The organism is Acinetobacter sp. 802_lipA, assembly GCF_058242885.1.
In genome coordinates, this window is sequence record NZ_JBZAYP010000001.1 from 2,190,890 (window position 1) to 2,247,204 (window position 56,315).

At 43.5% G+C, this 56,315-nt stretch carries 57 protein-coding genes and 6 pseudogenes (1 of these 63 cut by a window edge); 42 read left to right on the plus strand and 21 right to left on the minus strand.

What is annotated here, in order from left to right:
- Nucleotides 1-55: 55 nt before the first annotated feature.
- The gene (locus AC4CU3_RS10735; protein ID WP_279044473.1) at nt 56-1,879 is read right to left on the minus strand and encodes an acyl-CoA dehydrogenase C-terminal domain-containing protein; all 1,824 of its coding nucleotides are present in this window, start codon (nt 1,877-1,879) and stop codon (nt 56-58) included.
- Nucleotides 1,880-2,110: 231 nt separating this feature from the next.
- On the opposite strand from AC4CU3_RS10735, the gene AC4CU3_RS10740 reads away from it, so the two are divergent.
- Nucleotides 2,111-4,528, plus strand: a complete 2,418-nt coding sequence (locus AC4CU3_RS10740) for a hypothetical protein (RefSeq protein ID WP_010327621.1) — start codon at nt 2,111-2,113, stop codon at nt 4,526-4,528.
- A gap of 43 nt (nt 4,529-4,571) precedes the next feature.
- Here AC4CU3_RS10740 and aroE read toward each other — a convergent pair whose 3' ends face one another.
- The 3 genes from aroE to hemF all read right to left on the minus strand — a co-directional run bounded on the left by aroE (nt 4,572) and on the right by hemF (nt 6,895).
- The gene (gene aroE, locus AC4CU3_RS10745; protein WP_279044469.1) at nt 4,572-5,360 is read right to left on the minus strand and encodes a shikimate dehydrogenase; all 789 of its coding nucleotides are present in this window, start codon (nt 5,358-5,360) and stop codon (nt 4,572-4,574) included.
- 100 nt (nt 5,361-5,460) lie between these two features.
- Nucleotides 5,461-5,667: a hypothetical protein gene (locus AC4CU3_RS10750; protein ID WP_010327619.1), complete on the minus strand. Its 207-nt coding sequence runs from the start codon at nt 5,665-5,667 to the stop codon at nt 5,461-5,463.
- A gap of 286 nt (nt 5,668-5,953) precedes the next feature.
- Nucleotides 5,954-6,895 (minus strand): oxygen-dependent coproporphyrinogen oxidase, encoded by a 942-nt coding sequence (hemF, locus tag AC4CU3_RS10755; protein WP_205667558.1) that lies wholly within the window; start codon nt 6,893-6,895, stop codon nt 5,954-5,956.
- A gap of 266 nt (nt 6,896-7,161) precedes the next feature.
- Between hemF and hemN the strand changes: the two genes are divergently transcribed.
- Entirely contained in the window at nt 7,162-8,526 is a 1,365-nt protein-coding gene (hemN, locus tag AC4CU3_RS10760; RefSeq protein WP_279044466.1) for an oxygen-independent coproporphyrinogen III oxidase, read from the plus strand.
- Nucleotides 8,527-8,586: 60 nt separating this feature from the next.
- Here hemN and ribA read toward each other — a convergent pair whose 3' ends face one another.
- Nucleotides 8,587-9,189: a GTP cyclohydrolase II gene (gene ribA, locus AC4CU3_RS10765; RefSeq protein ID WP_058870370.1), complete on the minus strand. Its 603-nt coding sequence runs from the start codon at nt 9,187-9,189 to the stop codon at nt 8,587-8,589.
- Nucleotides 9,190-9,494: 305 nt separating this feature from the next.
- Between ribA and dxs the strand changes: the two genes are divergently transcribed.
- Together dxs and AC4CU3_RS10775 are read left to right on the plus strand one after the other, a co-directional pair.
- Nucleotides 9,495-11,396, plus strand: a complete 1,902-nt coding sequence (dxs, locus tag AC4CU3_RS10770; protein ID WP_419381022.1) for a 1-deoxy-D-xylulose-5-phosphate synthase — start codon at nt 9,495-9,497, stop codon at nt 11,394-11,396.
- 116 nt (nt 11,397-11,512) lie between these two features.
- Complete coding sequence (locus tag AC4CU3_RS10775; protein ID WP_004691373.1) at nt 11,513-12,343, plus strand: inositol monophosphatase family protein; 831 nt, start codon at nt 11,513-11,515, stop codon at nt 12,341-12,343.
- Between the two features lie 60 nt (nt 12,344-12,403).
- On the opposite strand, the pseudogene AC4CU3_RS10780 reads toward AC4CU3_RS10775, so the two are convergent.
- A pseudogene (locus AC4CU3_RS10780) lies at nt 12,404-12,862 on the minus strand (transposase); the annotation flags it as partial.
- Nucleotides 12,863-12,944: 82 nt separating this feature from the next.
- Here AC4CU3_RS10780 and tnpA point away from each other — a divergent pair.
- From tnpA to tnpC (AC4CU3_RS10795), 3 genes are all read left to right on the plus strand, one after another.
- Nucleotides 12,945-13,328, plus strand: a complete 384-nt coding sequence (tnpA, locus tag AC4CU3_RS10785) for an IS66-like element accessory protein TnpA (RefSeq protein WP_004684363.1) — start codon at nt 12,945-12,947, stop codon at nt 13,326-13,328.
- Complete coding sequence (gene tnpB / locus AC4CU3_RS10790) at nt 13,325-13,660, plus strand: IS66 family insertion sequence element accessory protein TnpB (protein ID WP_043974827.1); 336 nt, start codon at nt 13,325-13,327, stop codon at nt 13,658-13,660. Before tnpA ends, tnpB (AC4CU3_RS10790) begins: the two co-directional genes overlap by 4 nt.
- A gap of 74 nt (nt 13,661-13,734) precedes the next feature.
- Nucleotides 13,735-15,339: an IS66 family transposase gene (gene tnpC / locus AC4CU3_RS10795; RefSeq protein ID WP_201952670.1), complete on the plus strand. Its 1,605-nt coding sequence runs from the start codon at nt 13,735-13,737 to the stop codon at nt 15,337-15,339.
- Between the two features lie 22 nt (nt 15,340-15,361).
- Here the strand turns inward: tnpC (AC4CU3_RS10795) and AC4CU3_RS10800 are convergent.
- A pseudogene (locus tag AC4CU3_RS10800) lies at nt 15,362-15,802 on the minus strand (transposase); the annotation flags it as partial.
- Between the two features lie 85 nt (nt 15,803-15,887).
- Between AC4CU3_RS10800 and AC4CU3_RS10805 the strand changes: the two are divergent.
- The 5 genes and pseudogenes from AC4CU3_RS10805 to AC4CU3_RS10825 all read left to right on the plus strand — a co-directional run.
- Nucleotides 15,888-16,271: a transposase gene (locus AC4CU3_RS10805; RefSeq protein ID WP_490738197.1), complete on the plus strand. Its 384-nt coding sequence runs from the start codon at nt 15,888-15,890 to the stop codon at nt 16,269-16,271.
- Nucleotides 16,268-16,603, plus strand: coding sequence for an IS66 family insertion sequence element accessory protein TnpB (tnpB, locus tag AC4CU3_RS10810; RefSeq protein ID WP_023274422.1), 336 nt, complete (start codon nt 16,268-16,270; stop codon nt 16,601-16,603). Before AC4CU3_RS10805 ends, tnpB (AC4CU3_RS10810) begins: the two co-directional genes overlap by 4 nt.
- A 74-nt stretch (nt 16,604-16,677) precedes the next feature.
- Nucleotides 16,678-18,078, plus strand: a pseudogene (gene tnpC / locus AC4CU3_RS10815) (IS66 family transposase); the annotation flags it as partial.
- 576 nt (nt 18,079-18,654) lie between these two features.
- Entirely contained in the window at nt 18,655-20,316 is a 1,662-nt protein-coding gene (gene ltrA, locus AC4CU3_RS10820; RefSeq protein ID WP_005167203.1) for a group II intron reverse transcriptase/maturase, read from the plus strand.
- Between the two features lie 104 nt (nt 20,317-20,420).
- A pseudogene (locus tag AC4CU3_RS10825) lies at nt 20,421-20,648 on the plus strand (transposase domain-containing protein); the annotation flags it as partial.
- Nucleotides 20,649-20,679: 31 nt separating this feature from the next.
- Here AC4CU3_RS10825 and AC4CU3_RS10830 read toward each other — a convergent pair.
- Nucleotides 20,680-21,114 (minus strand): annotated as a pseudogene (locus tag AC4CU3_RS10830) (transposase domain-containing protein); the annotation flags it as partial.
- A 782-nt stretch (nt 21,115-21,896) separates the two neighbouring features.
- Between AC4CU3_RS10830 and AC4CU3_RS10835 the strand changes: the two are divergent.
- The 6 genes from AC4CU3_RS10835 (at nt 21,897) to AC4CU3_RS10860 (ending at nt 27,442) form a co-directional block, all read left to right on the plus strand.
- Nucleotides 21,897-23,819 (plus strand): DEAD/DEAH box helicase, encoded by a 1,923-nt coding sequence (locus tag AC4CU3_RS10835; protein WP_004977947.1) that lies wholly within the window; start codon nt 21,897-21,899, stop codon nt 23,817-23,819.
- Nucleotides 23,820-24,218: 399 nt separating this feature from the next.
- Nucleotides 24,219-25,037, plus strand: a complete 819-nt coding sequence (locus AC4CU3_RS10840) for an ABC transporter ATP-binding protein (protein WP_004691369.1) — start codon at nt 24,219-24,221, stop codon at nt 25,035-25,037.
- On the plus strand, nt 25,034-25,813 hold the full coding sequence (gene mlaE / locus AC4CU3_RS10845; protein ID WP_004691368.1) for a lipid asymmetry maintenance ABC transporter permease subunit MlaE: 780 nt from the start codon (nt 25,034-25,036) through the stop codon (nt 25,811-25,813). The genes AC4CU3_RS10840 and mlaE overlap by 4 nt, the downstream gene beginning before the upstream one ends.
- Entirely contained in the window at nt 25,813-26,487 is a 675-nt protein-coding gene (mlaD, locus tag AC4CU3_RS10850) for an outer membrane lipid asymmetry maintenance protein MlaD (protein WP_279043848.1), read from the plus strand. The genes mlaE and mlaD overlap by 1 nt, the downstream gene beginning before the upstream one ends.
- Nucleotides 26,488-26,507: 20 nt before the next feature.
- Nucleotides 26,508-27,143: an MlaC/ttg2D family ABC transporter substrate-binding protein gene (locus AC4CU3_RS10855; RefSeq protein ID WP_125273539.1), complete on the plus strand. Its 636-nt coding sequence runs from the start codon at nt 26,508-26,510 to the stop codon at nt 27,141-27,143.
- An 11-nt stretch (nt 27,144-27,154) separates the two neighbouring features.
- Entirely contained in the window at nt 27,155-27,442 is a 288-nt protein-coding gene (locus tag AC4CU3_RS10860; protein ID WP_004691363.1) for an STAS domain-containing protein, read from the plus strand.
- Nucleotides 27,443-27,523: 81 nt separating this feature from the next.
- Here the strand turns inward: AC4CU3_RS10860 and AC4CU3_RS10865 are convergent, their stop codons facing one another.
- A complete protein-coding gene (locus AC4CU3_RS10865) occupies nt 27,524-28,537 on the minus strand; it encodes a CorA family divalent cation transporter (protein ID WP_004691361.1) in 1,014 nt (337 codons plus the stop codon).
- Nucleotides 28,538-28,689: 152 nt separating this feature from the next.
- On the opposite strand from AC4CU3_RS10865, the gene AC4CU3_RS10870 reads away from it, so the two are divergent.
- Nucleotides 28,690-29,289 (plus strand): LOG family protein, encoded by a 600-nt coding sequence (locus AC4CU3_RS10870; RefSeq protein ID WP_078426687.1) that lies wholly within the window; start codon nt 28,690-28,692, stop codon nt 29,287-29,289.
- Nucleotides 29,286-29,690: an NUDIX hydrolase gene (locus AC4CU3_RS10875; protein WP_279043849.1), complete on the plus strand. Its 405-nt coding sequence runs from the start codon at nt 29,286-29,288 to the stop codon at nt 29,688-29,690. Before AC4CU3_RS10870 ends, AC4CU3_RS10875 begins: the two co-directional genes overlap by 4 nt.
- On the opposite strand, the gene AC4CU3_RS10880 is transcribed toward AC4CU3_RS10875, so the two are convergent.
- Nucleotides 29,691-30,338 carry a ComF family protein gene (locus tag AC4CU3_RS10880; RefSeq protein WP_010327610.1) on the minus strand — a complete coding sequence of 216 codons (648 nt, stop codon included), beginning with the start codon at nt 30,336-30,338 and terminating at the stop codon, nt 29,691-29,693. It lies immediately after the preceding gene.
- A complete protein-coding gene (recG, locus tag AC4CU3_RS10885; protein WP_279043850.1) occupies nt 30,325-32,370 on the minus strand; it encodes an ATP-dependent DNA helicase RecG in 2,046 nt (681 codons plus the stop codon). The genes AC4CU3_RS10880 and recG overlap by 14 nt, the downstream gene beginning before the upstream one ends.
- 33 nt (nt 32,371-32,403) lie before the next feature.
- Here recG and AC4CU3_RS10890 point away from each other — a divergent pair, with 33 nt between their 5' ends.
- Both AC4CU3_RS10890 and AC4CU3_RS10895 read left to right on the plus strand, forming a co-directional pair.
- Entirely contained in the window at nt 32,404-33,219 is an 816-nt protein-coding gene (locus AC4CU3_RS10890) for an NAD-dependent epimerase/dehydratase family protein (protein ID WP_201706820.1), read from the plus strand.
- A 382-nt stretch (nt 33,220-33,601) separates the two neighbouring features.
- The gene (locus tag AC4CU3_RS10895; protein ID WP_490738198.1) at nt 33,602-33,985 is read left to right on the plus strand and encodes a hypothetical protein; all 384 of its coding nucleotides are present in this window, start codon (nt 33,602-33,604) and stop codon (nt 33,983-33,985) included.
- Here the strand turns inward: AC4CU3_RS10895 and AC4CU3_RS10900 are convergent.
- The 4 genes from AC4CU3_RS10900 to plsB form a co-directional block, all read right to left on the minus strand.
- A complete protein-coding gene (locus AC4CU3_RS10900) occupies nt 33,971-34,093 on the minus strand; it encodes a hypothetical protein (RefSeq protein ID WP_413772806.1) in 123 nt (40 codons plus the stop codon). The two genes, AC4CU3_RS10895 and AC4CU3_RS10900, sit on opposite strands and share 15 nt — an antisense overlap.
- 128 nt (nt 34,094-34,221) lie before the next feature.
- Nucleotides 34,222-34,503: a tetratricopeptide repeat protein gene (locus tag AC4CU3_RS10905; protein WP_490738199.1), complete on the minus strand. Its 282-nt coding sequence runs from the start codon at nt 34,501-34,503 to the stop codon at nt 34,222-34,224.
- A 228-nt stretch (nt 34,504-34,731) separates the two neighbouring features.
- A complete protein-coding gene (locus AC4CU3_RS10910) occupies nt 34,732-35,172 on the minus strand; it encodes a hypothetical protein (protein ID WP_279043852.1) in 441 nt (146 codons plus the stop codon).
- 323 nt (nt 35,173-35,495) lie between these two features.
- Complete coding sequence (gene plsB / locus AC4CU3_RS10915) at nt 35,496-38,069, minus strand: glycerol-3-phosphate 1-O-acyltransferase PlsB (protein ID WP_279043853.1); 2,574 nt, start codon at nt 38,067-38,069, stop codon at nt 35,496-35,498.
- A gap of 291 nt (nt 38,070-38,360) precedes the next feature.
- Between plsB and AC4CU3_RS10920 the strand changes: the two genes are divergently transcribed.
- Nucleotides 38,361-39,233, plus strand: a complete 873-nt coding sequence (locus tag AC4CU3_RS10920; RefSeq protein ID WP_279043854.1) for an acyl-CoA thioesterase — start codon at nt 38,361-38,363, stop codon at nt 39,231-39,233.
- A 230-nt stretch (nt 39,234-39,463) separates the two neighbouring features.
- A complete protein-coding gene (locus AC4CU3_RS10925; protein ID WP_279043855.1) occupies nt 39,464-40,723 on the plus strand; it encodes a dicarboxylate/amino acid:cation symporter in 1,260 nt (419 codons plus the stop codon).
- 54 nt (nt 40,724-40,777) lie between these two features.
- Here the strand turns inward: AC4CU3_RS10925 and AC4CU3_RS10930 are convergent, their stop codons facing one another.
- The 6 genes from AC4CU3_RS10930 to AC4CU3_RS10955 all read right to left on the minus strand — a co-directional run bounded on the left by AC4CU3_RS10930 (nt 40,778) and on the right by AC4CU3_RS10955 (nt 47,523).
- The gene (locus AC4CU3_RS10930) at nt 40,778-41,722 is read right to left on the minus strand and encodes a metal-dependent hydrolase (RefSeq protein WP_078390011.1); all 945 of its coding nucleotides are present in this window, start codon (nt 41,720-41,722) and stop codon (nt 40,778-40,780) included.
- 139 nt (nt 41,723-41,861) lie between these two features.
- Nucleotides 41,862-42,722 (minus strand): ribosome biogenesis GTP-binding protein YihA/YsxC, encoded by an 861-nt coding sequence (yihA, locus tag AC4CU3_RS10935; protein ID WP_004977914.1) that lies wholly within the window; start codon nt 42,720-42,722, stop codon nt 41,862-41,864.
- A gap of 103 nt (nt 42,723-42,825) precedes the next feature.
- A complete protein-coding gene (locus AC4CU3_RS10940; RefSeq protein WP_004977913.1) occupies nt 42,826-43,275 on the minus strand; it encodes an RrF2 family transcriptional regulator in 450 nt (149 codons plus the stop codon).
- 89 nt (nt 43,276-43,364) lie between these two features.
- On the minus strand, nt 43,365-44,573 hold the full coding sequence (gene hmpA / locus AC4CU3_RS10945; protein ID WP_279043856.1) for an NO-inducible flavohemoprotein: 1,209 nt from the start codon (nt 44,571-44,573) through the stop codon (nt 43,365-43,367).
- Between the two features lie 149 nt (nt 44,574-44,722).
- Complete coding sequence (locus tag AC4CU3_RS10950; RefSeq protein ID WP_279043857.1) at nt 44,723-46,306, minus strand: helicase HerA-like domain-containing protein; 1,584 nt, start codon at nt 46,304-46,306, stop codon at nt 44,723-44,725.
- Between the two features lie 8 nt (nt 46,307-46,314).
- The gene (locus tag AC4CU3_RS10955) at nt 46,315-47,523 is read right to left on the minus strand and encodes a PLP-dependent transferase (protein WP_490738200.1); all 1,209 of its coding nucleotides are present in this window, start codon (nt 47,521-47,523) and stop codon (nt 46,315-46,317) included.
- 161 nt (nt 47,524-47,684) lie between these two features.
- On the opposite strand from AC4CU3_RS10955, the gene AC4CU3_RS10960 reads away from it, so the two are divergent.
- From AC4CU3_RS10960 to rplF, 18 genes and pseudogenes are all read left to right on the plus strand, one after another.
- Nucleotides 47,685-48,422 (plus strand): type 1 glutamine amidotransferase, encoded by a 738-nt coding sequence (locus AC4CU3_RS10960; protein WP_078390007.1) that lies wholly within the window; start codon nt 47,685-47,687, stop codon nt 48,420-48,422.
- 264 nt (nt 48,423-48,686) lie between these two features.
- Nucleotides 48,687-48,998, plus strand: a complete 312-nt coding sequence (rpsJ, locus tag AC4CU3_RS10965) for a 30S ribosomal protein S10 (RefSeq protein WP_000070912.1) — start codon at nt 48,687-48,689, stop codon at nt 48,996-48,998.
- A gap of 60 nt (nt 48,999-49,058) precedes the next feature.
- On the plus strand, nt 49,059-49,697 hold the full coding sequence (rplC, locus tag AC4CU3_RS10970) for a 50S ribosomal protein L3 (RefSeq protein ID WP_004691328.1): 639 nt from the start codon (nt 49,059-49,061) through the stop codon (nt 49,695-49,697).
- Between the two features lie 11 nt (nt 49,698-49,708).
- The gene (rplD, locus tag AC4CU3_RS10975) at nt 49,709-50,311 is read left to right on the plus strand and encodes a 50S ribosomal protein L4 (protein ID WP_004691326.1); all 603 of its coding nucleotides are present in this window, start codon (nt 49,709-49,711) and stop codon (nt 50,309-50,311) included.
- Complete coding sequence (gene rplW, locus AC4CU3_RS10980; RefSeq protein ID WP_004691323.1) at nt 50,308-50,628, plus strand: 50S ribosomal protein L23; 321 nt, start codon at nt 50,308-50,310, stop codon at nt 50,626-50,628. Before rplD ends, rplW begins: the two co-directional genes overlap by 4 nt.
- Nucleotides 50,629-50,639: 11 nt before the next feature.
- The gene (rplB, locus tag AC4CU3_RS10985; RefSeq protein WP_004691322.1) at nt 50,640-51,464 is read left to right on the plus strand and encodes a 50S ribosomal protein L2; all 825 of its coding nucleotides are present in this window, start codon (nt 50,640-50,642) and stop codon (nt 51,462-51,464) included.
- A gap of 19 nt (nt 51,465-51,483) precedes the next feature.
- Nucleotides 51,484-51,759, plus strand: a complete 276-nt coding sequence (rpsS, locus tag AC4CU3_RS10990; RefSeq protein WP_004281508.1) for a 30S ribosomal protein S19 — start codon at nt 51,484-51,486, stop codon at nt 51,757-51,759.
- 9 nt (nt 51,760-51,768) lie between these two features.
- Entirely contained in the window at nt 51,769-52,098 is a 330-nt protein-coding gene (gene rplV / locus AC4CU3_RS10995) for a 50S ribosomal protein L22 (RefSeq protein WP_004691320.1), read from the plus strand.
- Between the two features lies 1 nt (nt 52,099).
- A pseudogene (rpsC, locus tag AC4CU3_RS11000) lies at nt 52,100-52,916 on the plus strand (30S ribosomal protein S3).
- Nucleotides 52,856-53,269, plus strand: a complete 414-nt coding sequence (gene rplP, locus AC4CU3_RS11005) for a 50S ribosomal protein L16 (protein ID WP_004691317.1) — start codon at nt 52,856-52,858, stop codon at nt 53,267-53,269. The pseudogene rpsC and the gene rplP overlap by 61 nt, the downstream one beginning before the upstream one ends.
- Entirely contained in the window at nt 53,269-53,466 is a 198-nt protein-coding gene (gene rpmC / locus AC4CU3_RS11010; protein WP_004650482.1) for a 50S ribosomal protein L29, read from the plus strand. The genes rplP and rpmC overlap by 1 nt, the downstream gene beginning before the upstream one ends.
- Nucleotides 53,463-53,720, plus strand: coding sequence for a 30S ribosomal protein S17 (rpsQ, locus tag AC4CU3_RS11015; RefSeq protein WP_004691314.1), 258 nt, complete (start codon nt 53,463-53,465; stop codon nt 53,718-53,720). Before rpmC ends, rpsQ begins: the two co-directional genes overlap by 4 nt.
- 92 nt (nt 53,721-53,812) lie before the next feature.
- On the plus strand, nt 53,813-54,181 hold the full coding sequence (gene rplN, locus AC4CU3_RS11020) for a 50S ribosomal protein L14 (protein ID WP_004657680.1): 369 nt from the start codon (nt 53,813-53,815) through the stop codon (nt 54,179-54,181).
- A gap of 9 nt (nt 54,182-54,190) precedes the next feature.
- Nucleotides 54,191-54,508 carry a 50S ribosomal protein L24 gene (gene rplX, locus AC4CU3_RS11025; protein WP_004691313.1) on the plus strand — a complete coding sequence of 106 codons (318 nt, stop codon included), beginning with the start codon at nt 54,191-54,193 and terminating at the stop codon, nt 54,506-54,508.
- Between the two features lie 15 nt (nt 54,509-54,523).
- Nucleotides 54,524-55,060 (plus strand): 50S ribosomal protein L5, encoded by a 537-nt coding sequence (gene rplE, locus AC4CU3_RS11030; protein WP_004691311.1) that lies wholly within the window; start codon nt 54,524-54,526, stop codon nt 55,058-55,060.
- A gap of 9 nt (nt 55,061-55,069) precedes the next feature.
- A complete protein-coding gene (rpsN, locus tag AC4CU3_RS11035; protein WP_004691309.1) occupies nt 55,070-55,375 on the plus strand; it encodes a 30S ribosomal protein S14 in 306 nt (101 codons plus the stop codon).
- A gap of 12 nt (nt 55,376-55,387) precedes the next feature.
- Complete coding sequence (rpsH, locus tag AC4CU3_RS11040; protein ID WP_004691308.1) at nt 55,388-55,783, plus strand: 30S ribosomal protein S8; 396 nt, start codon at nt 55,388-55,390, stop codon at nt 55,781-55,783.
- A gap of 13 nt (nt 55,784-55,796) precedes the next feature.
- Nucleotides 55,797-56,315, plus strand: the 5' portion of a protein-coding gene (gene rplF, locus AC4CU3_RS11045) for a 50S ribosomal protein L6 (RefSeq protein WP_004691306.1). 15 nt of this gene lie beyond the right edge of the window; only the first 519 of its 534 coding nucleotides appear in the window; it begins with the start codon at nt 55,797-55,799; its stop codon lies off the right edge, out of view.

A 56,315-nucleotide genomic window follows, 5' to 3' on the forward strand; every position in this document is an offset into this window, starting at 1 on the left:
GACAGGAAATAAAAAGAGCGCCTAGGCGCTCTTTTTATGGGTCTAATACTGTTAGTTAGTAGTCAAAGCTAAAGTGTTCAGGTACTAAAGAAGTCATGGTTTTTGAAGGATTGACCATTGCTTCAGCATGTCCTTGGGTACGTGGTAATAAACGTTCGAAATAGAAGTCTGCAACTTTAATTTTTGCTTTGTAGAATTCAGGTGTTTCTTGACCTTCACCAGATGCCAATTTAGCAGAAGCTACAGCCGCTTGTTGAGCCCAGAAGTAAGCCATCATTACATAGCCCGAGAACATCAAGAAATCGACAGATGCAGATGACACGATGTCACGGTCTTTACGAGCCGCCAGCATGATACGAACAGTTAAAGCATTCCATTGCGCGCAAAGCTTAGTTAAGTCCCAAGCAAAACGGCGCATGTATTTGTTGCGAGCATGTTGACCACAGAATTTCAGAATTTCAGCAGTGTAGTCACGAATTACTTTACCTTTAGAGGTCAGAAGTACTTTACGACCAATCAAGTCCAGTGCTTGAACACCTGTTGTACCTTCATATAGTGTCGCAATACGTGCGTCACGTGCAATTTGCTCCATGCCCCATTCTTTAATGTAGCCATGACCGCCATAGACTTGCATACCGTGGTTTGCAGCTTCCAAGCCTAATTCAGTTAAGAAGCCTTTTAAAATTGGAGTATAGAAACCTAAGTGATCATCATGTGCTTCAAATGCAGCAGTATCGCCACGTTCAAGCGCATCGGCCATTTTGTCGGCAATTTGCGCTGCATAATAAATCATTGAACGACCGCCTTCAGCAATCGCTTTTTGTGTTAGCAACATACGGCGAACGTCAGCGTGATGAATAATGGCATCCGCCACTTTTTCAGGGTCTTTTTTGCCAGAAAGTGCACGCATCGACATACGTTCTTTGGCATATGGAAGTGCACCTTGGAAAGAAAGCTCAGCATGTGCAATACCCTGAATTGCCGTACCGATACGTGCGGTGTTCATAAAGGTAAACATGGCATGTAAGCCTTTGTTTGGCTCACCAATCAAGTAACCGATAGCATTGTCAAAGTTCAGCACTGCGGTTGCAGAAGCACGAATCCCCATCTTATGTTCAATTGAACCACAGGTCACAGGGTTGCGTTCACCAAGGCTGCTGTCCGCATTGACCAAGAATTTAGGCACAATGAACAGTGAAATTCCTTTGGTACCTGCAGGTGCATCTGGAAGACGAGCAAGTACGATGTGAATGATGTTTTCAGTTAAATCTTGCTCACCTGCAGAGATGAAGATTTTGGTGCCTGAGATGTTATAAGTGCCATCGGCATTTAATTCTGCTTTGGTCTTTACTTGACCTAAGTCGGTGCCACACTGAGGTTCAGTTAAACACATGGTACCAGACCATGTACCTGCCACTAAGTTCGGCATATACAGATTTTTCTGTTCGTCTGTACCAAACTGTAAAATGGTGTTCATACAGCCGATGCTTAAACCTGGGTACATTTGGAAAGACCAGTTTGCTGTGCCCATCATTTCCGATTTAATTAGGTTTAATGATTGTGGCAGGTTCTGACCGCCAAACTCTTCAGGGAAAGACAAACCTTGCCAGCCACCTTGGACAAACTGATCGTAAGCTTCTTTGAAGCCTTTTGGTGTTTTTACTTCACCATTGTCGAAGGTACAACCTTCTTCATCGCCCGATTGGTTTAAAGGAGATAAAATATTTTCACAAAAATCTGCTGCGCCTTCTAAGATCATATCTACCGTATCAGCGTCGGCAGCTTCACCATTCGATAGGGTTTGATAATGTGCAGGATAGTCCAGCACTTCATTCATTAAGAAGCGAATATCATGTAAGGGAGCTTTATATGCAGGCATGTGTGTAATCCTAATTTAGAAATAGTATTGGATTATTTAAATCGATCATTTCATTATTCATACATCGTATCAAAATACATTGATAGATCCGACTTGAGAAAATGTCAGAAAGGCGAATTGGTAGATAAAATCATCAATCAAAAAAGACAGTTCTGTTACACTGACTCGATGGTCTTTTGATTATGTACTTTTTTAATAAACTATAATTAACTCAGGTTTTCAGCAAGTATTATGCGCTTAAAATATATAACACTTTGTTTATTGGGTTTGAGTATCAGTGGGTGTACTCAGCATGTCATTAAATCAAATGCCTCTTCAGATCAGCAGCTCGGACAACAAGCCACTCAAGGCCTTAATGCCATGTTTGAAAATGCCAGCTATGATTTTAAAGGTCAGTTCTCTATTCAATCTGACTTTAATTTTAATGAGTCCAAGCCAAATTCCAAGTCCAATGCCCACTCAAATGGGACGAATTTAGATCCAGAGCTGAAAAAACAATTAGATCAACTATTAAAAAATCAAAAGATTTCCTTTACCACCAAAGAAAAACAAGCCTTATATGATGCACTTGCGCGTGAACAAAATCCGTATGCATCGTTGTATAGCAGTGGAGAATCACGTTCTGCTAAGGTTCAAATCGCAGAATCTTTGGTAAATTTACTCAATGACTTACAGTTTAGTTATCAAGGTTCTGTGCATTTCCGTCAAAAATTGGCGGCATTAACTTTGCAGTTAAGTTATCAAAAACCAACCCTACAAGTGCAAGCACAGTTGCCGATGGTGGTTGATTTTAATGACTATAAATTTTACACCAACTACTTTGCCTTTATGCCGTTCATGGTGAATCGTGAAAGTCAGGATCGCTTTGCCTATATTGACTTTTCTAAGCATAAAGAAGCATTCGGTAATATCGATTTTAAAAAGTTTGCTGAATACTTAAAGCAGATGAATGCACTGCCATATGCTTTGGCAGAGCCAAATCAAGTGCATAGTGTTGATTTAAGCAAGTCAGAAAAAGAAGCAGGCCTAAGCAAAAAAATTCGCTATATGGGTGACTTAGAAACAGCACAAGTACAATTGGGCTTGTTTGAATACGTCAATAAACTGCACTATACCCAGCAGATACAAGCTTTTGATGCTGAGCGTCTGATTGAGGATGCTGCAAAAACACCAAGCGCAGCGGAAGATGCAATGCAGGCGGCGAAAGAAGCAGAGATTGCTGCAAGTAGCGCAAGTGAAGACCCAGCCTATGATTCACTCGAACGTGTCAGTCATTTGGTGAACCAAAAAATGCAGAATTTGAGTGGTTATGGGCAGAGCGATGAACAAGACATTGTTGTAGATGCCGCTGCCGATGCTACGGTTGATGCAGAAGCAGATGTGGCTTATGCGCAGGCCGCGACAGAAGATGCTGATGAGACAGCAACTGAAGTGACTGCTTCTGCAGCACCAAATACTCTATCTGAAGAAGCTTGCGATGCGCTCATCAACAGCAAGAACATTCCTATTGGTAAAGTGACCGCATGCCGTGATTATCAAGATATTGATGTACTTGCACCTAAAGTAACCAATCAATCTGTAGATGAAGAGACTTTTGGACAAGCAGCGACCAATGTTTTGGAAGAGTTGAAACCACTCTTTAGCGCGTATCAAACAGAGCAACTGGTAGACGCACAAAGCTTTAAACAACTTTGGCAAAAACATCAGGCTGAAATTACACCGATCATGGCACAGCTGGGTAGCGAGCGTTCACCGTTTGTGATGGATGTTGGACTCGACCAAAAAGGTCGTGCGCAAAACATGGATTACAACATTGTGATTAGCGATGAGCAAATTGGTAAGCTACAAATTAAGAGCACCAATCAGGTGTTTAATTATGGCAGTGCGACCGCCATTGACCGTCAAGCTTTAAGAAATGCCAAATCGATTGAGGAAGTATCTAAAGGTTCACTGCTGGAAAATGTAGTGAAAGGCATGCTGGGCCCGTTAGGTGCAGATTCATCAAGTGTAGAGAGCGCATCATCAAGTACAACAGAATTACCTAAGGCTATTTCAGATTATTACCAGCAGGCAGCGCAGCAAAGCTATGCACGTCAGCATTCTGAAGTTAAAGCGTATCAAGCGGTATTTGCTTTGATGTTTGCCGCACAACGTCCAGAGTATATTCGTTACTATAGCTCAGCGACCATCAATGAAATTTCAGAAGTGTATGCCTACGAGTTCATGGATGTTGCAGAGCCGAAGGGTGCAGCACTTAAACGTCTGAATCAGTTACGTCAAAAACATGCTTTACAACACGAACAAGACTTTGATGAGTTGGGTGAAAGTATCGCCAATATCGTTAATGATGCACTGGAAGATGTACAAGAAAATCAGCAATGGAAGGATTTGGCGAAGAAATACAAAACCAAGCAAGCGGTTTTTGCTCAGGTCTATCAAGATAAATTTACCGATACCTATGAGATTGACCAAGAGCAAACTGCATATTTGACTCAGTCTGCACAAGTCTTTGCTAAAGCATTTGCAGATGACTTAAAGGGTCAATTGACAGAAAAATCGTTGCAAGGTTTGAAACTTGAACATGACGACTTCTTTAGCGACTCGACCTATTACGAGACCTATAAAGCCGTACAGAAACACATGAACTAATCTGAAAAAAAGAACCTCTGCGGAGGTTCTTTTTTATTTGTGCTTATAAAAAATCTTTCAGGTTCGGTTTGATGCCATTCCAAATCGAAAAAGATTCAATCGCCTGACCAACCAGCATGCCATAGCCTTCTGAGGTGGGTACGCCGCGAGCTTTGGCTTGATCTAAAAAGGTTGAGGGTTTGCCATAGGCCATTTCATAGGCATGTTGAAACTGGAGTGTTTCTGGCAGAACGAGGGCATCGCCGCTTAGGCTGGCAGAGGTTGCGTTAATCACCAAGTCAAACTGACCTTCGAGCGCATCTAAGCCGATGGCTTGCAATTCGGCTTGCGGTACAGCTGTTTTTAAGTCAGCAACCAGTTGCTCAGCACGGGCAAGGGTACGATTGGCAATCACAATTTTTTTCACCCCTGCTTGGACCAGTGGATAAATGACGCCACGAGTTGCACCACCTGCACCGATGATCAGTGCATCTGTCTGGTCTAAGTTCCAGTCCAACGCGCGAATGGCATCGACTAATCCTTGTCCATCGGTGTTATCACCATGTAATTGACCATCGACCATCCACAGCGTATTGACTGCTTTTGCGATTTTAGCGCGTTCAGTGAGGACTGCGCAGGCTGCAAAGGCTTGTTCTTTAAATGGAACTGTGACGTTTAGACCTATGCCACCGTGGGAGAAAAATTCTTGGATGTTGGCGAGGAAGCCATCGAGCGGGGCAAGACGTTTACTATAGTTGAGGTCGAGCCCCATTTTTTGTGCAAACGCATGGTGAAGTTCAGGTGAGCGAGACTGCTCAATCGGGTTGCCAATGACAGCGAATTGTTTGCTCATCGCACCAAATCCATGTGAGAAATGCTGTTCAATATACGGCAAATTACACGCAGGCTAAAGCATTCAGTGGTTTTTTATCAACAGAAAAAAGAAAGGAGGCTTATGGATTACAGATGCTATGAATCGCATCAAACAATAATTTTGCTGCGGTCAGGGTTAAGCCGATACCTGCAAATACGGTGATGCTGATGGATGCATTGTCATTAAATGCACTTTCAGAAAAAATAGTGGTACTGATCGAGCTTAGCAACACAATAGCAAAGCAGAAAAGAACCATGGTGGTTGAGCTAACTCTTTTTGCGAACATGTTTGGGACCTCAGAGAACAGCAAAGGAGGATACTAAATATTGATGTCATTAAAATGAATACATTGAAAATGACTTAATTTAGCTTACGGTTTTTGCGAACTTAAAAGAACCCAATTGCTGTTTTAAACCTGTGACAATGCTTTAATAAATGCAAAGAAATGACGCTTTGTGTAGTAGCTATTCTACGGGGAATTGATCGGGAAATATATAAAATTTAATGGATAGGCTGCCCTAATCTAGTGAAAAGGGCATGCGTGGGGGATATAGAATTGTAAGCCTGTGTGTCTATTTGAGTAGCTTGAGCCAATCTTGGGGTTTCAGGTAAAAGTCGGTCAATTTTTTCTCGGCAGAATCGGCCTCCCATTCAGGTCGATATGACCAACCCGCCAAATTCGGCAAGCTCACTAAAATCGACTCAATCCGGCCACCTGTTTGTAAACCAAAGAGCGTGCCGCGGTCATAGACCAAGTTATATTCGACATAACGACCACGACGATAGATTTGAAAGTCGCGTTGCGCCTCGCTATAAGGCTTGTCTTGGTTATGCTGGAAAATCGGAAGAATGGCATTCAGATAGCCATTGCCCACGGCTTGGATATATTGGAAACAGGTTTCAAAGTCCCATTGATTGAGATCATCAAAGAACAATCCACCGACACCACGTTGTTCGTCGCGGTGTTTTAAATAGAAATAGTCATCACACCATTGTTTATGTTCGGCATAGATTTCAGCGCCAAAGGGAGCACACAAGTCGTGTGCTGTCTGATGCCATGACAGCACATCTTCATCATTTGGGTAAAATGGAGTGAGATCGAAGCCCCCTCCAAACCACCAAATTGGGTCTTGACCTTCTTTTTCAGCCACGAATAAGCGCACATTGGCATGTGAAGTCGGGACATTTGGATTTTTTGGATGGATCACTAAAGAAACACCCATGGCCTGTGCTTTGGCACCTGCAATTTGCGGATGGCGCTCAGTCGCTGAAGCGGGGAGTTTAGAAATGTTGATGTGTGAGAACATCACTCCACCTTTTTCAATCACCGTACCATTTTGCAGTACGCGTGAACGACCCCCACCGCCTTCAGGACGCTCCCAATCATCTATTTCAAACTGCGCAGTCCCGCCACCAGCACGTTCTTGTTGTTCAAGTGCGGCACAAATACGAGCCTGTAAGTCGAGAAGAAATTCGCGAACACGTTGGATATCCGCAGACGTTGGGTGCTGCATGAAAAGCCTCATGGAAAAAGATGAAAACTGCCTACATCAAAACATAAAACAGCAAAAAGATTAAGAATATTTTCCGAAGAGTCCTACTGCAGCATTCGATGTTGTGAAGCAATTCAAAAATGAAATGCTGCCATTCGAAAATAACCTGACCAATTCGCTAGGTTGAATTCTGATTCTAAGCTCAGCAGAATAACCAAAGTACAGACCCGAGTTTGGCGATGCAGAATAGGCTGCATCTTCTGAATACGGAAGAGCTGATGGTAAATATGCGCGATTCATTGATTCAAAAATACAATGTTCCTGGTCCACGTTATACCAGTTATCCAACGGTGCCGTATTGGGAAGAGGAGCAGTTTTCTTTAGAGCAATGGAAACAGACGCTGAAAACATCGTTTGCTGAATCGAATTCGACTGAAGGCATAAGTCTGTATATTCATCTGCCTTTTTGTGAAAGTCTCTGTACTTTTTGTGGTTGCCACAAACGCGTGACCAAAAAACATGAGATGGAGCAGCCTTATATTCAGGCGGTTTTAAAGGAATGGTCTCTTTATTGTGACTTGCTTGAAGACAAACCGCGCATTAAAGAAATTCATTTGGGTGGAGGAACGCCCACTTTCTTTTCTCCAGCACATTTAACTCAGTTAATTGAAGGCATCCTTGCGCAAGCAGAGATTGCCGAGCAGCATGAGTTTAGCTTTGAAGGGCATCCCAACAATACCACACGGGAGCATTTGCAAGCCTTGTATGACTTGGGCTTTCGCCGTGTTAGTTATGGGGTACAGGATTATAATGAAATCGTACAAAAAGCCATTCATCGGATACAGCCTTTTGAACATGTCGAGCAAGTGACACAGTGGGCACGTGAAATAGGCTATAGCTCAATTTCACATGATTTGGTCTTTGGTCTGCCTTTTCAAAACTTGGATGATGTGCTCAACACCATTGATCAAACCAAGCGTTTACGCCCAGACCGTCTGGCTTTTTATAGTTATGCACATGTGCCTTGGATCAAAGGCAACGGACAGCGTGGGTTTAAAGACCATGATGTGCCGAAAGATGAAATAAAACGGCAGTGCTACGAAGAAGGGAAGAAAAAATTACTGGCACAGGGTTATCATGAAATTGGTATGGATCATTTTGCTTTAGAAAGTGATGCGATGTACCAATCATTTCAGGCAGGCACTTTGCATCGCAATTTTATGGGTTACACCGCATCAAAAACCCAAGTGATGATTGGTTTAGGTATCTCATCCATCAGCGATAGCTGGTATAGCTTTGCGCAAAATGAAAAAAAACTCGAAGATTATTATACGCGACTCGAAAACAATGAACTTCCGGTCTATCGTGGGCATATTTTAAGTGCTGAAGATCTGATGATTCGTCGTCACATTTTAAATTTGATGTGTAGCTTTCAGACGTCGTGGGCAGAATCAGATATGCAATTTCCTGAATTGGCTGAGGTCTTGGGACAACTGGAAGAAATGCGGGACGATGGTTTATTAGAGATTGGGCCACAGAGTTTACGAGTGACTGAGCAGGGTAAAGCCTTTGTGCGCAATATTTGTATGGCGTTCGATTTGCAGTTAAAACGCCGTCGACCCGAGAGTCGTATTTTCTCAATGACCATCTAATGTCATTAAAGCGCTCTAAGCTGGCCTTTTTCAAGCAGGCTTAGAGTATGTTTTCAAATTTTAAAAATCATCTTTCTTGTACAAGTGTGCCATGCGTTCATGCTTGGTTTTTAAATATTCTTCATTGAAAGGATTTAAACCGACCGTCAAAGGCACACGATCTACCACATTGATCCCTTGCTCTTGCAGTGCTGCAATCTTCAATGGATTGTTGGTAATCAAACGGACTTGTTGAATATTGAGATGATCCAACATAATGCTGACCATGTCATAACGGCGCGCATCGGCAGGGAGATTGAGCATTAGGTTGGCATCAACTGTGTCATGCCCTTGATCTTGTAGCGCATAAGCACGAATTTTATTGGTCAGCCCAATGCCACGACCTTCTTGGCGCAAATACAGAATCACGCCTTGCCCAGCTTCATTGATCAGTTTTTGTGTGGCTTGCAATTGTGGACCACAGTCACACTTCAAGGACGCAAAGGCATCGCCCGTGAGACATTCAGAATGAACACGGACTAAAACGGGTTCTGTGATCGGCTGATCCAAACCTTTTGAGAGTGCAACATGTTCTTCACCGGTCTTAGGATCTTGAAATACGGTGATGTTAAACTCACCAAAAGCAGTCGGTAAACGGGATGTGGCAACAAATTCAATAGGCACAGTTAAACCTGTAAATAGTTCAGAAATTGGCTAAAGTATAGCGTAATGCATCGACATTGGTAGAATTGCATCCATGAATTTATGCAGAAGATTTTCTTTTTTGTATAAAGCGAACGATAATAGTTGATAAATAGTAAGATTATTCAGGATAATCACCTGCACTAAACGAACACCCAGTGAGAGCACTGCTCAAAACTGCATCGCTAGAAATATGGCTGATTGAAGGTGATAGCATTCGACGATATGATCGAATTACCCATTTGACCTAGCTAGATTTGCCAGGCTTTAGAAGGCTTTGCCATATTATGTTGTATACAGAAATACCAGCTCATCGCCCTGTAACACCGTTGTTGGATACGATTGATCATCCTCAACAACTTCGCTCGCTTGAGCAAAGTCAATTAGCACAAGTGGCAGACGAGCTACGTCAATTTATTCTGTATGCCGCAGGACAAAGTGGGGGGCACTTTGGTGCAAACCTCGGTGTAGTCGAACTCACCGTGGCATTACATTATTGCTTTAACACGCCGAATGACCGCTTAATTTGGGATGTCGGTCATCAAGCTTATCCGCATAAAGTATTAACGGGCCGCCGTGAACAGCTCACAACGATTCGTGCCAAAGATGGTTTAGCTGCCTTTCCTGCGCGTGATGAATCGGTATTTGATACCTTTGGGGTTGGACATTCTTCGACTGCGATTTCAGCAGGCCTAGGTATGGCGCTGGCACGTCGTTATCAAAACAATCCATGTGAAGTGGTCGCTATCATTGGCGATGGGGCGATGACAGCGGGTATGGCCTTTGAAGCTATGAACGATGCAGTCGCGCATGATGCGGACTTGATGGTGGTGCTGAATGACAATGATATGTCGATTTCATGCAGCACAGGTGGTTTTGCTAAACATTTGGCTTCAATTTGGGAAAGTGGTCAGTCCATTAATATTTCGGCGGATGGCGAAGCTTATGTACAGTCACATCCTGAATGGATCTATAACTCGCGCTTACATAGCGCAGCGACAGATGCGGCCGACAACGTATTTAAAGCGATTGGTTTTGATTACTTTGGGCCTTTTGATGGGCACGATGTTGAGCAGTTGACACAAGTCTTTACCGCATTGAAAAAACGTAAAGGGCCACGTTTAATTCATGTTTATACCAAAAAAGGCAAAGGTTTCGCACCTGCTGAAGCTGACCAAATCAAATATCACGCGATAACCAAAATAAATGCCAAGTCTGCTCCACAAACTGCGCCCAAATATTCAGATGTCTTTGGTCAATGGTTATGTGATGAAGCGGCACAAGATGAGCGTTTACTGGCAATTACCCCTGCCATGTGCGAAGGCTCAGGTATGGTGGGTTTTGCCAAACAGTATCCACAGCGCTTTTTTGATGTCGCGATTGCAGAACAGCATGCCGTGACTTTGGCGGCGGGCATGGCGTGTGAAGGCTTAAAACCTGTGGTGGCCATTTACTCGACTTTCTTGCAGCGCGGCTACGATCAATTGATTCATGATGTGGCCCTGCAAAACCTAGATGTTACCTTTGGTATAGACCGTGCAGGCTTGGTGGGTGAAGATGGCCCGACTCATGCTGGGGCCTATGACTATGCCTTTATGCGTACCGTACCAAATTTGGTGATTATGGCGCCAAAAGACGAAAATGAATGTCGTCAAATGTTGCATACTGCTTATTTATATAATGGTCCTGCTGCAGTGCGTTACCCGCGTGGCAATGGTTTGGGTGTTGAAATTCAACAACAGATGACCCCGATGGAAATTGGTCAGGCTGAAATTGTAGCGAGCTTTAATGATGCCCAAGACGACGTTATTAGCATTCTCGCTTTTGGTAGTCGTGTTCAGGCCGCAGTAGAGGCAGCACAGAAATTAGCTGAACAAGATTTGGCGGTTCGTGTGGTGAATATGCGCTTTGTTAAACCGCTTGATGAAAAGATGATAGCGACTTTAGCACCATCAACGGCTTTATTTGTTACGGTTGAAGAACATGCGGTGATGGCGGGTGCGGGCAGTGCGGTCAATGAATATTTGGCACAAGCTCAAATCGTGAAACCGATGTTAAATCTCGGATTAGCGGATACATTCATGCATCAAGCCACGCATGCGCAAATGTTGCATCAGGCGGGACTAGATGCAGAAGGCATTGAAAGCTCGGTGCGCCAAGCATGGTCAAAACTTGTACACATGGTTTAAGCACCGTTTTTAAATTTTAGAAACATTTTTTCCCTAAAAGCCCCGATCTTTGATAAGATGCGCAGGCTTTTATGCATTATTCTTTATCAATATCTTCAAATTGTAGTGGGTGTTCAATGGAACCTATGGTGGTGATGGCTGCGCGTGCGGCTCAATTAGTCGGTCAAGAGCTTTTAAAAGCGCATCAAAATCGTCATAAGCTCGATCTACAAGTCGAAGAAAAAGGAATTGATGGTCCTGTAACGCGTGTAGACCGTTATTTGGAACAATTGGCTATCGATACCCTACGTAAAAGCTATAAAAATCACAGCTTCCTTGGTGAAGAGTTTGGTTTTCAAGAAGGTAAAGGTCACGACGCAGATTGGTGTTGGATCATCGACCCACTTGATGGCACGCTAAACTTCATTAACGGTGTTCCTCACTTCTGTATCTCTATTGCAGTTCAACATAAAGGCATTACTCAACACGGCGTGATTTACGACCCTGTGAAAGATGAGTTGTTCTCTGCAAGTCGTGGTCGTGGTGCCATGATGAACCAACGCCGTATTCGTGTAAATGTGAAAGACAGCCTTGAAAATACATTCATGTCTGTGGGGCATGCTTACCGTGCAAAACGTAATGGTGAAGTGATTTCTTATGCAAAAAATCATTTTGATTCATTGTTAAATGTGACTGAAGCTGGCGCGCAATACCGTCGTACAGGTTCTGCAGCATTAGATTTGGCATATGTTGCAGCAGGTCGTTTCGATGCGTACTTCGAACTTGGCTTAAAGCCTTGGGATATCGCAGCAGGCGAGTTGATAGTGAAAGAAGCGGGCGGCACAGTGGTTGATGCACGTGGTGGTAGCGAATCTATGGAAAATGGCCAAGTACTGGCATGTTCTATGAAAATGTTGAAACCTCTGATGAAAGCAGTTGTACCTGCTTGGGGTGAAGCTGCTAAGTAATAACATGCAGATCGTGCTTTAAGACATTGAAAAAGCCCTCAGAAGAGTAATGCCAGTCAGTTAAGAAATTGACTGGCATTTTCTTGGATATTTTTGTGCTTTAATTTTCACTACTCGCGGACATTGCCTTTGCCTTTTTTCAGGTAATACAAATATTTTAGATTGTTCAAATAATTGCGCTAAATGTTTGGGTAGGTTTCCTGCTGATTCTAAAGGTGTGTGCCTTAAGATATTGATAATACTCATAGATGCAACATGGAAACTGATCCTTAAAGGACTCACCTTTGCATGTTCAGCGATAAACCTCATCTGTCTTCTTAAGATATTATATGCAATAAATACCCCCCACAATTCTTGATAGACCAAATCAGGTTGTTTGCTTCTTAAAATCCTTGCATCCTGTAAATCACTTTTAATTTCCCGATAACACATTTCTATTTCCCAACGCTGGATATAAAGCATTGCAAGGTCTTTGAATGGATAAACTTTAGAATCTGTTAATGATGTAATGTAACGTAAGCGTCCGCTGAACACACCTTATGAATTCGTCCTATAAGCCTTAATTTAGTCCTGACTTAAAAACAAGTGGGAACTTAAATTTATGACTACAAATAACCAGACATCCATCGCATCTCTTACGATAAAACGAAGAACATATAGTGCTGAATTTAAACAGCAGATCGTTCAGGCGTGTAAAGCATCGGAGGTTTCAATTGCTTCGGTCGCTTTGCAACATGGATTGAATACAAATCTTGTATCCAAATGGATTCGCTTAATTGATGCTAAGCCAGGGAATGATCGCTCACTACTACCGAATAAACCTGCATTTATTACCTTATCTTGCTCCGCACCATTAGATCCTATCCCTACTGGCATGTTAACGGTTCAAATTACTTTACCCCACTCAAAAGCAGAAATTGGCTTGAAATGGCAAGTATCAGAAATATCTGCTTTAGCAGAATTACTCAAGGCACTTACAACATGATCCGTATCGATGAAATCTGGTTGTCTACTCAGCCCATGGACATGCGTGCAGGTATGGATACGGCCATGGCTCAGGTGGTGAGAGCCTTTGGCTACATCAAACCGCATTGTGCTTACCTGTTCTGTAATAAACGTGGCCATCGCATGAAAGTGCTGGTACATGATGGACTGGGCATCTGGCTGTGTGCCCGGCGGTTGGAACAGGGAAAATTCCACTGGGCTAAAGTTCACCAGGGTGAAAACGTAGCTCTCAGTCCAGAACAGTTACAGGCACTAATTCAGGGTTTGCCTTGGCAGCGCATTGGACGACAGCAAGTGGTAACAATGCTCTAAACTAGGCTGCTACATTCTGCTATTCTCCAAACGTTCTATTTCCTCTGCGTCATGACCTCAGGCATACTGCGGTCATGAAAATGCTGCCTGATTTAAGCCAACTGACCCATGAACAACTGCTGGAATTTACCCGGCAGTTGGCGATGCAGCATCAGTCTCTGGCACAATCAAATCAAGAATTAGAAAAATCAAACCAGCAATTGGATGCCAAAGTTCAACATCTTTCCATTCTCACGCAAAAATACGAGCATGAGCTCGCACTATTTAAACAGCACAAATTTGGCAGTAAAAACGAACATCTCACCGCAAAACAAATCCATCTGTGGGATGAAGCGGTCGAAGAAGATATTGCCGCTGTTGATCTGGAACTGGAACGGCTGAATGCAGATAAAACTGATGCAGCGACACACAAAGCCACAGTCAACAAACCTAAACGTCGACTGCTGCCCGATCATCTACACACCATCCGTATCGAGCATGAACCAACATCAACCCAATGTGCTTGTGGCTGCACCTTGCGTCGTATCGGCGAAGATATCAGTGAAAAACTACATTTCAGACCGGCACAGTTCTATAAGGAACAGCATGTGCGTGGCAAATGGGTCTGTGATCAGTGTGACACCCTGACTCAGCAAGCGATGCCTGCCTATGTGATTGATAAAGGCATTGCTTCACCTGAACTGCTCAGCCATGTGCTGGTATCGAAGTATGCCGATCATTTACCGCTGTACCGTCAACGTCTGATCTATCAGCGGGCGGGAATCGAGCTTTCTAGATCAACGTTATCTGACTGGATAGGTCGCTGCGGTGTGGAACTGGAACCTCTGGCCAATGCCTTAAAACAGGTGGTGCTGCAACAGCGGGTGATCCATGCCGATGAAACGCCGGTCACCATCATGCGGATGGGTGATGATGAGAAAAAACCGAAGAAAGGTTATGTCTGGGCCTATGCCACTACACAGTACAATCCAGTTCAAGCGGTGATCTATGACTTTCAGGATAGCCGTTCAGGTCAGCATGCAGAAGAGTTCCTGAATGGCTGGCAGGGCCATCTGGTCTGTGATGATTACAGTGGTTATAAAGCACGCTTTAAATCAGGCGATGTCATAGAGGTGGGCTGCATGGCGCATGCACGTCGTAAATTCCATGAGCTACATGTGACCGGGAAAAGTCAGATCGCTGAACAGGCATTACTGATGATTCAGAAACTGTATGCGATAGAAGCAGAACTCAGGAAAAAGACCGATGGTACAGCAGAACACCGCCGCGAATACCGACAACAGCACAGCCAACCGGTGATGCAACAACTGTGTGAATGGCTCAACCAACATTATCTGACGGTGCCATCGAGTTCTCCCACCGCCAAGGCCATCAATTACAGTCTGAAGCGTTGGCCAGCCTTAAGCCGCTATCTGGATGATGGCAATCTACCCATTGACAATAACTGGGCAGAGAACTCAATGCGTCCCTGGGCATTGGGCCGTAAGAACTGGTTGTTTGCAGGTTCGCTGCGCAGTGGACAGCGAGCGGCAAATATCATGACTTTAATCCAGTCAGCAAAGCTGAATGGGTTGGATCCGTATGCCTATCTCAGTGATGTGCTGAAAAGGCTGCCGACGCATAAAGCGACCCAAATAGAAGAATTACTACCACATCGCTGGAAATCCAACTCAAATTAAAAAATAGGCATGGGGTTCAGCGGACGCTTACAATGTAACGTCTTGTTTTTCCTGCATATTCAACTTCAATTAAACGTGCTTCCCAATAGTCACCCAATGACGGATTTATCTTTTTTGCTCTTGCTGAAACAGGCATTTTGATCTGAAAGTCATGGGCCGCATTATGATGAATCACTTCATAACGCAGGTTGTCCTTTGCTCGCATCAACCAATGACTCTCTTCTGCCTGAGATTGCCAGCTCACTAAAAAATCAGCAGAGAAGTAAGCACGATCAAATAGGGTAATACTGCGAACTGGTGCTTTTAATTGACTGGCTAAGGTTAATTCACCTTGATCCATACTGCCCATTTGGGCATCAATCATTTCATGGGTATTGGTATTCACCAGGCAAGTCGCTCTAACTTGTGGGTAAGGTGCAGCTGCTGTTTTGCCTTTGGATGAACCAAAGTGCTTAAAGTTTTGTAAGCGTCCGCTAAACACACCTTATGAATTCGTCCTATAAGCCTTAATTTAGTCCTCACTTAAAAACAAGTGGGAACTTAAATTTATGACTACAAATAATCAGACATCCATCGTATCTCTTACGATAAAACGAAGAACATATAGTGCTGAATTTAAACAGCAGATCGTTCAGGCGTGTAAAGCATCGGAGGTTTCAATTGCTTCGGTCGCTTTGCAACATGGATTGAATACACATCTTGTATCCAAATGGATTCGCTTAATTGATGCTAAGCCAGGGAATGATCGCTCACCCCTACCGAATAAACCTACATTTATTGCCTTATCTTGCTCCGCACCATTAGATCCTATCCCTACTGGCATGTTAACGGTTCAAATTACTTTACCCCACTCAAAAGCAGAAATTGGCTTGAAATGGCAAGTATCAGAAATATCTGCTTTAGCAGAATTACTCAAGGCACTTACAACATGATCCGTATCGATGAAATCTGGTTGTCTACCCAGCCCATGGATATGCGAGCAGGAATGGATACTGTCATGGCTCAGGTGGTGAGAGCCTTTGGCTACATCAAACCGCACTGTGCTTACCTGTTCTGTAATAAACGTGGTCATCGTATGAAAGTGTTGGTACATGATGGACTGGGCATCTGGCTGTGTGCCCGGCGTTTGGAACAGGGTAAATTTCACTGGGCTAAAGTTCACCAGGGTGAAAGCGTAGCCCTCAGCCCAGAACAGTTACAGGCACTGATCCAGGGTTTGCCTTGGCAGCGCATTGGACGACAGCAAGTGGTCACAATGCTCTAAACTAGCTTGGTCCATTCTGCTATTCTCCAAACGTTCTATTTCATTCTCTTCATGACCTCAGGCATACTGCGGTCATGAATACGCTGCCTGACTTAAGCCAACTGACCCATGAACAACTGCTGGAATTCACCAGACAGTTGGCGATGCAGCATCAGTCTCTAGCACAATCAAACCAGCAATTAGATGCCAGAGTTCAACATCTTGAAGTCACCAATCAGCAATTAGATTCTAAAGTTCAACATCTTTCTATTCTCAATCAAAAATACGAGCATGAACTCGCACTATTTAAACAGCACAAATTCGGCAGTAAAAACGAACATCTCACTGCAAAACAAATCCATCTATGGGATGAAGCGGTCGAAGAAGATATTGCCGCTGTTGATCTGGAACTGGAACGGCTAAATGCAGATAAAACCAATGCAGCGACACAGAAAGCCAAAACCAATAAACCTAAACGTCGACCACTGCCAGATCATCTACACACCATCCGTATTGAGCATGAACCTGCATCAACCCAATGCAGTTGTGGCTGCCAGTTACGTCGTATCGGCGAAGATATCAGTGAAAAACTGCATTTCAGACCGGCACAGTTCTATAAGGAACAGCATGTGCGTGGCAAATGGGTCTGTGATCAGTGTGACACCCTGACTCAGCAAGCGATGCCCGCCTATGTGATTGATAAAGGCATTGCCAGTCCTGAACTGCTTAGCCATGTGTTGGTCTCGAAATACGCAGATCATTTACCGCTGTACCGTCAACGTCTGATCTATCAGCGGGCGGGAATCGAGCTTTCTAGATCAACTTTATCTGACTGGATAGGTCGCTGCGGTGTAGAACTGGAACCTCTGGCCAATGCTTTAAAAGAGGTGGTGCTGCAACAGCGGGTGATCCATGCCGATGAAACGCCGGTCACCATCATGCGGATGAGTGATGATGAGAAAAAACCGAAGAAAGGTTATGTCTGGGCCTATGCAACAACCCAATATAATCCAATTCAAGCCGTGATCTATAACTTTCAGGATAGTCGTGCAGGCCAGCATGCTGAAGCGTTCCTGAAAGACTGGCAGGGCCATCTGGTCTGTGATGATTACAGTGGTTATAAAGCACGCTTTAAATCAGGCCAAGTCATTGAGGTGGGCTGCATGGCGCATGCTCGTCGTAAATTCCATGAACTGCATGTGACCAAGAAAAGTCAGGTCGCTGAACAGGCCTTAGTGCTGATTCAGAAACTGTATGCCATAGAAGCAGAACTCAGGAGAAAGACCGATGGTACAGCAGAACAGCGCCGCGAATACCGACAACAGCATAGTCAACCGGTGATGCAACAACTGTATGAATGGCTCAACCAGCATCAACTGACGGTGCCATCGAGTTCTCCAACCGCCAAGGCCATCAATTACACTCTGAAGCGTTGGCCAGCTTTAAGCCGCTATCTGGATGATGGCAATCTACCGATTTGCAATAATTGGGTGGAAGTGCGACACGAAGTCGCTTAATGAAGTTGTTCCCCCCTGCGGGAACCACCCGTGTCACCGGGTGAATCTAGAAGGCTGAATAAAGAGCGCCTTCGACAATGTAACGAGGCACCGCAAGGTGCGGGGTATCAATCGTGAGAGGCGTACCCTTCTGGCAGCCATAGCCGGACAAGGGCTAGATAATCGGTATGGTGAACACATGTGAATCTGCGTAACGATCGTTAAGTTGAACGAGCGGAAATGGCTGATACGCTCGAACCAAAACGGTAATGGAGGTGGGAATTGCGTCTTTCGACTACGCATTCGTGACCCATACGCCTCCCGGTCGATAGCAGGCACCTAAGCCGATGTACTTCAGTAAGCGGAACGTGGAAATCCCGTATTACTCCCATTGGGAAAGCAGTTTGCAAAAACTGCCCATGGTGATGCGGGCGAAGGAACGAGGAAAAAGCGAATGCCAGTCTGTAATGGGTTGGATAGAGGTTGAAACATTACCCCACGCGAAAGCGGGCTGACGTCCTTATGGTCTCTCATCACAAGAGAGTGTGTAGAACCCTTTTAATGGAGGGAGAGCAAATGAATGCAGCAGTATCAGCGTGTGCACCTTCCAGCACATCGTGGGACAGCATCGATTGGATTGCTGTACAGCGTCATGTCAGAGGGCTGCAAGCGCGTATTGTGAAGGCGGTACAAGACGGCAGGCATAACAAGGCGAAAGCTTTGCAATGGCTGCTGACTCACTCGTTTAGTGGCAAAGCATTGGCCGTCAAACGAGTGTCTGAAAACAAAGGCAAAAACACGGCTGGGGTCGACAAGGTGACTTGGAATACACCCAAGGCCAAGACCGGTGCGATGATGTCGTTGAAGAGGCGAGGTTACACGCCCCTTCCGCTTCGGAGAGTCCTTATTCCGAAGAAAAATGGCAAGATGAGACCTCTCGGGATACCCACGATGAAATGCCGGGCCATGCAGGCGCTCCATCTGCTGGCTTTGGAACCCATCGCGGAGACCATCGCTGATCGGAACTCTTATGGGTTCAGACCGCAACGCTCAACCGCGGATGCTGCAGCACAGTGCTTTGGTGTGCTGTCAAGAAAAGTAAGTGCGGAGTGGGTGCTAGAGGGTGACATTCAAGGCTGTTTCGACAATATCAGCCATGACTGGATGATCGCCAACCTCCCAATGGACAAGGTGATTCTACGGAAATGGCTCAAAGCCGGTTACGTCTACCAAAGCAAGCTGTTTCCCAGTCTTTCCGGAACACCGCAAGGAGGTATTATCTCCCCGGTGCTGGCCAACATGACCTTGGACGGACTGGAAACGATGCTGGCGAAGAGGTTCTCTAACGCCAAATGGACAGGCAAAAAGCTGCAACTGGTACGGTATGCGGATGATTTCATCATCACGGGGTATTCTAAAGAGTGGCTCGAAAATGAAGTTCGTCCTGCCGTGGTTGAATTTCTGGCGCAGCGCGGTCTCGTGCTCTCTCAGGAAAAGACCAAAATCACGCACATAGGGAACGGGTTCGATTTTCTTGGCTGGAACGTACGTAAGTACAACGGCAAGCTACTGATCAAGCCGTCAAAGGCAAACATCAGCGCTCATCTTGACAAGCTGCGAGCATTAATCAATGCAAACAAAGCGACACGACAGGCCACTTTGATCGGTTTGCTCAACCCGATTCTAAGGGGTTGGGCCAACTATCATAGTCATGTCGTTGCCAAGAAGGTTTTCAACCAGGTAGACAACGCAGTGTGGGAAATGCTCTGGCGATGGGCTGTACGTCGCCACCCTCGCAAGACACTCCGATGGGTCAAAGATCGGTATTTCAAAGTACAAGGAGCGCGTCGATGGGTGTTCTCATGTGATGAACAGTCCGCCGATGGTCGGAAGCGACAATACACATTAGTGTCTGCCTCGGACACGCCAATTGTGCGACATATCAAGATCAAGGCTGCTGCTAACCCTCATGACCCCGCATGGGATGAGTACTTCGAATCCCGATGGGGTAAAAGAATGCTGGTCTCCGCAAAGGGGCGAGCCAAGCTGTATCGGGTGTGGCTAAAACAAGGTGGTCGCTGCTGCGCCTGTCTTAAACCAGTCACCAAAGATACACCATGGCACAGCCGTCATATTGTGAAGCTAAGTCATGGTGGAACGGATGCAGTTGCTAATCTTGAGATTTACCATCTGTATTGTCCGAGGAGTGTTCAGTTTGCCAATGTCAACGATGTATAACCGGGTGCCGAATGGCGCCTTAGCAGAGGCTTGAGCCGTGTGCTGGGAAACTCGCATGCACGGTTCTTAGGGGGTTGGACGTAGGTAACTGCGTCTGACTACCCGACAACCAGGTGCGGCCTTGGGCGTTGGGACGTAAGAACTGGTTATTTGCAGGTTCGCTGCGTAGTGGTCAGCGAGCGGCAAACATCATGACTTTAATCCAGTCAGCAAAGCTGAATGGGCTGGATCCGTATGCCTATTTAAGTGATGTGCTGAAAAGATTGCCGACCCATAAAGTGACCCAAATAGAAGAATTGCTACCACACCGCTGGAAATCCAACTCAAATTAAAAAATAGACATGGGGTTCAGCGGACGCTTACAAAGTTTTCTTCTGTATGAGGCATAGACCAAACCACACCATCTACAGCACAAACGCATAGACCGTGAAAGTTGCTATATTGTTGTTGTGAGTCTTTAAACCATGCCTGACTTAATGTCGAAAATAAAGCACTCATGGGTTCTAAGCCTAAGCGTTGTCTTGCTTGTACGGATGCACTCGGTACACAGTATTCTGCCGTACCGAAAACAAGTTGCAATTGTTGAACCACATACCAAATCGGTTGATTTCGAAATAGAGCAAGTCCGATTACCAGCCAAACAACATGTTCAGCAGGCAGTTTTCTTTTTCGAATTGATGCTTTACCTGTTTGGTCTAAGCAATCTTCAATCCAGTTTAAATCAATCAATTCACTGAATTGTGAAAGTGAAGGTAAGGTTTGTTTTAATGTTAAATCTAGATTCTGAGATAAATTCATAAAAAAAGAGCGTATTTACATACGCTCTTTTTACAGCATTTTAACTTTTTTTGCTTAACTGACTGGCATTACTGCATATGCAGGGCTTTTTCTTTGATATGGATGAAAAAAATAAAGGTCTTTGTGGTGATTTACTTTCTGGCTTTAACCTCTATAGATTGTAAAACATAGGCTGTGCCAGATTCTGATTACCTCTTAATGAAGATCACGCTATACAGAAATAAAGCGGGTTAAAATTAACCAGTGTATAGATACCTATTTAAGCTTGTTGTGTCTAATGTTTATGACAGGTCAGCATGTCAAATCACGGCAGCATTAGAGCAAGAGCTAGTACAATTAATTGCGTCATATGGCTGATAGTTGAGGAAAGAGCAAAGAATACTATTCAATATTTTTCTAGATGGTCAAAAAAATTAAAGTGAAAACCTGCATTTATTCAATCTTTGAGGAAAATATTGTATCAATTTCACGAAAAGAGGTGACTTTTAAAAATATCCTGCTATACTCCGCCCACGCACTAAATTTCGTTCATTACCTGAACATTCTCTTCTATCATTGTGTATGCGCGTCCGGTCCAAAGAGAGGACATTATTTCGCGCCCCACCCAATCGCTTAAGCGATTCCTTCAGGTTGCGGCTGTAATCAAATGTGCGTTATACGCATCGTCGTTCTCGGATCGCCGCTGATTCTATATTTTCAGCGATTATTGCTGTGCCGCTTTTTGCCGATGTCCATCAGACCATATATTTAATGGAGCACCCATTTTTCGGGTGAAATACTCTATGAGCAAAACTTTTGCTGATTTTCCTTTACATGAATCGTTACAACAAGCTTTACAAAGCTTAGGTTTTACTTCTCCTACGCCTGTACAGGAACAATCGATTCCTGCAGCTTTAGAAGGTAAAGACCTTTTAGTATCTAGCCAAACAGGTTCAGGTAAAACTGCAGCGTTCTTACTTCCAACGTTAAACGCACTTGCAGCCCAAGAGACTTTCGTTCCGTTCAAAGAACGTATGAAAGCAATTACTCAACCGAATATCTTGGTTCTTTGCCCAACTCGTGAGTTGGCGCAGCAAGTAAGCCAAGACGCGATTGGGTTTGTCCGTCACATGAAAGGTGCGCGTATTGCAGCGATCATGGGTGGTATGCCGTTTGGTAAGCAAATCCAACAGTTAAAAGGTGCGCAAGTTGTTGTTGCAACACCAGGTCGTTTACTTGACCTTGTAAACCGTCGTCAAATTAAATTAGACCAAGTTGATGCGCTTATTGTTGACGAAGCAGATCGTATGCTAGATCTAGGTTTCTCTGAAGACTTAGAAGCAATTAGCGATCTTGCTGCAAACCGTAAACAGACTTTAATGTTCTCTGCAACATTTGCTGGTCGTATCATTACACTTGCTGAACGCATGATGAATGATCCACAACGGATTGCAATCGAAACTGGTCACTCTACGAATACTGACATCACTCAGACTTTACACTGGACTGATGGCTTTGAGCACAAGAAAAAATTACTAACGCATTGGTTAAGTGCTGAAGACGTAGATCAAGCTGTTGTATTTGCTTCTACTCAAGAAGACACCGATATGTTGGCTGAAGAACTTGCTGAAGCAGGTTTATCAGTTGTAGCACTTCATGGTGCTATGCCACAAACTGTGCGTAACCGTCGTTTACGTAGCATCCGTGAAGGTCGTGCAAAAATTTTAGTTGCAACCGACGTTGCTGCACGTGGTCTTGACGTACCAACCATTTCACACGTAATCAACTTCGGTCTTCCAATGAAGAACGAAGACTATGTACACCGTATTGGTCGTACAGGTCGTGCGGGTCGTACTGGTAAAGCAATCACTTTAGCAACTTACCGTGAACGCGGTAAAATCCGTGCTTTAGAAGATTTCTTAGATGCACGTTTGAATGTATCTGAAATTGAAGGTCTTGAGCCATCTCCACCTCCTGCACGCGGTAGTCGTGATGGCGGCGGTCGTGGTCGTGATGGTCGTGGTCGTGATGGCGGCGGTCGTGGTCGCGGTGGTTTCGGTGGTCGCGATGGCGGCGGTCGTGCTCGTTTCGAAGGTGAGTCTAACTTTAAACGTCGTGAAGGTGGTGATGACCGTCCACGTCGTAGCTACGATGACAAACCTCGTGGTGATCGTCCATCATTTGGTGGTGAAGATCGTCCACGTCGTGAGTTTAATAATGATCGTCCACGTCGTGAAGGCGGTTTCGGTGATCGTCCGCAACGTTCTTTTGATGACCGTCCAAAACGTGATTTTGGTGATCGTCCAGCGCCACGTCGTGAAGGCGGTTTCGGTGATCGTCCGCAACGTTCTTTTGATGATCGTCCAAAGCGTGAATTCAACTCTGATCGTCCACGTCGCGAAGGCGGTTTCAACGATAAGCCACGTTTTGACTCGAATGATGACAACCGCGGTAACCGTGTAGACTACAAACCACGTCGTGAAGGTTCTTTTGGTGACCGTCCAAAACGTGATTTTGGTGATCGTCCAGCGCCACGTCGTGAAGGTGGTTTTGGCGACCGTCCACAACGTTCTTTTGGTGATGACCGTCCAAAACGCACTTTCGGTGGTGAAGACCGTCCTAAGCGTACTTTTGGTGGCGAAGACCGTCCGAAGCGTGAATTTAATTCAGATCGTCCACGTACTGAAGGTGGTTTTGACCGCCCACGTCGTAAGTTTAACGACTAAGTCTGAATGAATAAAAAAACCAGTGGAAACACTGGTTTTTTTTTCTACGGCTGTAAAAAATAAATTAAAATGTATACTGAGTCATATTTTAATTGTATTGATAATAATGATGCACAATAATGAGGTTGAATCAATCGCCACACTCTCTGACGTGAAAGAGGTCAATATGGCACATTATCTCGGACTCTTTTTGCTGATTTGCAATATTCTTTTCTTTGTCTATAGTCGTTATGGATGAAGCAATTCATCTTATGTAGCTTGTTTTCGCCGTTCAAATAAATATAAATACAACCAACTGAAATCAATTCGTGCACAAAATTAGACACGGAATACGCTAACATATCGTTTTTTAATCCTTTATAGTATGCATGCTGAAAAAATGCAGGAAAACGCACAGCTATGAATAATCAAGCGCCTCTGACTGCTCAAGCCCTCATTGAGGTCAAAGATCTGAGCTTTAAGCGAGGGGAACGTGTCATTTATGATCAGGTCAATTTAAAAATTCGACAGGGTCAAATTACGGGCATTATGGGACCATCGGGTACAGGTAAAACCACTTTACTGCGTTTAATTGGCGGTCAATTGACCCCTGACCAAGGTGAAGTGCTTTTTGATGGGCAAAATATTGCGAAAATGTCACGCAAAGAGTTATTCGCTGCGCGTGCGCGTATGGGCATGCTTTTTCAAAGTGGCGCATTGTTTACCGATATGTCGGTGTATGAAAATGTGGCCTTTCCGATAAGAGCACATACCAAGTTGCCAGAACATTTACTGTCAGAAATTATATCTTTAAAACTTGAATCTGTCGGCTTACGTGGCGCAGAACAGATGATGCCTTCTGAGCTCTCAGGTGGGATGAACCGTCGTGTGGCTTTGGCACGTGCAATTGCACTGGATCCTGAGCTGATCATGTACGATGAGCCATTTGCAGGACAAGATCCAATTGTGAAGGGTGTACTCACACGCCTGATTCGGTCATTGCGAGAAGCTCTTGATTTAACAACAATTATTGTCTCACATGACGTGGCTGAAACCTTATCGATCGCAGACTATATCTATGTTGTTGCTGAAGGTAAGGTGCAAGGTGAAGGCACGCCTGAACAGTTACAGGCGAATGCCTCTCCATTTGTTAAACAGTTTTTAACAGGTGCAGTTGAAGGGCCTGTCGATTATCAATTTAGCCATAAGGCATATCTAAATACTGAGGTGCAAGCATGAATGCGATAGCACTCTTAGGTCGACGCGTGATTGAACGGGTTCGCGGCATTGGTGTTGCCAGCCTGATGTTATTACAAATTTTATTTTCGATGCCCACTGCTTTAGGTGTTCGGTTATTTGTTTACCAAATGTACCGTGTTGGGGTGTTATCGCTGCTCATTATTGTGGTGTCAGGGCTATTTATTGGTGCGGTACTGGGCTTACAGATGTATAGCATCTTGGTGACCTTTGGTAGTGAAGCGATGCTGGGTACAGCGGTTGCATTGACCTTACTCCGTGAGTTAGCACCTGTGGTTGCGGCATTGCTGTTTGCAGGTCGTGCGGGTTCTGCATTAACGGCTGAGATTGGCTTAATGAAAGCCACAGAGCAGCTGTCCAGTATGGAAATGATCGGGGTTGATCCACTTAAACGTGTGATTTCGCCGCGACTTTGGGCAGGTATTTTTAGTTTGCCGATGCTGTCTGTCATCTTTGCTGCGGTGGGGATTATGGGCGGTAAAATGGTGGGTGTAGACTTCTTGGGTGCAGATGAAGGCTCTTACTGGAGTGGCATTCAAAGTAGCGTAGAATTCTATAAAGATGTCCTGAATGGCACCATCATTAAAAGTTTTGTTTTTGCTTTAATTTGTACATGGATTGCGGTGTATCAAGGCTATGCCTGTGAACCGACATCTGAAGGTATTGCGACATCAACCACACGCACTGTGGTGTATTCATCGCTCTGTGTTTTAGGTTTTGATTTTGTGTTGACTGCGGTCATGTTTGGAGGTGTTTAATGAAATCACGTGCAAGTGAGCTGGCAGTCGGCATATTTGTCATTTTGTTCGGTATCGCTTTGTTCTTTATTGCGATGCGAGTGAGTGGCTTGGTGGGATCAAATCTCAGTGATCGCTATGAGATGAGTGCAACCTTCGATAATGTAAATGGTTTAAAACCACGTGCGAAAGTGACGATGAGTGGGGTAAAAATTGGTCAAGTTGATCAAATTAGCTTAGACCCTGTGACACGTTTAGCCACGGTTTCTTTTTCTTTGGATGGTAAATTAACGACCTTTAATGCAGCACAACTCAAAGAAGTTGAAAAGAATGCACTTGAAGAGCTTCGTTACAGTAGCGACTATACCGCTGCGGATGCTGCGCAACAAAAAGAAATGGAAAAGCAACTTATTGCGAACATGAAGTCCATCACCAGCATTGATGAAGATGCTTATATTATGGTGGCAACCAATGGTCTGCTAGGTGAGAAGTACTTGAAAATTGTTCCAGGGGGCGGTTTGAACTATGTGAAACGTGGTGAAAGCATTGGCAATACCCAAGGCACAATGGACCTAGAAGACTTAATTAGTAAATTTATTACGGGTGGTGCTGGTAAATCGAAAGATGCTTCAACAACAACTGAGCAACCTGAAACCACTGAAATAGCAGATGCCAACGTGTCATTTGTTGAATGATTTGAAGAGGACCAATTGTAGTGAATACTTTATTGAAACAAACACTGACAGCTAGCATTTTAACTACAATGTTTGCAGGTACTGCTTTTGCAGCACCAAGTGAAGCACCACCTGCTTTTGTTAAAAAAGTGGCAGATGCTTTGATTGCGCGTTTAAAAGCGGATCATGCCAAGCTACAAAACAACCCAGCTGCCGTGAAAACGATTGTTCGTCAAAACTTAGACCCGTATGTGGATTCACAAGCGTTTTCTCGTATTGTGATGGGGACTTATGCAACTAATCAATACAGTTCAGCTGCACAACGCGCGAAGTTTGAAAATAATTTCCGTGAAACACTGATTGAAAACTACGGTACTGCATTTGCCAAGTTCAGCAATCAGACATATACCATCCGTCCGTATAAAGAAACCAATAGCAAAAACCCTGTGGTGACGATCGACTTTAATAACAAAGGCGAAAAAATCCCAGTGTCTTTCCAGTTGGCGGATAAAGGCAACCAATGGAAAATCCGTAATATCAATGTGTCGGGTATCGACCTTGGTTTACAGTTCCGTAATCAGTTCGCGGCAACGGTTAAACGTAATGGTGGCGACCTAGATAAAGCGATTGCAAATTTCCAACCTGATGCAGAAGCAGCGGTTGAAAAGAAAAAATAAGTAGGTGAAAGGTGATTAACTTTAGCAATCAGGAAATGCAGCTTTCAGGTCAGATTACATATGACAATGCTGAAAGTTACTATCAACAAGGTTTGAAGGTGATTCAGTCACAGTCTTATCCTGTGGTGGTGAATTTGGCCCAACTGGAGCATGGTAGTACATTAGCATTAGCAGTATTGGTGCGTTGGTTACGTCAAACACCCGATGCACATAGTTTACATTTTAAAGCTGTACCTGAAAAAATGATGAAAGTGATTCAAGCCTGTCATTTACAGGATGACTTAAAGTTAATCCCTTAAATAAAAAAAGCACCTTAAGGTGCTTTTTTTATATGTTGCATTTCTTAAATCTATTGGGAAAGGCAGTGTTTTAACGTGTACTCAAATCCATTTCTTCCAGCGGAAGTAAATGAGCGGACCAATCAGGAACGCCATTAAGATCAGGCTAACCACAATAAAACTGGTGCCGCCTTTGGCAAAAGGCAACACGTCGGTGTTCATGCCGTAAATACTGGCAATCAGCATTGGTGGAGCGAGCATACTGGGTAAGATAGAGAAGCGACGAATCGTGTCATTCTGCTCGGTGTTAATGAAGCCTGAGGTGGTATCCAGTAAGAATCGTACTTTTTGGAACAAGAAGGCATCGTGCTCAACTAGTGAGCGAACGTCTTCACTGAGCTCTCGAATGTCTGCATCATAAATATGACTGCCTAAAGCACGCGGGCGTGATAGAAAGGTCAGTACACGACGTAAGTCAATCAAACACAGCTGTGCTTTTCCAAGCATATCTTCCAAGTGGGCCAGACGGGTAATCATGTCATCTAAGTCGAGAATCATCTCGCGGTGACGGTTATTCAGCACTTCTGTGGAATACTTTTCCAAGTCCTTGTGGATATCTTCTAAGATATCCGCAAGCTCGTCCAGCTTCGCCTCGAGTAAACCGAGTAAGATCCACGTTGGATCTTTATAGTCAATTTCGTAGTCATTGCGGCGCGCACGCGCACGAAAGGCACGGAACGCTACCAGTTTTTCCCCGCGAAGGGTAAAGAGACGTTCTTTATGTAAAATGAAAGCGACAGTTTGTACCGTGGCAAGGGCACCGCTGCTTTCTTCAGGCTCACCATCGACTTGATAGTTTTTATTTTTCGTTAAAAAATACGTACTGATATGCAAAATACCGTCGTCATCACGGTAGAATCGAGCTGAAGATGAAATGTCTTCGAGTGATTTTAGCGTAGGTAAATTTTGTTCATATGCATCTAAAATCCACTGTTGTTCTTCTTGGGAGGGAGCAATGAGGTCAAGCCAGACCAAATCGGGCTGAAGATCGAAATCGCCATTAATGGTGATGTCTTCTAAGCTACCGCGCTCTGTGGCGTAAAAGGCTTCAAGCATGCCGTCTTTCTCCTTTGCGCAGTAATGGTTGAAGTGGATGGGTGTATTTTAGACAAGGATTGCAATAAAAACACTGATCGAATGGTTAAATTGCTAAAAAATATCCATTCATTTTAGTGAAGTTGCATGACAATTAAATATCAGAGTAAAAAATGACAAATTCAATTGCGATCTTTTGTGGTTCTGCATTAGGTTCAGATCCAATCTTTTCCGAAACAGCACGTCAGGTTGGACACACCATTGCAGAACAAGGCAAAACCTTGGTCTATGGTGGTGGCCGTTCGGGCTTAATGGGTATTGTGGCTGACAGTGCTTTAGAGGCAGGCGGTCAAGTGATTGGCGTGATTCCACACGTGCTGGTGGATCGTGAGTTGGCGCATCAAGGCTTGACCGAGTTACATGTCGTCAAAGACATGCAAGAACGGAAACTGAAAATGTCAGCCTTGTCGGATGGATTTATTGCAATGCCAGGCGGTGCAGGGACTTTAGAAGAAATCTTTGAACAATGGACGTGGGCGCAGCTCGGCATTCACCTCAAGCCGAATGCCTTTTTAAATGTAAATGGCTTTTATGATGATTTACTTAAATTCCTAAAGATGACCACCGACAAAGGCTTTACCCATGCGCGCTTTACCGACAGCCTGATTGTATCGGATTCGGTGAAAGCCATTTTAAAGCAGATGGATCAGTTCCAAGCACCTGAACCGAAGTGGGGCATGGTTGATCCTGAGTTGTTGGATGTCAAAGCATGAAGGTGATTACGGTCGCTGCGGCTATTATTGTGAATGAACAGCAGCAGCTTTTATTGGTGCGTAAGCAGAACACTGTGTGTTTTATGCAAGTGGGCGGCAAGCTTGAGCCCAATGAAGCACCTGAGCAAACCATGCTGCGTGAGATTCGGGAGGAAATTGGAAGTGATGCGACGATTGAACAGTTTGTTGGTCGTTTTGAAACAGCCACCGCCAATGAACCTGATTTTAAATTGGTCAGCTATGTTTACCATGTTCAGCTTCAGCAAGCGCCACAAATTGCGGCTGAAATTGCAGAAATGAAATGGGTCAGTTTGAATGACCAGCAGACTGCACTTGCACCGCTGACCACTGAGGTGGTCATGCCATGGGTACGTGAACATTTGATGATTGACGTAGTCTAATTATTCAAGTGCATAGGCAATACACGCTGCGCTGACTTTATGACAACCCAATTGTTCAAGCTGTAAAGTCAGTGCCTGAATCGAGCTGCCTGTGGTCACGACATCATCCAAAATCAAAACACGTCGGTAGAGTTTTACGTACTGGCGTTGCTGTGAATCGATTTTAAACTGTTGATGAATTTTATCTAAGCGTTCTAGTCGACTGAGTCCTTTTTGCGAATGTTGATGCAGTCGTATCACAGGCTGCCAAATGGGAACATTGAACTGCTTGGCTAAGTCTTTGGCGAGGATCATTGATTGGTTGTAGCCACGTTCCGCTAAACGCTGAGTCGAAATCGGCATAGGAACAATTGCTTGCACTTTCGGTAAGCGAATTTGCTGAAGAATGCCTGACAGTAGAGGCTGCCAATGCAGTTGTTGTTCGTATTTGAACTGCTGAATAAGATGATCTAAAGGATATTGATAATGTCCCGCCACATGAATACTTAGCTCTTGTTTTTCAATGGTCTGTGGATGCAGTGGGAGTTGTTGCCAGCAATCCAAACAGACCGAATGTAGATCTGCGCGTACAATGCCACACAACTGACAGGGCTGTGCTCTGTGTAGCAACTGTTTGGCAGTATGTAGCAGATGACTAAACATAGGCATAGCGTGGTGCTTCAGGCAGCCAGCGTTTCAGTAAGGCTTCAGCATTTTGTGGATAGTCTTTTAAAATCTGAGCTGCGACAAAATGGGCTTGATTGAGCAAATGATCATCGCGTTCTAGTTTCGCCACACGAAAGCCCATATCACCCGTTTGTTTGGTACCGAGCAATTCACCAGGGCCACGAATTTCCAAATCTTTTTCGGCAATTAAAAAGCCATCATTGGTTTCCCGCATGATGCGTAGGCGTTCTTGTCCATTTTGAGACAGTGGGCTTTTATATAATAGGGCGCAAAAGCTAGCCTTGGCGCCTCGACCAACACGGCCACGTAATTGGTGTAATTGAGAGAGTCCTAAACGTTCTGCATTTTCAATCACCATGATCGAGGCATTCGGTACATCGACTCCCACTTCAATCACTGTGGTCGCAATCAAGAGTTGTAATTCATTCGCTTTAAACTGTTGCATCACTGCTTGTTTTTCGTCGGCTTTCATTTTGCCATGTACAAGGCCAATGTTGAGTTCGGGGAAACGTTCTTTAATTTCTAAATAGGTCGCTTCAGCAGCTTGAGCATCTAAGGTTTCAGACTCTTCAACCAAGGTGCAGACCCAGTAAGCTTGTTTGCCTTCTAGGCAGTTACTAGCAATACGCTGTAGGACTTCCTCTCGGCGGTCAAGTGGAATGGTTACAGTTTGAATCGGCGTTCGTCCGGGTGGAAGTTCATCAATCACGGACGTGTCCAAGTCTCCATAGGCAGACATAGCTAAAGTCCGTGGAATAGGGGTTGCGGTCATCACCAATTGATGTGGGGTCATATTCTGCGCGCCTTTATTGCGTAGGGCTAAGCGCTGATCGACCCCGAAGCGGTGCTGCTCATCAATAATGACTAATCCAAGTTTGGCAAAGCGGACATTGTCTTGAAACAGGGCGTGTGTACCTACCACTAGATGCGCTGTGCCATCGACAATGGCTTGTTCGGCTGCGGCACGGGCTTTACCTTTTTGTTTACCTGAAAGCCAAGACACACTAAGTCCCAAAGGCTCAAACCATTTTTTAAAGTTGAGATAATGTTGTTCCGCCAAAATTTCAGTCGGTGCCATTAATGCTACTTGCCAACCTTCTTCTAAGACATGGCAGGCTGCGACGCCTGCGACCAAGGTTTTGCCTGCGCCGACATCGCCTTGAACCAAACGTAACATCGGTTTATTGAGTTTTAAGTCTTGTACAATTTCTTTGGAGACGCGCTTTTGTGCATTGGTCATTTCAAAAGGCAGACTGCTGAGCAGTTGTTTGGCAAACTGACGACTGGCAGAAATACGTGGTGCTTCAATCTGTTGGATATAGGCACGACGGCTTAATAAACTGACCTGATGCGCAACCAATTCTTCAAAAATCAAACGTTGCTGGGCAGGATGTGAGCCTTGGCTCAGTTGCAGCATATTGGCATCTACAGGAGGATGATGGATGTAATCCAACGCCTGTTTAAGTGCATAGCCATTGGTAAATTTTGCGGGCAGCAGTTCAGGTAAATCATCACTGTGCTTGGCTAAAGCCTGTTTGATGTATTCACGAAACTTAGGTTGCGTCAGACCTTCTGTGCTGGGGTAAATCGCAGTCAGTTGGGTTTGTGGAAGTGGCGTATGTTCTGTAATGAGTTGAATTTCGGGGTGATACATTTCCAGACCACGTGCACCCACACGGACTTCACCAAAAATACGCAGACGGTTGCCAACCTTTGCGCGATCCGTTAAGCCTTTATAGATATGGTAAAAGCGTAAAGTCACTTTGCCAAAGTCGTCTTGCAGTCCAATCGCCATCGATTTACGTTTACCCGGCGGAAAGTCTACACCTTGAATCGTGCCTTCGAGTAAATAGCTACGCCCCACAGTCAATTGGTTCATGGGGATGATCGTGCTACGATCTTCATAGTCTCGTGGCAGATGAAACAGCAGATCATCTGTAGTGAAGAGATTCAACTTTTCAAGTAGTGCAGCAGAGGCAGCTCCGACCCCCTGCAACTGATGGACTGCAGCCATGTCCCCTCAACTTTGTCTGTGATTTGGTGCTAAATGCATATTTTATTTATAGGTTATGGTAAAACATCTCAGCGTGTTGCTAAACAGTTATTTCAGCAAGGCCACCAAATTACCACAATTAGCCGAAGTCCGAAATCAGATGATTGGGCTGAGCATTTGATTCAAGATATTCATCAGTTGGATTTGTCTCAAGTCGCACCGATTGATGCCGTATATATCTTACTCTCGCCTGAGGGCACTACGGTGGAGGCGTATCAGCGAACTTTTGTAGACTCGATTGCACCCATGCTACAAGCCTTAGAAAGTCATCCTTTAAAAAAAGTGATCGTGGTTTCTTCCACACGTGTTTATGGTGAAAGTGCAGGTGAGCGCGTTGATGATGACACGTGTCCCCAGCCGAGCGATGTGCAAGGGCAGGTGCTATTGAATATGGAAACTTTGTGGCAACAGGCTTATCCATCTGAATGTGTGGTTGTGCGTCCAACAGGAATTTATGGAACCTCAGTTACTCGTATGATTAAACTTGCAGAAACTACAAAGTCTTATCCAAAACTGCATTGGTCGAACCGAATTCATATTGATGATTTGGTTGCTTTTCTAGCACACTTGCTTCACGTGGAACATACTGAAAAGTCTTACATTTGCAGCAATAGCCAACCATTGCCTTTACATGAAATTATTCAATGGTTTCAACAGCAGTTAGGATTTCCAGCTTTGGTTTTGGAAAGCAATATGCCATCAGGCAAGCAAATTTATGCTACGCGGATGCAGCAGATGAATTTTGAATTACAGCATCCGCATTGCTTTGATGATTATTTGGCGTTGTTAGCAGAGCGTGAGTCAAAATAATTTTTTATTTTTACTCATAAAAAATGTGAAGCATCGTTTGGAAAATGGCTGTGGAACGTGAAGAATCATGACAAATCCGTTCCAGTGCGCTTAACCCTAGAACGGCTTTTATTAAGATATTGATGCTTATAGGAAAATTTTAAGAATTTCGTATAAGGTGTATTATTTTGATTTTAAAAGTATTGATAATCCCCTAAATTATGTACTACTCAAAATTCAAAAAATTGATGATAGGAAAAAGATGAGAAATTACAAATTTTATCTAATGTTTATTTTATCGATATTGATACTTATTATTTTTATAACATCATCGCCACTATTAAAAAATAATTTTTTTTTAATGACTCATAGTAATTGGGTTAAAGTTAATAATTTTAAGATTATGGAAACATATACTTATTGTTCAAGTGAACCTTGGAGGAGGGGCATCGATAGAGCTGCTTATCGATACATCAAGTATGAATATTCTTTTGATAAAAAGAAATATATTGAAGAAAACGAAAAACTTTTTGGAGTATATAGAATCAATCTTTTAGACAACTGTGAAAAACTTAAAGAAAAAAATGAAGTGCTATGGAATGAATACAATAAGAATAATTATCCATTATATGCAAATATAAGTAATAGTAAAATACTAATTTCAAATGATTTATTTAAAATTGGTACATCTTCATTTTTATCTATACTATTTGAAATACAAGGAGTAATTATTACTATAGTTATAGTTGTTTCATGTGCGTTATTCTATGATTTAATTAGAAGATAGTTCATTCAACTCTTTTAAAGCTTCACCTGCTGCCGCATTGCCATTTTCATATGATTTAGTAAACCAAAATTTTGCTTTTTCTAAATCATTATAAGTATTTGCATATATATATGCTGCATTATTCTGAGCTTCAGGTAGGTTTTGTTCTGCTGCTTTAAGATAAAGTTCTAGAGCCTTTTCTTCATTTTCTGAACAACTACACCATCACGATAAGCATTAGCTAAATTATATTGAGCTTAACTTAATCCAGACTTAGCTGCTAACTGATAAAATTCTAAGGCTTTTTTTCTATCTTTAGTAACGTAATTCCCTGAGTCATACATTAACCCTAAATTATATTGAGCTTCGGGAAAATTTTGTTCCGCAGCTTTATTAAGCCAAAACAATACTTTCTCAGGATTCTTATCTGTACCTATTCCCTTAGTTAACATGGCTGTTAAATCATTTTGAATGACAGCATTCCCATTGCTTTGATGATTATTTGGCGTTGTTAGTAAAAGCCCAGGGCTTTGTTGCACAAAGATTTCATAACTATATGATTTTAAAAGTTTTGATTATTTTTTGATCCAAAATTAAATTTATTTAAATCAGATGCTTACATATTTATGCAACAAAGCCAAAGCCCAGTAAAAACTGGTTTTAGTGAGATGAGCTCTTGGGCATATTTTAATTAAAGTTTTGGTATTTATATAAAAAATTAATAATATAGCGTAAGAGGTATTATGTTAACTGTATGAGAAATAACATTATTCGCATACTTCTATACTTTCTTCTTTTTCAATAAAATTAATTAAGTCATTATTTTTTATGCAAAAATAATTTTTAAATTCGTATTGTCGAAAAGTTTTCCCTCTTTGTAGTTCAACTTGAATATACGTTTCTAAAAAATCTGATTTCAAACTACTCTTTGGGAAACAAAAAATATATTTACTACTTATATTAGATAGATTTTTTAAACTTTCTTTATAAATAGTTTCTGATAATTCATCATTAGGATTTCCATCCATATCTTTAAAAAATGTATCGAACATTGAAAACTCTTTAGACTCAAAAATCTCCTTAGGTTTCAATGAACAAATACTTTCATTATTTAGAATTTCGTATTGAAAGTAACGAACACGTTTTTCTTTACAACCTATAATTGAGAATGATGCCAATAAAATACTTAAAAAAACTATATATTTCATTATTGTATACTTTGGTAAATTAAAAAAAGCAGTGGAGCTACTGGAATTAGAGTTATATTTGAAACTAATCTATATCCTACTGGATCATTAATGATTGGTTGTACTAGCTTGTTGTTCAGTATTTAATTTTAAAGTTTATATTTCTTGCTAATTCATGAATATATGGATCATAAATAGAATTAGGTAAAGTCCAAATTTATAAAAAGTATTCCTCAACTATTTATCTATTTAACCTATATTGGCTTAAATTTTTTATTTAGTATTTTCTTGTTGAACAGCATAGGCACCTACATTTTGTAGATACCTATGCTTTTAAAAAGAAATTACTTCTTCTTACGTTTCAAACGTTTCTTCGCTTGTTCTGCAGCTACTTTGTCGAGCGTGTCTTTCAGTTCTTCATCGCTGAAAGTGGTGATGTGTTGCAACATTTGTAGCGTGACATCATCTAGCACCAAGTTGGCATATTGCGCAACGTTTTGAAAGTTCTCATCAAACACAATCGCGTTGTCTGAGTTGGTGCTGATATAACCCTGTTGCGTCAACACTTTGATGAAGCTTTGGAACAGGGCTTTATCAAAGAATTCAGGTGAATTGAACTCATACAGTACCGAAAGACGCTGACCCACCAAATGACTGAGCTCTTCAACCTGACGTGCTGAAATGTTCCCAGAACCTCGTTGCGTAATCAGCGCAAGCGTCATGTAGTAACGCTCAAGACTCTGCATGACTGGCGCAGCCAATACCACCAATTGGTTATGATCTTCGCTGTTTGGAGCAGGGGAAATCAAGTGGCCTTCGGCATCTTCAGAAATCAGTTTAGCTTGAATCAAACCGTCTACATAAGCGCAGATTTGATCTTTGAGTTCAGCATCTTCCCATTTTAAAAACAATTCTGCTTTTAAGAACGGATATAGCGTGCGAATCACATTGATTAAATCACCGCGGCCAATGGTTCCATTGTGTTCAACCAAAGCGGCAACGAGTGATGGCAATACAAAGGCATGCAAAATGTTATTACGGAAGTAGGTCAGCAGTACCGCTTGATTGTCCGCAATCGCAATAATGTCGCCCAGTACGTGATTGACGCGTTTGATCAGTTTTAGCTTTAAACCATAAGCAATGATTTCTTTACCTGATAATGGTGTTACCAAGAGGCGCTCATCATAAGGAAGTGTCGTCAACAACTTGCGATAGGTATCGAGCTGTTTGATGCAGATTTTTTCATCAAGCGTATGCTTCTCAGTGGCCAACAGAACTAAAGATAGTAATGAAACAGGATTCACCACAGCCGCACGGTTAATATTTTCTAAAATCGCATGTGCAGAACTGTTGACGGCATCAGAGACTTCTTGCGGAATTGGATCATCATTTTTAGCAATTTGTACATTCTCAGCGCCATGCTTTTTCAGCATGTCATCGAGGAAAACGGGTTCACCAAAGTTGAGATGTACTTTTCCGAAAATACGTTCAATTTTGCGTAAGGTTTGCAGAATCCCAAAGACAGACTCGGCTTCTTTTGGTTTACCGTTCATCTCGCCGACGTAGGTTGCACCTTCCATCAATCGTTCATAGCCAATATAGGTCGGAACAAAGACAATCGGTTTGGCACGCCCACGCAAGTGACTGTGCACCGTCATGGCTAACATACCTGTCTTTGGTGGTAGCAGACGACCTGTACGTGAACGACCACCTTCGATGAAGTATTCCAAAGGCGTGTTACGCGACAAAATGCTATATAGGTATTCTTTAAAGACCGAAGTGTAGAGCGCGTTACCGCGGAAAGTACGGCGAATAAAGAATGCACCGCCACCACGTAAAATTTGCCCAACAAATGGCATATTCAGGTTATCGCCCGCAGCAATATAAGGCACCATCAAACCACGGTTATACACCACATAAGACAGCAGTAAATAGTCGATATGGCTACGGTGACATGGGGTATACACAATTTCGTAGTCTTTAGCCAGCTCACGGACCGTATTGAAGTTATGAACTTCAACCCCGTCATAGAGCTGCGTCCATAATCGTGCCAGCGCCATTTCCGCAAAACGGATGGTTGAATGTGAGTAGTCCGATACGATTTCATTGACATAACCAATGGCACGACGTTCAGCATCCAACATGCTAATTTTGCCGCGGATACTTTCGCGGCGAATCGCATCTTGTACATCATTGGCTTTAATCAATGAATGCATCACGTTGCGACGGTCCGAAAGATCGGGACCGAGTACCGCTTCACGGTGTGCATCGAGCTGATTATTTAAGGTATTTAGAATGTAGGTCGCAGGGGATAAATTCGGATAGGTGGTTTTTGCAAAGTCAACCAAAGCACGTAAAGACTGACTTTCATGAAACTCTAAAAATGACTGACGACCATGTAAACCGATATTCATCAGCTGTTTCACCGTACTTGGAGTTGCCCAAGTGTCGGTAAATAACAATTTAAACCAAGAGTCTTCTTTATCTGGTGAACGTCCCCACAGTACCGTCACAGGTACCAGTTCCACGTCTAAATCGGGTTGTTGTTCTAAAGCTTCAACGAGACGTAATAAGCGCGGTGGAAAGGTGTGTGGTGAAGGGTTAAGTAAATTATTTTCATCATTATGCTGTAAAAACACGATCGATGCTTTTTCTTGATGTGTCCCCACGACCAAAGGATCGAGTGCAGGAGCAAGCTTTAAACGACGTGTTTCACCATCCACCAACAGCGCGTTACTGCGTGAGTGATTTTGAAGCACATAACAGACAATTTTTTTGGGATGGCCTGAAGCTGCTGGGTCAGCATCTGTTGCTGTCGGTTCTGTTGGAACCTCACCCAATACATGTGGGGTTACTATGAGGTCAAGAAGCTTACTTGAAAGCTTTCTATACATTTGACCAAAGCCACTTTTGGACATATACACTCCTGCTTAAATGACCAATCCCGCAGTTTGTCTGAAGGGGTATTTATTTTGCGTAATTGTAAACATAAACCGTATGTCATTTCCTGACAAATTTGTTTTATATGGTGAATTTTATCGTTAAAAATCGTATTTTTAGTGGGAAATAACGGAAAAAACTTATGACAACTCAGTCAAGTAATCTATAGGGTTTTAGTCTGAATTTATGGCAAAATAGATTTTAATATCGATATCACACCTCATCACTTTACAGAAAAATCTGGTCTCTCACCATTAAGTAGGTTGCTTATGAATGCCTTAACCCAAGAGTTGGTTGAATTACTGAGCCTCGAAAAAATTGAGGAAAATATCTTTCGTGGACAAAGCCGTAATTTGGTTGGGAAGCGTGTTTTTGGCGGACAAGTCTTAGGTCAGGCCCTACGTGCGGCGTCATATACGACGGATCGTCCAGCTCATTCTTTACATGCATACTTTTTATTTGGTGGCGATGTGAACGCGTCGATTATCTATGAAGTTGATCGAATTCGTGATGGCCGTAGTTTTGTCAGTCGCCAAGTGCGTGCTATTCAGCATGGTAAAACCATCTTTATGTGCATGGTGTCTTTTGCTGACAATGAAGAAGGGCTGAATTACCAAATCGGTGAGCCTGAGTATCCAGCACCAGAGTCTTTAAAGTCTGAGGCTGAACTGAAAAAAATGATGGTGGAATTTGTGCCTGAAAATGTGCGTGCAAGTTTCATGCGGGATCGTCATGTGGAAATTCGTCCCATCAATCCACAGAACCCGTATCAACCGCAGCCTGAAGCACCTGTGTATGCGCACTATATTCGCACGCATGACCGCATTGCAGCAGAAGTGGATGAAATTTCGTTGCATCAGTCAATTGCAGCATTCTATTCAGATTTCACTTTAATGACCACGGCACTGCGCCCACATGGTTTAAGTTATCTTTCGCCAAGTTTGCAGTGTGCGAGTATCGACCATGCTATGTATTTCCATAAACCCTTTCGTGTAGATGACTGGATGCTGTATGACATGGACGCCACAGTCAGTGCCAGTTCACGTGGTTTAAACTTTGGACGAATGTGGCAAAACGGTGAGTTGGTGTGTAGTACCACTCAAGAAGGTTTGATTCGGCTCCGTGAAATCGAAGCCCAATAAAGCCTAAGTACAGAAAAAGCTGAGTGATATGACTCAGCTTTTTTTATGACCGACTTTATGACTGAAAGGTGGTCAGAGCAGAGCTAGAAGTTGAGCTTGAATTGTAATGGTCTCATCTTTTGGGGAGAGGTATATGGGGAAATGTGCAGTACTTGTGACAAAAAAATGCTCGATTCTCACCTGTTCACATGGCATAGTTTCCCAAAGAAATCTTTGAAAAGCATGAAGCTATGAGCTTAAACACGCAAATTCTAATTGCAGCGATCTTTGGGGTCATCTTCGGATTTGTTCTCAATCTTTTCCCGGGTACCGTTTTTTTAGAGATGAGTTTGTATGGAATCGGGGTGGTCAGCAGTATTTTTATTGGTCTGTTAAAAATGCTATTGATTCCCCTCATTTTTAGCTCAATTGTGGTGGGAGTATCCAACTTGCAAGCGGGCGGACAGCTCTCCCGTGTTTGGAAAATTACGGTGGCATGCTGTGTCACCACCACGACTTTGGCCTTGATATTGGGTTTAAGCTGCGCGCATTTATTTGAAGTCGGCAAAGGTGTCGATATCGCCATGTTCCAAGACGCCATGGCCGCTCATCAAACTCCAGATACGCTCACCCCATCTTCGTTCTTCACCAACTTTATTCAAAATACGCTGATTAATCCCTTCAAAGCCTTTGCCGAAGGCAATGTTTTAGCGGTAGTGGTTTTTGCGTTGTTCATAGGTGTGGCACTCGTCAAGGGCGGCGAAAAATTCCGTACCGTACGTAAGCTGAGTCAACAGTTCTTTGACATCATGATGTTGATGATTGGTTGGGTGATGAAGCTAGCCCCGCTAGGAATTTTTGCCTTACTTGCTAAGTTGATTGCCACTGAAGACATTTCTGTATTGAGTCGTTTGGCAGAGTTTGCGGCTGTGGTAACGGGCACTACCATTTTTCATGGTCTGGTGGTTTTGCCGCTATTACTGTGGATTTTTGGCAAGATGAACCCGATGACCTTTTTTAAAGGCACGCGTGTGGCGTTGATTACGGCTTTTGCCACCAGTTCAAGCTCGGCAACTATGCCTTTATCCCTCAAGTGTGCGCAAGAAAATCTTGGTGTACGTCCGCAAACGGCAGGCTTTGTGATTCCGTTGGGGACGCAGCTCAATATGGATGGTACTGCGCTGTATGAGGCAGCGGCGGCTTTGTTTATTGCCAACTTGATGGGACTCGATTTGACCTTGAGTCAGCAGCTGGTGGTGTGTCTGACGGCGATGATTGCTTCTTTAGGTGCTCCAGGGATTCCGAGTGCAGGCATGGTCACTATGATTATGGTATTGCAGTCTGTCGGGCTTCCTGCTGAAGCGATTGCGATTTTATTACCGATTGATCGCTTACTGGATACCGTGCGTACTGTGGTGAATGTACAAGGTGACATGATGATTAGTGTGGTGGTGGATCGACATACCCAGGATCTGGATGCACCTTTGCCCAATTTATCGAATCCGTCTTAAGTTTTGCTCTAAAATAAAAAAGCAGCTATTAAGCTGCTTTTTTTATTTTAGGATTTAAGCGACTTTGAGCATGGCACGTTTAGCCGCTGGGGATTGGTCTAAGTAGGCAATCGCATCTTCTGTTTTGGCTTCGTGTACAGGGTCATACCACGGCACTAAATAGCCAAATTGCTGTGAGATGAGCCATAACGGACTTGGTAAAACTTGATGATTCCGTTTAGAAATAGACAGCCACTCACGCCAAATCCAAGGTTTAAACAGACTGGGTTGAATCGACTTAAAGCGGTCATCTTGTTTCATAATATGAGCTGCACCATCGACCCATAAGCCCAGAACGGCAGCAATCACCACCAGACTCAAATAATAGCGCGCAATATAACCCCCGCCTAAATGTCGGTACAAATCAAATGCGACGGTACGGTGTTCAATTTCTTCTGCGCCGTGCCATTTGATCAAGTCTAACATCGCAGGGTCAGCGCCCATTTTCTCCCATTCGGTGTTGTCCAGTGCATATTTTCCAAGGACACAGGTCATGTGTTCCACCGTGGCAATAATATCGAGTCGAAACAGATCCCACTGGTGCTCAAGTGCTTTAGGTACAGTGAGATCTAGTGGTTTATCGGCCAGTAATTTTCCAAATAAGAAATCCATCAACTCTAGATTACGGGAGACATCAATCTTTCTTTGGCTGAGATACTCTTTATTGGCTGAGTTGTGTGCCTGCGCATGCATGGCTTCTTGGCGGATAAAGGCTTGTACATCTTGCTTCAGTTTTTCATCGCTAATTTGTGGTAAGACTTTGTTATAGAGGCGGCAGAACCAGAACTCACCTGCGGGCAGGATCATATTAATTTCATTGATGAAATAGCTGGCAAAAGGTTGGTTGGGAATCCAATCAATCGGACTGTCTTGCCACTCAAATTTAACTTTGCGGGGCTTAATTGTGTAGGCAATAGAGGAACGAATTTTGTTTTTTTTCAATCGAGACCATAATTTCATATGCTGACCTATTTTTATATGTGTTGAATTTTTTCACGAGCTGAATAAAGTCAGTATAAAAAAAGTCCCCGATTGCGATTAGCAATAGGGGACACAGATACAGCAATAGATGATGCTTTTTTAGGTTGGCGTTTAAAACTTAAGCCTCAGGCTGTGGTTTGGTTTCCACATCGTCTTCAGCATCAAGATCCATAGCGGCTTCAGGATCTTCATCGAATTCGTCTGCATCCAGCTCATCGGCTGTTGCATCTGGAATGCTGCTTAAGTCAAAGTGTTGGGCTTGGTCTAAAGTAAAATTGAGTCGTCCGCCCATCACACTTGCCAGTTCTTCTAGGCCTTGTTTATTGAGGGAAGAGAACAATTGAATTGAGAAATCCAGTTTCATCTTTTTCAATTGGGCTTTAACTTCTTGCAATGCTTTAGAGGCAGGGCCACGGTTGAGTTTATCGGACTTGGTTAGCAGTACATGCACAAACAATTTACGTGAATAAGCCCATTCCAACATCATCACGTCAAAGTGCTGTAGTGGATGACGAATATCCATCAACAAGACTAAGCCTTGTAAGCTTTTACGCTGAATCAAGTAATTTTCTAACTCTTTTTGCCACACGATTTTCATCGCTTCAGGCACGGCTGCATAACCATAACCAGGTAAGTCGACGAGACGTTGGTCAGGATTACCCAGACTGAAAAAGTTAATCATCTGCGTACGACCCGGTCTTTTCGAGGCACGAGCCAATTGCTTTTGGTTGGTTAAGGCGTTGATAGCACTAGACTTACCTGCATTTGAACGACCCGCAAAGGCAATTTCATAGCCTGTATCTTCTACACACAGGTTGAGCTTCGGAGCACTCATTAAAAACTCTGCTTTACGCAGCCAGTTGAGAGCGCGCACAGCATATTCAGTAACTGCAGAATCTACCTTTTTTTCATAGCTAATTTTTTGCTTTGGGGCAGCAGCAATTTTACTGTTTTTGGATTTTCCTCGGCTGTGGTGCATAACTCAACTTCAATTTATGATCTACAATCAGCCATTATAATGGAAGTCGAGCGGGCAATCGACCTTTGCAGCGTAAAGTCCGCAATCTTGTCTATAAAAGACCTTAATCGGCGAGATTGATCAGGTTAATCGGCGAGTGGGTCGTGAACTTATTCTGAGCTTCAGTACCCAGTACATCCGCTAAGGTATATTGGTCTAAGCTGTGATAGAACTGGTCTAGCGCTTGATCTAAGATCCCTTTCAGTCCGCAATTCGAACGGAGTACGCAAGGCGGGGTATTGCATTCCACTATATTCTGATCCGCTTGCAAGACCCGCACAATTTCGCCCAGTCTTAAATGTAGGGTTTCTGGATTGAGTCGAATCCCACCGCCACGACCGCGTGCGGTAATAATCCACTGCTGTTTCGCCATAAAGTGTACGATTTTCATCAAGTGGTTTTCAGACACTTGTAGAGCTTGTGCCAGTTCTGCGATGGTATGCGGCAGCGCTTTCGGCTGTGAAACATACATCAGAATTCGCAAAGCATAATCGGTAAATTTATTGAGCTGCATGAGGGTACTGATCGTTGATAAGCAAAAAAACAAAGGGCTAGCCTAGCATAACCTGACTAACCCTCTCTATTTTATGCTGATGGCATGGGTTAGTGGTGAACACCACCTGTGCCAAAAGCTTCACTGTGAATATTTTCAGTAGGAACACCACGGGCAATCAGGGCTTTTTGTTGTTCTGCCATAAATGGCATTGGGCCGCATAAGTAGTAGTCTGCTTGAACAGGTAAAATTGCGCTATCAATGGTACTCAAATCAAGGCGACCCTTCGCATCATAATCTTGACCCAAAACATCACTTTGATGTGGGAACTCATATGCAGTAAAGGTACTTAAACGTGGATATTTGGCTTTTAAGTCATGAATATGTTGTTTCATGGCATGCACTTGTTTGCTACGGCAGGCGTGCACAAAAGTCACAGGCTCTGGCATATCCAAAGTCACCAATTGATTCAGCATCGCCACCATTGGCGTGAGGCCTACACCACCACTAATAAAGACATTGCGTTTATTTGGGTCAATCAGGTAGAAGTTACCTGTTGGTGCAGACACTTCAATTTCAGCACCTTCGGCTAAACCATGCAGAGTATTTGACACCCAGCCTCCCGCCAAATCACCTTTTTCATCTTCGCGTTTGACCGAGATACGTAAATAGTCAGCTTGAGGGCTGGTTGAAAGGGTGTATTGGCGAGGTTGTTTTAGACCAAGTTCCTCAACAAATACACGTACTGAAATGTACTGACCTGCTTCATATTTTGGTAAATCACCACCGTCCACAGGGGCAAGATAGAAAGAAGTTATTTCATCGCTTTCAACCACTTTCTTCGCGATTTTAAAGTTGCGCCAGCCTAACCAGCTCCCTTTGGTTTGTTGATGTTGCTCATAAATCGCTTTTTCAGTGCTAATGAATAAATCAGCCAATTGACCATACGCCGCAGCCCAAGCATCAATCAATGGATCCTCCATTGAAATACTTAAAACTTCACTAATCGAATGGAGGAGGTTTTCCCCAACAATATTGTAGTCGGGTGCTTGAATATTCAAGCTGACATGTTTGTGGGCAATCAGCTCAACCACAGGGAGTAATACTGAAGGATCTTCAATGTTTTCTGCATAGGCCAACACAGCACCCGCCAAAGCTTGGGCTTGAGCACCACTGCGTTGATGCCCCATATTAAAGGTTTCTTTTAAATTAGGATTGTTGCCTAACATGCGGTTATAAAAATAACCTGTGAGTGCGACACCATTTTCACGAAGGACAGGAACAGTTGCTTTTACAAGTTCAATTTGCTGCGGAGTCATGTTTGATCTCTCTTGGCTATCATTTATAAGATGTATTTAAAATATACCTTTAAGGATGTAATGTAAATACATCTTTAAAGAAAAGCTTAACTTTTATATGGGATATATGAATATCCTATAAATTTTGATTTTTAGATTTAAAAAGTAGATCACTTACGACCAAACAATGAGCCGAGTAAACCACGGACGATTTTTTGTCCCGTACTGCCCCCGAGACTACGTGCGGCGCTTTTGGCAAAAGTTCCTACTGTGTCTTGAATTAGCTTCTCACGCTGTTTTGCTTCACGTTCAGCTTCTTTTTGCTGTTCTTTCGCAATCCGCTCTTGCTCACGTGCTTGTTGCTTCGCTAGTGTTTCAGCTTCTTTGGCCTTCTGTTTCGCTAGCGCCTCTTGTTCTTTGGTTTGTTGTTTCTCTTGCTCTATCTGTACAGCTTGTTGTTGGCGTTCAACCACTTTATTTTGTAGAAGTTCAAAAGCGCTTTCACGGTCTAGGCTTTTTTCATAAATGCCTGCCACGATACTTTGTGAAATCAAGGCTTGACGTTGCTCTGGGCTAATCGGAGTGAAAGACGAATAGGGTGGCATCACCCATGCACGCTCTACGACTTGCGGCGTGCCTTGTTCATCTAGGCAACTAATTAAAGCTTCACCCACAGCTAGTTCAGTGATGGCTTGCTCAACTTTAAATTCAGGATTGGCACGGAAGGTGTCTGCAGCTGTTTTAACTGCTTTTTGATCTTTCGGGGTAAAGGCACGTAAGGCATGTTGTACGCGATTTCCGAGCTGCCCTAACACGCTTTCAGGCAAATCCAGTGGGTTTTGCGTGACAAAGTAAATACCCACCCCCTTGGAGCGGATCAGACGCACCACTTGTTCAATTTTTTCTTGCAGCGCTGCACTGGCATTATCAAATAGCAAATGCGCTTCATCAAAAAAGAACACCAGCTTAGGTTTGTCCATATCGCCAACCTCAGGCAGCTGTTCAAATAATTCTGAAAGCATCCAGAGCAGAAAAGTGGCATAGAGCTTTGGGGTGTTCATGAGTTTGTCTGCGGCTAGGATATTGATATAGCCACGACCATTACTGTCGGTCTGAATAAAGTCGAGAATATTTAAGCTGGGCTCTCCGAAGAATTGATCACCGCCTTGATCAGCTAGTGCCAATAAATTCCGTTGAATCGCACCAAGGCTGGCAGGAGATAGGTTGCCATATTCGGCTTTAAACTCTGCGGCATGTTCACTGACATAACCAATCATGGCTTTTAAGTCTTTAAAGTCGATCAGTAACATGCCTTGATCATCTGCAATACGAAATACCGCAGAAAGTACCCCTTCTTGGGTGTCATTTAAATTCAGCATACGTGCCAGCAACAGCGGGCCAATTTCGGTAATCGTGGTACGAATAGGATGACCTTGTTCAGCAAATAAATCCCAAAACACCACGGGGGATGCAGCAAAGGGAATGCTGTCGATGCCTAAACTTTTAATGCGTTCATCAAATTTGGGATTGGATGCGCCTGCCTGCGCTAAGCTGGAAACATCGCCTTTGGCATCGGCTAAAAATACGGGCACCCCGAGTCTGGAAAAACTTTCAGCCAACATCTTCAGGGTTACGGTTTTACCTGTCCCTGTTGCCCCTGCAATTAAGCCATGACGGTTGGCAAACTTCGAGTGTAGAACAACATCTTGTTGGGTATTTGTGGTTTTCTTAGCAATGATGATCGGGGTGCTCATACTTCTTCCTATTCAATTTTCTTGTGATGGTTATTCAGTTGTTTTAGTGCATTTTCTATATCTTGAATTAAATCGGTAGGATGTTCTAGTCCTATACAAAAGCGAACCAATAAACCTTGTTGTAAATGTGTATGCTCAAGTGCACGCATGTCTTTGAGGTCATACAGCATCACCAAACTGACAGGACCGCCCCAACTAAAGCCGAGTTTGAAGAGTGATAGGGCATCACAAAATTGACGAATATCCTGCAGATCAAATTCGGGCTTGAAAATGACACTGACCAAACCTGCACTGTGTTGATCGACACAAATGTCTTTCCAATATGAATGACCCGCAGCACTCGAGTCAGCAGGGTGTAAGACCTGCACAAATTCCGGTTGTTGTTTTAGCCATGCTAGGAGTTGCAGCGCACTTTCAGACTGTGCGGCATAACGAATGCGCATTGATGCTAGACTGCGTTGGACTTGAGCAACATCATCCCCAGAGACGCTAATGCCTTGAATGGCATGCGTGCGAAAGAGTTGATGATGTAAAGCTCGCTCGCGTGTCACGACTGAGCCCATTAAAATGTCTCCGCCGCCACTTGGGTATTTGGTCAAAGCATGTACCGTCACATCTACACTTAAGTGCGCATCACTAAAATCAAAAGCATTAAAGGCAAGACCTGCGCCCCACGTATTGTCTAAAGCAGTGAGCACATGATGCGTTTGTGCCTTTTTCACCAGTCCGACCAAATCTGGAAACTCCAGTGTGACCGACCCTGCGGCTTCTAGCCAAATCAGTTTAGCTTTTTCCGTCGGTTGGAAAGAAGACACATCAATAGGGTTATAAACACGAACATCAATGCCATAGCGTTTTTCTAGATTACGAAGATGCTCCATGTTTGGCCCGTAAATATTATCCGCTACCCAAACTTCATCACCATGACTTAAAAAACATGAGTTCACTAGGTTAATGGCAGATAAACCACTTGGTGCGAGTAGGCAGTACTTTCCACCCTCAATTTGTGCAATGTTATCGCCCAATGTAAATGTGGTGGGGGTGCCATGGGTACCATAACTATAGTCATAGTCATCGGTCCAATGGCGATTAAACAGTGCATTGGTATCTTTAAAAATAATCGTCGATGCACGATACAGGGGAGGTTGGACCGTTGAAATGTACTGAGGCGCTTGTCTTGGTGCATGAACCAATGCGGTTTGCGGTTTTTTTTTCACGAATCGACTCATCATAAAGCGATAAATTGTTTTTAGCTTAAGAGAAAGTTTCTAAATAGGCGAGAAAATTGAACAAATGTGAATAAAGGTAAACAAAATAAAAAGTTGGCTTCAATTTTGCTAAATCATCGATAAGGATAGTAAAAAGAAGGCATAAGCGCATGACGTCGCATTTAAAAGTACATTATTTTCAGCATATTGCTGGTGAAGGGTTCGGCAGTTGCTATACATATTTAAAACAACAAGGTGCTGTAATCAGTGCAACAGAGTTTTTTGCTTTACCTATAGATCAAGCCTTAGAGATAGAAGCTTTACCGAGTGTTGAGGATGTTGACTTACTCATCATTATGGGGGGCACCATGAGTGTGAATGATGAAGTGAATTTTCCATGGTTAAAGATCGAGAAGCGTTGGTTAAGACGTTACTTGGCCGCAGGAAAACCCGCGATTGGTTTATGCTTGGGTGGGCAATTGATTGCCAATGCGCTCGGTGCTGCGGTCAGTCGCAATGAACAACAGGAGTTGGGTTGGGCGACAGTACGTAAAATCCAGCACGTCCCAACAGAATGCTTTGAATTGCCTGAACAGTTTAATGTAATGCAATGGCATAGCGAGACCTTTGAAATTCCAAAAGGTGCTGTACATTTGGCTGAAAATACCGTGTGTCGTAATCAAATGTACCAAATTGGAAAGAATGTATTGGGTTTTCAATTTCACCCAGAGATCGTGCCAGAAACCTTGGCACTCTTTTTAGAAAATGATGACGAGCTGAATAAGTTTTCGGGGCAATACGTGGCAACTGAAACCGAATTGAAAAAATCGCCAAAATTAAATTTTATTGAGGGAAATCAAATTCTTAATAGTGCAATTGATTATGTGTTGCGGCAAACAGTCTATTGATGCTTTTTTAAGCTACTGATAATCCAAACAAATTGAATATATTGTAAAAAATCAAAAATGGATTTGCTTATGCATTAAACAATGGCTATAATGAGCGACCCTTTAATGAAAGGGGGTTAACTGCGAATAAAGTAGTTAACATCGTGACAGTCGTGGCATCGATCATGACCTTAGTGATATTTCACTGCTCTTGACACTTACCTTTTAGTGGGGTGAGATGCGTCAGGAGTGATTCTTTATATATTTGGCTTGGAGTTTACTGGTATGTCTAACCAGAGAATTCGTATCCGTTTGAAGTCTTTTGATCACCGTTTAATTGATCAATCAGCTCAAGAAATCGTAGAAACAGCAAAACGTACTGGCGCACAAGTTTGTGGTCCAATTCCAATGCCTACACGCATTGAACGTTTTAACGTTTTAACATCACCACACGTTAACAAAGATGCGCGTGACCAATACGAGATCCGCACTTATAAACGTTTGATCGACATCGTTCAACCTACAGACAAAACTGTAGATGCATTGATGAAGTTAGATCTTGCAGCTGGTGTTGATGTTCAGATCGCATTGGGTTAAGGCTTTCGGGTTAATTAACGCTCTAAGTTAATTAGGCCGCTTTTTTAGAGGTTTATGCACATGGCTATTGGTTTAGTCGGTCGCAAGTGCGGTATGACACGTATCTTTACAGATGCTGGTGTTTCTGTGCCTGTTACAGTGATTGAGGTTGATCCTAACCGCATCACTCAAATCAAAACGCTTGAAACTGATGGTTATCAAGCGATTCAAATCACTACTGGTGAACGTCGCGAATCTCGCGTAACTAACGCTCAGAAAGGTCACTTCGCGAAAGCGGGTGTTGCTGCTGGTCGTCTAGTTCAAGAATTCCGTGCAACAGAAGCTGATCTTGAAGGTCGTGAAGTTGGTGGAACTATCGGTGTAGACATGTTCACAGTTGGTCAAGTTGTTGACGTAACTGGTCAGTCGAAAGGTAAAGGTTTCCAAGGTGGTGTTAAGCGTTGGAACTTCCGTACGCAAGATGCTACTCACGGTAACTCACTTTCTCACCGTGTTCTGGGTTCTACAGGTCAAAACCAGACTCCTGGTCGCGTATTCAAAGGCAAAAAAATGGCTGGCCATTTAGGTGCTGAACGCGTAACTGTACAGGGTCTAGAAATTGTATCTATCGACGCAGAACGTTCAGTTTTAGTAGTGAAAGGTGCAATTCCTGGCGCTACTGGTGGTGACGTAACTGTTCGTCCTACGATCAAGGCCTGAGGGGAAATAACGTGAATTTAAATACTGTTTCCGGCTCTGCTGTTGAATTATCAGAAGTTGCGTTCGGTCGTGAATTCAATGAAGCTCTTGTACACCAGGTTGTTACAGCTTATTTAGCTGGTGGCCGTCAAGGTTCAAAAGCTCAGAAATCACGTGCAGACGTTTCTGGCGGTGGCAAAAAGCCATTCCGTCAAAAAGGTACTGGTCGCGCTCGTGCTGGTTCTATTCGTAGCCCAATCTGGGTAGGTGGTGGTAAAACTTTTGCTGCTCGCCCACAAGATTGGTCTCAAAAAGTTAACCGCAAAATGTATCGCGGTGCAATGCAATGTATCTTAGCTGAACTTGTTCGCCAAGATCGTCTTGTATTGGTTGAAGAGTTTGCTGTTGCTGCTCCAAAAACTAAAGAGTTGCTTGCAAAACTTAACGACTTGAATGCTACTCGTGCATTGATCGTTACAGAATCTGTAGATGAGAATCTATACCTTGCAGCGCGCAACATTCCACACGTTGATGTGGTTGATGCTGCTGCTATCGATCCTGTTAGCTTGATTGCGTTCGATAAAGTTGTTATGTCTGTAGCTGCTGCTAAGAAAATTGAGGTAGAACTCGGATGAACAACGAACGTATCTATCAAGTCCTACAAGGACCTGTATTCTCAGAAAAAGCACAAGTTTTAGGCGAAACTGCTGGTGTTCAAGTTTTCAAAGTTGCACTTGATGCAAACAAACTTGAAATTAAAAAAGCTGTTGAGCAATTGTTTGGTGTTCAGGTTGTTAAAGTTAACACAACGATCACTAAAGGTAAGACTAAACGCTTTGGTAAAACATTAGGACGTCGTTCTGATGTTAAAAAAGCATACGTCACCCTGAAAGCTGGCCAAGATGTTGAAATGGCTGACTTGGGCGATACCGCTGAAAGCGCAGCGGAATAAGGACGAGAATTATGCCAATTCAAAAATGTAAGCCAACGTCTCCTGGACGTCGCTTTGTAGAGAAAGTCGTTCACGACCATCTTCACAAAGGTGCGCCTTATGCTCCGTTGGTTGAAGCTAAAAAACGTACTGGTGGTCGTAATAACAACGGTCACATCACGACTCGTCACGTTGGTGGCGGTCACAAGCAGCACTACCGTCTAGTTGACTTTAAGCGTAACAAAGATGGTATTCCTGCAACTGTAGAGCGTATTGAATACGATCCTAACCGTACAGCACACATTGCATTAGTATTGTATGCTGATGGTGAGCGTCGCTACATCATCGCGCCTAAAGGCCTTCGCGCTGGCGATAAAGTTCAATCTGGTAACGATGCTCCAATTCGTCCAGGTAACTGTTTACCGCTTCGCAACATGCCTATCGGTTCTACTCTTCACAACATCGAACTTAAAATCGGTAAGGGCGCGCAATTAGCTCGTTCTGCTGGAACTTCAGTTCAGTTGTTGGGTCGTGACGGTTCTTACGCTATCGTTCGTTTACGTTCTGGTGAAATGCGTAAAATTCACGTTGAGTGCCGTGCAGTTCTTGGTGAAGTTTCTAACCAAGAAAGCAACCTTCGTTCACTTGGTAAAGCAGGTGCAGCACGCTGGCGTGGCGTTCGTCCTACCGTTCGTGGTATGGCGATGAACCCAGTAGATCACCCGCACGGTGGTGGTGAAGGTCGTAGCAAAGGTATTCAACCTGTAAGCCCATGGGGTCAAAAAGCTAAAGGGTACAAGACACGTACCAATAAGCGTACGACTAAGATGATTATTCGCGACCGTCGCGTTAAGTAACAAGTAAAGGAATCTGACAATGCCTCGTTCTCTGAAAAAAGGCCCATTCGTCGATGCGCACTTGTTCGCTAAGGTTGAAGCGGCTATCGCGGCTAATAACCGTAAGCCGATCAAAACTTGGTCGCGTCGTTCGATGATCCTCCCAGATTTTGTTGGTTTAACAATTTCTGTACATAATGGCCGTAACCATGTTCCAGTGATCGTATCTGAACATATGGTTGGTCACAAACTTGGTGAATTCGCGCCAACTCGTACCTATCGTGGTCACGGTGTTGACAAGAAATCTAAACGTTAAGGTGCTATGATGGAAGTTACTGCTAAATTACGCGGTGCCGCTATCTCGGCACAAAAAACTCGTTTGGTTGCAGACCTAATCCGTGGCAAATCTGTTGCTCACGCGCTTAATATTCTCAACTTCAGCAACAAAAAAGCTGCGGTTTTGGTTAAAAAAGCATTGGAATCTGCAATTGCAAACGCTGAACACAATAACAGTTTAGATGTAGACGACCTTAAGGTTACTACGATTTACGTTGATGAAGGCACTAGCCTTAAACGTATTATGCCACGTGCTAAAGGCCGTGCAGATCGTATTACTAAGCGTACTTGTCACATTACCGTTAAGGTAGGGGTTTGATATGGGTCAGAAGGTTCATCCAATCGGTATCCGCCTTGGTGTTGTAAAACGTCATAACGCCAACTGGTATGCGAGTCCGAAACAATACGCTGAATACTTGCTTAAAGATCTTCAAGTTCGTGAGTTTTTAACTAAAAAACTTAAGAATGCAATGATCAGCAATATTCTTATCGAACGTCCTACGGGCGCTGCTAAAGTAACTATTAGCACTGCACGTCCTGGTATCGTTATCGGTAAAAAAGGCGAAGACATTGAGAAACTACAGCGTGAACTTACTCAAATTATGGGTATTCCAGCGCAAGTTAGCATCAATGAAATCGATCGCCCAGACTTAGACGCTCGTTTAGTTGCTGAAGCTATCGCTTCTCAATTAGAAAAACGTGTAATGTTCCGTCGTGCTATGAAGCGTGCGGTTCAAAACACAATGCGTGCTGGTGCTAAAGGTATCAAAGTTGAAGTATCAGGCCGTTTAGGTGGTGCTGAGATTGCTCGTACTGAGTGGTATCGTGAAGGTCGCGTACCTTTGCATACACTTCGTGCAGACATCGATTATTCAACTATGCGTGCTGAAACGACTTACGGTACGATTGGTGTTAAAGTTTGGATCTTCCGTGGTGAGATCTTGGGTGGCATGAAACAAGTCATGAACCCAGCTCCAGCTGAAGAGCGTCCAGCTAAACGCGGTCGTGGTCGTGGTGAAGGTCAAGAGCGTCGTGGTCGTCGCAATGATCGTTCTGCTGAAAAAGGAGAATAATCCATGTTACAACCTAAACGTACTAAATTCCGTAAAGTGCAGAAAGGCCGTAACACTGGTCTAGCTCACCGCGGTAGCTCGGTATCTTTTGGTACAATCGCACTTAAATCTGTTGAGCGTGGTCAAATGACTGCTCGTCAAATTGAAGCAGCGCGTCGTACAATCAGCCGTCGTATTAAACGTGGTGGTAAGATCTTTATCCGTGTTTTTCCAGACAAGCCGATTACTTCTAAGCCTCTTGAAGTGCGTATGGGTAAAGGTAAAGGTTCTGTGGAATACTGGGTTTGTCAAATCAAACCAGGTAAAGTCTTGTACGAAATTGATGGTGTTAACGAAGAATTGGCTCGCGAAGCGTTTACGCTTGCAGCTGCTAAACTTCCGTTTAAAACCACTATCGTGACTCGGACGGTAATGTAATGAAAACTAAAGATCTACGTGAAAAGTCGGTAGAAGAGTTGACAGCTTTGCTTGATGAGCAACAGCTTAACCAATTCCGTCTTCGTATGGCAAAAGCAACTGGTCAATTGGGTAAATCGCACGAAGTTGCACTTACTCGTAAGACAATTGCTCGTATTAAGACACTCCTTACCGAAAAACAGGGGAACGGACAATGAGTGAACAAACAGTTCGCACGTTAACCGGCAAAGTAGTAAGCGACAAAATGGACAAGTCTATTGTTGTACTTATCGAACGCCGCGTTCAACACCCGTTGTATGGCAAATCAATCCGCCGTTCAACTAAATTACATGCTCACGATGAGAACAACACAGCTAAAACTGGCGACGTTGTGACTATCAAAGAAAGCCGCCCAATTTCTAAAACTAAGTCTTGGACTCTAGTTGAAGTTGTTGAAGCTGCTGCTGAGTAATTAGACGTATCTGTTGCATCATCGGTTAATTTCGAGTACTCTTTGAGCCTTTCGAAATTGTGACCGGTGATGCTCGGTTTTGGAGTAGGGCAATGATTCAAACCGAAAGTATGCTAGACGTAGCAGACAATAGTGGTGCTCGCCGCGTACAATGTATTAAAGTACTTGGTGGTTCACACCGTCGTTATGCTTCTGTTGGCGACATTATTAAAGTTACTGTAAAAGAAGCTATTCCACGCGCACGTGTTAAAAAAGGTGACGTGATGAATGCTGTTGTGGTTCGTACAAAATTCGGTATCCGTCGTCCAGACGGTTCAGTGATTCGTTTCGACGATAACGCTGCTGTTATTTTGAACAACAACAAAGCGCCGATTGCAACTCGTATTTTCGGACCAGTGACTCGTGAACTTCGTACTGAACAGTTCATGAAAATTATTTCACTGGCTCCTGAAGTTCTATAAGAGGCAATCATGGCTAAGATTAAAAAAGGCGATCAAGTTATTGTGATCGCAGGTAAAGAAAAAGGCAAACAGGGTACTGTTCTGTCTGTTTCAAATGACCGTGTTATGGTTGAAGGCCTTAACTTGGTTAAGAAGCATCAAAAGCCGAACCGTGCAACAGGTGCTGAAGGCGCTGTAGTTACACAAGAAGCTTCGCTTCATATCTCTAACGTGGCAATTTTTAATGCTACAACCCAAAAGGCTGACCGTGTTGGTTACCAAGTGACTGAAGGCGTGAAAACTCGCGTTTACAAGTCAAATGGTGAATCAGTGGCGGTAGCGAAGTAATAGGTTGAAAAGGCAATGGCCAGACTTAAAACGCGTTACAACGACGAACTTAAGGCTCAATTACAAGAGACTTTAGCCGTTAAAAATGTGATGGATATTCCTCGCATTACTAAAATCACGATCAACATGGGTGTTGGCGCAGCTGCTGCTGACAAAAAACTCCTTGATGGTGCTCTTGCTGATATGCAAGCTATCGCTGGTCAAAAACCAGTTCTTACTTTAGCTCGCAAATCAATCGCTGGTTTCAAAATCCGTGATGGTTGGCCGATTGGTTGTAAAGTTACTTTACGCGGCGAACGTATGTACGAATTCTTAGACCGTCTAATCTCGATTGCGATCCCTCGTATCCGTGACTTCCGTGGTTTCTCTGCGAAATCATTTGACGGTCGCGGCAACTACTCAATGGGTCTTAAGGAACAAATCATGTTCCCTGAAATCGATTTTGATAAGATTGATCGTATTCGTGGTATGGATATTACCATCACTACGACTGCTCGCACCGATGACGAAGGCCGTGCGCTTATGCGTGCATTCGGCTTCCCGTTCAAATAAGAGGTCGATATGGCTAAGAAAAGTATGATTAATCGCGAATTGAAACGCGAAGCTACTGTTGCTAAATACGCTGCAAAACGTGCTGAATTAAAAGCTGTTATTGCAAACGTAAATGCTAGCGACGAAGAGCGTTTCGAAGCGATGATGAAATTCCAAGCATTACCACGTAATGCGTCTCCAGTACGTTTACGTAACCGTTGTGGTTTAACTGGTCGTCCTCATGGTTACTTCCGTAAGTTCGGTTTAAGCCGTAACAAATTACGCGATACAGTAATGCAAGGTGATGTACCGGGCGTTGTTAAGGCAAGCTGGTAAGGAGCGCTATAGATGAGTATGCAAGATACCGTTGCCGACATGTTAACTCGTGTTCGTAACGCGCAAATGGCAAAGAAACAAACAGTTTCTATGCCTAACTCTAAGTTGAAGGTTGCTATTGCAAACGTTCTTCAACAAGAAGGTTACATTTCAAACGTAGAAGTTGCGGATGCTGAAGGCAAAGCAACTCTTACTTTGACTTTAAAGTATTTCGAAGGCAAACCAGTTATCGAAACTGTGAAACGCGTAAGCCGTCCAGGTCTACGTCAGTATCGCGGTAAAGATGCACTTCCGAGCGTTAAGCAAGGTTTAGGTATTGCAATTGTTTCTACAAGCAAAGGCATCATGACTGATCGCGCTGCACGTGCTGCAGGTATCGGTGGTGAAGTTATTGCTTTTGTTTCTTAATAGGTGATTCCTCATGTCTCGTGTGGCTAAAGCCCCAGTAACTGTACCTAACGGTGTAACAGTTACTCAGAACGGCCGGCAGGTCGAAGTGAAAGGTAGCAAAGGTACTTTGTCTTTCACCCTGCATGCGCTGGTCGAGCTTAAACAGGAAGACGGTATTTTAGCGATTGCTCCAAAAGCTGAGTCGAAAGACGCTTGGATGCAAGCTGGTACTGCTCGCGCTGTGCTTAACAACCTTGTAAAAGGTGTGAGCGAAGGCTTTGAACGTAAGTTACAACTTATCGGTGTTGGTTATAAAGCTGCGGTTAAAGGTAACATTGTTAACCTTAACCTTGGTTTCTCTCACCCGATCGACTATACGCTTCCTGAAGGTGTAACTGCTGAAACTCCTACAGCAACTGAAATTGTTCTTAAATCTGCTGATAAAGCACGTTTAGGTCAGGTTGCTGCAGATATCCGTGGTTACCGTCCACCAGAGCCTTATAAAGGTAAAGGTGTTCGTTATTCTGACGAAGTTGTACTTCGTAAAGAA

Excerpts from the sequence above, each read along its gene's own strand:
- dxs (WP_419381022.1), top strand. The coding sequence starts at position 9,495 with ATGTTGTATACAGAAATACCAGCTCATCGCCCTGTAACACCGTTGTTG.
- rplE (WP_004691311.1), top strand. The coding sequence starts at position 54,524 with ATGGCCAGACTTAAAACGCGTTACAACGACGAACTTAAGGCTCAATTA.
- rpsN (WP_004691309.1), top strand. The coding sequence starts at position 55,070 with ATGGCTAAGAAAAGTATGATTAATCGCGAATTGAAACGCGAAGCTACT.
- AC4CU3_RS10870 (WP_078426687.1), top strand. The coding sequence starts at position 28,690 with ATGACAAATTCAATTGCGATCTTTTGTGGTTCTGCATTAGGTTCAGAT.
- AC4CU3_RS10920 (WP_279043854.1), top strand. The coding sequence starts at position 38,361 with ATGAATGCCTTAACCCAAGAGTTGGTTGAATTACTGAGCCTCGAAAAA.
- rpsJ (WP_000070912.1), top strand. The coding sequence starts at position 48,687 with ATGTCTAACCAGAGAATTCGTATCCGTTTGAAGTCTTTTGATCACCGT.
- recG (WP_279043850.1), bottom strand. The coding sequence starts at position 32,370 with ATGGCTGCAGTCCATCAGTTGCAGGGGGTCGGAGCTGCCTCTGCTGCA.
- rplN (WP_004657680.1), top strand. The coding sequence starts at position 53,813 with ATGATTCAAACCGAAAGTATGCTAGACGTAGCAGACAATAGTGGTGCT.
- AC4CU3_RS10805 (WP_490738197.1), top strand. The coding sequence starts at position 15,888 with ATGACTACAAATAATCAGACATCCATCGTATCTCTTACGATAAAACGA.
- tnpB (WP_023274422.1), top strand. The coding sequence starts at position 16,268 with ATGATCCGTATCGATGAAATCTGGTTGTCTACCCAGCCCATGGATATG.
- rpmC (WP_004650482.1), top strand. The coding sequence starts at position 53,269 with ATGAAAACTAAAGATCTACGTGAAAAGTCGGTAGAAGAGTTGACAGCT.
- plsB (WP_279043853.1), bottom strand. The coding sequence starts at position 38,069 with ATGTCCAAAAGTGGCTTTGGTCAAATGTATAGAAAGCTTTCAAGTAAG.
- tnpB (WP_043974827.1), top strand. The coding sequence starts at position 13,325 with ATGATCCGTATCGATGAAATCTGGTTGTCTACTCAGCCCATGGACATG.
- AC4CU3_RS10895 (WP_490738198.1), top strand. The coding sequence starts at position 33,602 with ATGGAAACATATACTTATTGTTCAAGTGAACCTTGGAGGAGGGGCATC.
- rplX (WP_004691313.1), top strand. The coding sequence starts at position 54,191 with ATGGCTAAGATTAAAAAAGGCGATCAAGTTATTGTGATCGCAGGTAAA.
- rplB (WP_004691322.1), top strand. The coding sequence starts at position 50,640 with ATGCCAATTCAAAAATGTAAGCCAACGTCTCCTGGACGTCGCTTTGTA.
- AC4CU3_RS10950 (WP_279043857.1), bottom strand. The coding sequence starts at position 46,306 with ATGAGCACCCCGATCATCATTGCTAAGAAAACCACAAATACCCAACAA.
- AC4CU3_RS10875 (WP_279043849.1), top strand. The coding sequence starts at position 29,286 with ATGAAGGTGATTACGGTCGCTGCGGCTATTATTGTGAATGAACAGCAG.
- AC4CU3_RS10960 (WP_078390007.1), top strand. The coding sequence starts at position 47,685 with ATGACGTCGCATTTAAAAGTACATTATTTTCAGCATATTGCTGGTGAA.
- AC4CU3_RS10740 (WP_010327621.1), top strand. The coding sequence starts at position 2,111 with ATGCGCTTAAAATATATAACACTTTGTTTATTGGGTTTGAGTATCAGT.
- tnpA (WP_004684363.1), top strand. The coding sequence starts at position 12,945 with ATGACTACAAATAACCAGACATCCATCGCATCTCTTACGATAAAACGA.
- rpsS (WP_004281508.1), top strand. The coding sequence starts at position 51,484 with ATGCCTCGTTCTCTGAAAAAAGGCCCATTCGTCGATGCGCACTTGTTC.
- rplC (WP_004691328.1), top strand. The coding sequence starts at position 49,059 with ATGGCTATTGGTTTAGTCGGTCGCAAGTGCGGTATGACACGTATCTTT.
- tnpC (WP_201952670.1), top strand. The coding sequence starts at position 13,735 with ATGAAAATGCTGCCTGATTTAAGCCAACTGACCCATGAACAACTGCTG.
- AC4CU3_RS10835 (WP_004977947.1), top strand. The coding sequence starts at position 21,897 with ATGAGCAAAACTTTTGCTGATTTTCCTTTACATGAATCGTTACAACAA.
- AC4CU3_RS10775 (WP_004691373.1), top strand. The coding sequence starts at position 11,513 with ATGGAACCTATGGTGGTGATGGCTGCGCGTGCGGCTCAATTAGTCGGT.
- aroE (WP_279044469.1), bottom strand. The coding sequence starts at position 5,360 with ATGAGCAAACAATTCGCTGTCATTGGCAACCCGATTGAGCAGTCTCGC.
- hmpA (WP_279043856.1), bottom strand. The coding sequence starts at position 44,573 with ATGACTCCGCAGCAAATTGAACTTGTAAAAGCAACTGTTCCTGTCCTT.
- yihA (WP_004977914.1), bottom strand. The coding sequence starts at position 42,722 with ATGCACCACAGCCGAGGAAAATCCAAAAACAGTAAAATTGCTGCTGCC.
- AC4CU3_RS10880 (WP_010327610.1), bottom strand. The coding sequence starts at position 30,338 with ATGCCTATGTTTAGTCATCTGCTACATACTGCCAAACAGTTGCTACAC.
- hemN (WP_279044466.1), top strand. The coding sequence starts at position 7,162 with ATGCGCGATTCATTGATTCAAAAATACAATGTTCCTGGTCCACGTTAT.
- rplW (WP_004691323.1), top strand. The coding sequence starts at position 50,308 with ATGAACAACGAACGTATCTATCAAGTCCTACAAGGACCTGTATTCTCA.
- AC4CU3_RS10940 (WP_004977913.1), bottom strand. The coding sequence starts at position 43,275 with ATGCAGCTCAATAAATTTACCGATTATGCTTTGCGAATTCTGATGTAT.
- AC4CU3_RS10930 (WP_078390011.1), bottom strand. The coding sequence starts at position 41,722 with ATGAAATTATGGTCTCGATTGAAAAAAAACAAAATTCGTTCCTCTATT.
- mlaD (WP_279043848.1), top strand. The coding sequence starts at position 25,813 with ATGAAATCACGTGCAAGTGAGCTGGCAGTCGGCATATTTGTCATTTTG.
- ltrA (WP_005167203.1), top strand. The coding sequence starts at position 18,655 with ATGAATGCAGCAGTATCAGCGTGTGCACCTTCCAGCACATCGTGGGAC.
- mlaE (WP_004691368.1), top strand. The coding sequence starts at position 25,034 with ATGAATGCGATAGCACTCTTAGGTCGACGCGTGATTGAACGGGTTCGC.
- rpsQ (WP_004691314.1), top strand. The coding sequence starts at position 53,463 with ATGAGTGAACAAACAGTTCGCACGTTAACCGGCAAAGTAGTAAGCGAC.
- AC4CU3_RS10925 (WP_279043855.1), top strand. The coding sequence starts at position 39,464 with ATGAGCTTAAACACGCAAATTCTAATTGCAGCGATCTTTGGGGTCATC.
- AC4CU3_RS10910 (WP_279043852.1), bottom strand. The coding sequence starts at position 35,172 with ATGAAATATATAGTTTTTTTAAGTATTTTATTGGCATCATTCTCAATT.
- AC4CU3_RS10890 (WP_201706820.1), top strand. The coding sequence starts at position 32,404 with ATGCATATTTTATTTATAGGTTATGGTAAAACATCTCAGCGTGTTGCT.
- AC4CU3_RS10840 (WP_004691369.1), top strand. The coding sequence starts at position 24,219 with ATGAATAATCAAGCGCCTCTGACTGCTCAAGCCCTCATTGAGGTCAAA.
- AC4CU3_RS10865 (WP_004691361.1), bottom strand. The coding sequence starts at position 28,537 with ATGCTTGAAGCCTTTTACGCCACAGAGCGCGGTAGCTTAGAAGACATC.
- rplP (WP_004691317.1), top strand. The coding sequence starts at position 52,856 with ATGTTACAACCTAAACGTACTAAATTCCGTAAAGTGCAGAAAGGCCGT.
- rplV (WP_004691320.1), top strand. The coding sequence starts at position 51,769 with ATGGAAGTTACTGCTAAATTACGCGGTGCCGCTATCTCGGCACAAAAA.
- AC4CU3_RS10735 (WP_279044473.1), bottom strand. The coding sequence starts at position 1,879 with ATGCCTGCATATAAAGCTCCCTTACATGATATTCGCTTCTTAATGAAT.
- hemF (WP_205667558.1), bottom strand. The coding sequence starts at position 6,895 with ATGCAGCACCCAACGTCTGCGGATATCCAACGTGTTCGCGAATTTCTT.
- AC4CU3_RS10750 (WP_010327619.1), bottom strand. The coding sequence starts at position 5,667 with ATGTTCGCAAAAAGAGTTAGCTCAACCACCATGGTTCTTTTCTGCTTT.
- rpsH (WP_004691308.1), top strand. The coding sequence starts at position 55,388 with ATGAGTATGCAAGATACCGTTGCCGACATGTTAACTCGTGTTCGTAAC.